The sequence below is a fragment of the Plantibacter flavus genome, assembly GCF_002024505.1.
In the GTDB taxonomy this organism is placed as follows: domain Bacteria; phylum Actinomycetota; class Actinomycetes; order Actinomycetales; family Microbacteriaceae; genus Plantibacter; species Plantibacter flavus_A.
Genome location: NZ_CP019402.1, coordinates 3,748,706 through 3,804,935 on the forward strand (window position 1 = coordinate 3,748,706; position 56,230 = coordinate 3,804,935).

Genomic DNA, 56,230 nt, shown 5'->3' on the forward strand with positions numbered 1-56,230 from the left:
ACACCTGCAGCCGCTCCGTCAGCATCAGCCGCTGCAGTTCGTCGGCGAGCTCGTCGATGCTCTGATCGCTCGGCACGAGCTGTACTCGCCACGGACCGCGCGGCGGATCCTGTTGCTGGGCCAGCGAGGTCGGGTCGGCCTCCCGCTGGATCACGACGATCGCGATCCCCTCAAGCTCCTCGCCGGCCCGCTTCGCCGCGTCTGCCGCGCCGAGCACCTGCCCGACGCCGGCGTCGAGCGACATCGTCACCGTCGCACCGTGACCGACGACCTCGATGTCGGCGATCCCGTCGATGTCGGCGAGCGCCCGCGTGAAGCCGTCCACGGCTTCGGAGCGCTGCGCCGCGGCCACCTCCTGCGCGGGCGGCGGGCGGAACGCGCCGGTCGACGCCACGATCACGGCGACGACGACGAGTCCGGCGAGCCCAGCGGTCACGACCCGCACCCGCCGGCGGCCGATGGCGAACGTGAGGAGCATGATGACCGCGGCGACCATCAGCACGGGGATGCCGTAGGCGATGAGCCCGAAGAGGAGGAAGGCGAGCGCCGATCCCAGGTTGGCACCCAGCCACGTCCACGGCGAGATCCCGAAGATCACGAGGACGCCGAAGCCGATCCCGGCGCCCACGACCGCCGTCAGGCCACCCAGGTAGGCGAGCCCGCGAGAGGGCGTCACACGACGGATGACCTCCATCACGGGTTGGACGATCACGAGCATGACGCCGACGGCGACGAGGATCCACCCGCCGAGCGAGCCGAGCATCTGGTACCAGAGCTCCGCTTCCGACGGTCCGCCGAGCACGATCGGTGCGTCCGGGCCGTACGACCCGGTGGGCGCTTCGGGACGCAGACCCTGGCCGATGAGGTTGAACAGGGTAGTGATGACGCCCCCGACGCCGACGATCAGGACGGCCGAGACGGCGAGGTCGAGGGAGCGGGTGAGGTACGCGATCAGGAATGCGACGCGCGGCGATCGGCCGGCGGGGTACTGCGGGTCCGTTAACGCGTCGTCGGGCTCGGACGAGGTCGCCACGGTCGAGGTCGCGACGACGGGTCCGACGTCGCTCACCTCGGCGTCATCGCGCTCCGACGATGCCCCGGCTGCGCCCCCGTCGCTCATGGCTCCCCACTTCCGATGCGTCTCGATGACGCTCCCCCGGTCGCCAGTCTCGCACGGCCCTTCCGAGATGCTGCCGCGGCCGGGCCGGCCCCCGGTCAGCGCGCGCCGAGTGCGCGGAGCTGGCGCTGCAGGGCGACCTGCCGGTACGAGGTGTCGATCAACTCGGCGATGAGCGCCCAGTCGACGTCGTCGAGCGTGCGTGCGCTCTCGCCGTCGAGACCGGCGTCGAACGCGAGCTTGCCCGACGGGCCGTCGTACTTCGGCGACCAGAACCGCTCGTCCTCGAGCCAGGCGCCGCGCTCCTCCTCGGCCGGCGTGAACGTGATGCTGTGCGGGATGCGCATCTCCGACCCGACGGTCACGAACACACGCTTGCCCGCCTTGAACCGTGGGCGTCCGTGGCCGAACGTCTCGACGGACTCCGGGTAGGCGAGGCAGATCCGCCTGACGCGTTCGACGAACGGATCGTCGGGTTCGTGCACGATCGGATGCTCCATGCGCCGACGCTACTCCGCACGGGCGTCACGCGACAGTGCTCACCGGATGCGGTGCCCCGGGTGGGCGGCGTCGTACGCCGAACGCGACGCCGCGATCGCCGGCCGTTGCTCGAGCGACCAGTCGGCGAGCGTCTTGATCAGGTGGGAGAGCCCCGCACCGGACGGGGTGAGGGCATAGGACACCTGCGCGGGCACCGTCGGGTACACGGTCCGGTCGACGAGGCCGTCGCGTTCGAGGCGGCGGAGGGTCAGCGTCAGCATGCGCTGGGAGATCCCGTCGATCGCCCGCTGGAGCTCGCGGAACCGGCGGTCACCCGACACGAGCTCGACGACGACGAGGACCGACCAGGTGTCTCCGATGCGGTCGAGGACGTCCCGGATGCCGCAGTCCGGGTGGTCCTCCGTGCCGCAGGGTTCGAGGTCGGCGGTTACCGCGGTGTGCGTGAGTGACATGGAAGTGCCTTCTTGTGGGGCCGGAACAGGGGACGCAGACTCGTCCGAGTCATCAATCCGAACACCGAAAGGCCCTGAAATGATCCTCGTCACCGGAACCACCGGCCAACTCGGCGGCGCGATCGTCGATGCGCTCACCACCCGTGGGGCTGCACCGCTCGCGAGCAACCGCAGCGGACAGGGCGGCGCACGACGGATCGACTTCGACGACCCCGACACCGTCTCCTTCGTCGGGGTCGACACGCTCGTCCTCGTATCGGCGGGCGAAGCCGAGGACGACGTCGTGATCGCCCGACACGAGACGGCGATCACCGCGGCCGAGCGGGACGGGGTGCAGCACGTCGTGTACACGAGCCTCACCTCGGCCGGAGACCACCTCGCGTTCGCGCTCGCGCACCGGTGGACCGAGCGTCGGCTGCAGCGCAGCAGCCTGTCCTGGACGATCCTGCGGAACGGCCTGTACGCCGAACTGTTCGGGTCACTCCTGTCCTGGTCGGGCGACTCGCTCGGCTCGGCGTTCGGCGACGGGGCGCTCGCCGCCGTCGCACGAGCCGACCTCGCTGAAGCCGCGGCCGTCGTCGCGATGTCCCCGTCGGACCACGTCGGTCGCGGCTACGACCTCGTGGGCGAACCGATCACGGCCGCGCAGGTGGCCGACCGACTGGCCGTCCCACACCGCACCGTCTCCCTCGCCGAGCAGCGGACGGAGCTGGCTGAGGCCGCACTCAAGCCGTTCCAGCCCGCCATGCTGATGTCGATCTTCACCGGCGTCCGGCACGGATTCCTCGACGGCGCGGGCGACGACCTCCGAACCCTGCTCGGACGCGAACCGGCGGACACGGTCGCGGTCGCCGCCGCCTCCCTTCCGCCCCGCTGAGTCGCCCGGAACTGCACGAATCCGAGCCGAAACCGCGCAGTTCCGGGCGACTCAGCGCTCAGGCGGCTGGCAGCGCAGCACCCCGCAGCGGGACGGCGCGACGCCAGGTGGCCATCCGCCAGACCCACTCGACCGGCCCGTAGCGGTAGTGCCGCAGCCAGAGGCGACTGAGCACCGACTGCACCGCGATGAGCACGAGTGCTCCGACGCTCACCGCGGCCAGGTCGTCGATCTGCCGGAAGGGGACGAGCAGCCCGACGACGACGAACACGGCGCTCGCGGCGAGGTAGTTGGTGAGCGCCATGCGGCCGAGGGGTTCGAAGACGGCTGCGAGGACTCGACGCACCGGTGTCTGCCAGAGCAACGCGAATCCGGTGACGTACACGACGGCCAGGATCCCGCCCGCGATCCCACCGGCGTTCGTGAACCGTGGGTCGCCGGGCTCGGTGGTCTGCCACACGATGGCCGGGACGGCGAGGGCCGTCGCCACGAGGAAGGTGATCCACACGGGCCGTCCGCCGGTGTCGAGCACCTTCGGCAAGCCGTACGCCGCCGCCCCCGCACCGGCGAGGAACAGTCCGGGCAGGGTGGTGAGGCCACCACCGGTGACCGCATACGCGGCGACGGTGAGCACGACGCCGGACCAGAGCAACGCCCAGCGCGGCAACCACAGCATGAGGGGGAGCATGAGGATCCCGCAGATCGCGTACTCGCGGAGGATCTCCCCCGGGTAGAGGAACCCGTGCGCGATCCCGATGAGGAGGAGTGTTCCGAGACGCAGCAGCATCGGGACGAGCGCGCCGGTGCCGCGGCGGCGGGCGGACTGGATCACCAGCATTGCACTCAGCCCGAAGAGGAAGGCGAAGATGGGGACGAACCGCGTCTGCACCGCGAACTCGAGCACGGTGTCCATGAGCGTCGACTGTCGTCGGTCGAACGGGATGTCGCTGCCGAGCCGTGTGATGTCGGGGACGTTGACGAAGAGGATCCCGACGAGCGCGAACCCACGGAGGGCGTCGATGAGGTGCCACCGACGCGATGAGGCGTCGTCGGTGGACGGGATCGGCGGCGCGGAGGAAATGTTGACCTGAGACATATATCACCAGTTCAGCAGCTGTGGTGGGGCACCGCATGCACCCACGGGATGACGTCCTGCCACCCGGGATGGAGATCGCCTCAGGCGGCCGGGGCCTTCGGGCAGTGCAGCTGCGTGCGCGGGCCGGTCGTGCGGTCGACGATGTGCTCGGACATGGCGTGGCCGCAGATCGGGCACCCCGACTGCGCGGCCGGCGGCAACGGCTCCTCGTTGTAGGGACCGAGGGGCGGCGGTCCGAGCACCTTCCACATGCGGCCGTTCACCCAGCCGTACAGACCACCGGCCTCGCGCACGGACTCCCGGAAGGATCGTTTCTCGCTCATATTGATGAGTGTACTAATCATTTGGGTACGATGGGACCGTGACCGCCAACAAATCCACCACCGTCGCCACGGCCGACGATCTGCTCCAGCTCGAGAACCAGGTCTGCTTCGCGCTCGCCGTCGCGTCGCGCAGCGTCATCTCGCTCTACCGACCGATCCTCGAACCACTCGGTCTCACCCATCCGCAGTACCTCGTGATGCTCGCGCTCTGGCAGCACAGCCCGCGCTCGGTCAAGGACCTCGGCGGGGCACTGCAGCTCGAGCCGGCGACGTTGTCCCCGCTCCTCAAGCGCCTCGAGACCGCAGGGCTCGTCCGACGCGACCGCAGCCGACTCGACGAGCGCGTCCTCGACGTCTCGCTCACCAGCGCCGGCCGTGAGCTCCGCACCCAGGCGGAGGCCATCCCACACCGGGTCATGAACGAGCTCCGCATGGACGCCGAGCACCTCACCCAGCTCCGCGAGATGCTCCACGCGGTGATCGGGGCGGCCACCACCGCGCCCGCCGTCACGGGTGCCGACCCGCTCTGATCGAGATCCCGGCGCCCGGCGAGGTCGTCAGGCCTGCGACGAGGTCGTCGTCTCCGGTGCGGTCGCGGTCCGCGGGTTCCGGATGCCGACGAACGACACCACGCCACCGACGAACATGAACACGGCGGTCGCCAGGACCACCCGCGGGAACCCGTCGACGCCGAGCGCGCCACCGGCGATGATGCCGACCAGGGCGATCGACACGAGGCCCGCCACGCGCGACACCGCGTTGTTGACCGCCGATCCGATGCCCGCATGGGCCGGGTCGATCGATCCGAGGATGCCCGCGGTGAGCGGCGCGACCGTGATCGCGAGGCCGAGACCGACGAGCAGGATGCCTGGGAACAGCTGCACCCAGTAGTTCAGATCCTGCTGCGCACCCATCATCAGGAGGAAGCCGACGCCGGCGATGATCGGTCCGACCGTCATGAACAGCCGCGGTCCGTGCTTGCCGGCCAGCTTGCCGAACCACGACGACAACGCGAGCATGACGAGCGTCGGCGGCAGCGTCGCGATGCCCGCCAGCGTGGCGCTGAAGCCCGCCGTCTGCTGGATGAAGACCGCGATGGCGAAGAAGCCGAGCGAGAGGGCACCGTAGATGAAGACGGTCGCGATGTTGCCGTAGCCGAAGTTCCGCACGCGGAAGAGCGACAGCGGCAGCATCGGGTCGGGGTGGCGGCGCTCCCACCAGAGGAATGCGACGAACGACACGACCCCGCCGATGAGCGGCACGAGCAGCATCGGGCTCGACCAGCTGTAGCGCTCCTGCTCGATGAGCGCGAAGACAGGGCCGCCGAGCCCGACGGCGCCGAGCACCGCGCCGACCACGTCGATGCGGGGACGGTGCTCCGGCTCGGGTACGCGATCGGTGCGCATCATGAGCCACAGGGTCACGAGGATCGGAACGATGTTGATGGCGAAGATGAGGCGCCAGGACAGCGTGTCGACGAGCACGCCGCCGAGCAGCGGGCCGGTGATGCCCGCGGCTCCCGTCCACGCCGTCCAGGTGCCGATCGCCTTGCCCTGCGCGACGCCGCTGAAGGTCGAGATGATGATGGCGAGCGAGCTCGGGACGAGCAACGCGGCGGCACCACCCTGCAGCAGCCGCGCGATGATGAGCACCTCGGCGGTCGGTGCGACCGCGCACAGGATCGAGGTGACGCCGAAGCCGATGAGCCCGATGCGGAGGATGCGGATGCGCCCGAACGCGTCGGAGAGCGAGCCCGCGAGCAGGATGAGCGACCCGAGGGTGATCAGGTAGGCGTCGACCACCCACTGCTGCACGATGAGCCCACCGCCGAGTTCCTCGGTCATCGCAGGGAGCGCGACGTTCACGACCGAGCCGTCGAGGAACGCCACGAACGAGGAGAGGATCGCGATCGTGAGCACGAGGCGCTGCTGGCGGGTCATGGGTTCAGGGTAGCCCGCGGACCGACGTGTCGAGCGCGATCCCGAGGAGGCTCGACAGGCGTCGGAACACCGTCGACGACCGACGCCCGACGCCACGTCCTTCCCAGCCGACGCCCGTTCCGCGTTCATAGACTGGAGCCCATGGACGACCTGTGGTGGCTCCCCTCGCTCATCGTGTTCGGCGGCGTCGGCATCATCGTCTGGTTGCTCGTCACCCTGCTGCGTCGGCGCCATCCGAAGACCCCCGTCGCCTCCATCGACGACCTCCACCGCCGCGCGGGCATCGCCCTCGTCCGCACCGACGACGCCGTCCGCGAGGCCGAGGACGAGGTCGGATTCGCCGAAGCGGAGTTCGGACGTGAAGCTGCCCGCGGGTATGCCGCCGACGTCGCCTCGGCGCGCTCGGCCCTCGGGGAGGCGTTCCGGCTCCGCCAGTCGCTCGAGGACGAGATCGCCGACACGGAGGCGCAGCGTCGCGCCTGGAACGAGCGGATCATCAGCGTCTGCGAGGACGTCGAACGCACCCTGAGCGCCCGACTGCGCGGCTTCGACGAGCGCCGTGGAGCGGAGCGTTCGGCCCCCGACCTCCTCGACCAGCTCGAGCGACGCATCGACCGCGCGCGCGAACGACTCACCACCACCGGCCTCGCGATCGCCTCCGCGGCCGAGCGCTATGCGGCGAGCGCCGTCGAGGACGCCCGGGTACTTCGCCGGACCGCGCAGGACACGGTCGACCAGGCGACCGACGATGCGACGACGACGAAGGATCGGATCGACACCGGCCGACCGGCCGCCGCGGCACTGCACGCCCTGGGGCGCGAGCTGCAGCAGGCGGAGGACCGGTTGGACGCCGTCGAGCGTTCGCTCGCGGGCATCGCCGCAGCGGAGACCGAACTCGCCGCAGCGGGGCGTGAGCTCCGCACGGTGATCGCCGAAGCGGAGGCGTTGGGTGCGACGGTGGAACGCGCGGAGACGGCCGCCGTCATCGCGACCGCCGTCGAGCGGGCGAACCGCGCACTTCTGGAGGCGGAGTCGACCACATCCCCGGACGGCGACCGCGTCCTGCCCGATCCGATGCGACGTCTCGAGGTGGTTCGCGCAGCCGACATCGACCTCGACGCAGCTCTCGCGACCGCCCGCAGCACGCAGCAACGTCTCGACAACGCACGCGAGGCGATGCGCGGGGCGTTGTTCACCGCGGACAGCAACATCCGCGTCGCCGTCGACGTGATCTCCGCGCACCGAGGCAGGGTCGGTGCCGACGCGAGGACCCGCCTCGCCGAGGCACAGCGGCAGCTCGCACTCGCGGAGGCGGCAGCGGTCGACGATCCGGTCGAGGCGCTCGACGCCGCCCGTCGGGCCTCTCGGATCGCCCAGGACGCGGACGCGCTGGCGCGATACGACGTCGGGTGACCCTCGCGACGTGCCGAGCCTGGCCGTTCACGCCTCATTCATGTTCTAGAATATGAGTATCGCTGTCGTGAGGCGGGCCCACCGGATCGCGCAGTCTCCAATCGACCCCTGAGAGGATCCCGTGCCCAGCTCGTCCGCGCGCCAGCCGCTCTCCCCGTCCCCGATCTTCACGACGCTCACCCACGGGTTCGACGCGCGGGTGACGTCCTCTCCTCCCGAGCAGACCCGCCTGGCCGGAGCGACGACCGAGCACGGGTCGCCGCTCCCCTCACCCGACTGCCCGATCTTCGACCAGCTCGCCGGGCGACGCCTCGCCCGCCGCCGCAGCAACTTCATCCACCCCGCCTGACCCCACCCTTCGACAAGCTCAGGGACCGCAAGAGGCGCGTCCAGGGACCGGAGGTGCGGAGCGCCGCAGTCTAGGGATGATCGCCCGTCCGTGCTGCGCGTTTACGTTTCATCTCGAACGGTGACGGTCCGCGGTAACGCAACGGGCGTCCCTCCGCGTGCCTGTGGAGACTGGCTCCGTGCACGCACCAGTGCACCCACAGACAGAGCCGAGGACCATCATGAGTGAGCACACGGGACCAGAACCGAGCGAATTGCGGGCGTCGATCGCCTCCGGCAAACGGAAGCGCCGGAACCTGCTGATCGGCGGTGTCGCGGTCGTCGCCGTCGCCGCGATCGCCGTCGTCGTCTCGGTCGTCGTCGGTGGCCAGAACGGGACCGCCGACGCGGCGACCGGTTCCGGCGCACCCGCCGAGCGTCTCAGCGTGAAGATCGCGGTGTCCGAGGACACGCAGTTCCAGGACGCCGTCAAGGAGGTCGCCGCCGAGAAGGGCCTCGACGTCGAGTGGGTGAACGTGAAGGACTGGGTCCTGCCCAACACCGAACTCGTCGCCGGCACCGTCGACGCGAACGCCTTCCAGCACATCCTCTACCTCTCGGCCTTCAACGCAGAGAACGACGCCGACCTGACGCCGGTGTTCTCGACCGTCATCACGCAGTGGGGGATCTTCTCGAAGACGCTCACCGACGTCGAGGACCTCGCCGACGGCGCGCGCATCGCGATCCCGGACGACCCGTCCAACGGCGGTCGTGCCCTGAACATCCTGGCTGCGGCCGGACTCATCGAGATCGCAGCGGACGCGGGGAACTTCCCGACGGTCGAGGACGTCACCGCGAACGACAAGAACCTCCAGTTCGTGCCGCTGCCGGCGACGAGCATCCCGCAGCAGTTCGACGACCCGTCGCTCGCAGCCGTCGTCGTCGGGACCTCCTACTTCGACCCGAGCCAGGGCATCACGAAGGACGACGCGCTCTTCCTCGACGACTCGCTCTCCGAGAAGAACCTGCCCTACGTCAACGTCATCGCCACCCGCGACGAGGACAAGGACAACCCGGCCTGGAAGATCCTCGAGGACACCTACGCCGACCCGCGCGTCGCCGAGGCGCTCGACGACGAGTTCGCCGGGAACTCGATCCTCGTGAAGGTTCCGGTGAAGGACCTCCGCGACAAGCTCGCCGAGCTCCAAGCCGAAGCCGAGTAGGACGACGGCGGCCGGTCATCGCCTCCCGCGATGACCGGCCGCCACCACGCAGTGGCCGTCCGGGGTCTCCCGGACGGCCCTCCCGCGAGAGGAGCAGGTGATGAACACAGCAATCGTCTTCGAGGACGTCAGCAAGACGTTCGAGGTGAAGGGCCGCGCCTTCGAGGCGCTGCGGAACGTCGACCTGACGGTCGAGCGGGGCGAGATCTTCGGCATCGTCGGGTACTCCGGCGCCGGGAAGTCGACGCTCCTGCGCACCGTCAACGCCCTCGAGCGGCCGACGAGCGGGCGGGTGGTCGTCGAGGGCCTCGAGATCTCCGCGCTCGCCGGGCAGGCGCTGTACGCCGCGCGTCAACGGATCGGCATGATCTTCCAGCAGTTCAACCTCCTGGAGTCTCGGACCGTCTACAAGAACATCGCCTACCCGCTCAAACTCGCGAAGGTGCCGGACGCCGAGATCCTCGACCGCGTCGAAGAACTGCTCGCGTTCGTCGGGCTGAGCGACAAGGCGCTCGCCTACCCGTCGCAGCTCTCCGGTGGGCAGAAGCAGCGGGTCGGCATCGCCCGCGCCCTCGCCACCCGCCCGGAGATCCTCATCTCCGACGAGGCCACCAGCGCCCTCGACCCGCAGACGACCGGCGAGGTCCTCGAACTCCTTCGGCGGGTGAACGAGGAGTACGGCGTCACGATCCTGCTCGTCACCCACGAGATCGACGTCATCCGCGAACTCGCCGATCGGGTCGCCGTCATGGAGGACGGCGAGGTGGTGGAGCAGGGCAGCGTGTACGAGGTGTTCTCGGCGCCACGCACCGCGACAGCGCGACGCTTCGTCTCGTCGGTGCTCCACCACATCCCCTCCGAGGAGGTGCTCGCGAAGATCCGAGCCGTGCACCACGGGCGCCTCGTCCAGCTGCACGTCGAGGACCGCGACACCAACCACCCGTTCCTCTCGCGGGTCGCCCGCGACAACGACATCGACTTCAACGTCGTGTTCGGCGGCGTCGACGAACTGCAGGGGCGACTGTTCGGCAGTCTCACGGTCGAGCTGCTCGGACCGGACGACCGCGTGGACGCCGCCATCGCGGGGCTCCGCGCCACGGCGACCGTCACCGCGATCGACCCTGCCCCGACCGCGCCGGTCCCTGAGCCTGCACCGGTCTCTGAGTCCACGCCGGTCCCTGAGCTTGCTTCGGTCCCTGAGCCTGTCGAAGGGTATGAACCGCTCGCCGAGGACCCCGACACCCTGAAGGAGCACACCCATGCGTGACTTCGATCCCGACGCGTTCTTCCCGCGTCTCCTCAAGGCCATCGGGGAGACCGGCCTCATGGTCTCCGTGTCCTTCGCCGTCGCGACGGTCATCGGGATCCTGCTGGGCCTCCTGCTCTACGCGAGCCGGCCCGGCAACCTCCTGCAGAACCGCGTCGTGTTCGGCGTCCTGAACGTCATCATCAACGTCATCCGACCGGTACCGTTCCTCATCGTCGCGATCGCGCTCATCCCGCTCACGCGGCTCGTGTTCGGCACCGGCCTCGGACCGCTTCCGGCGACGATCCCGCTCATCCTCGTCGCGAGCGTCGCCATCGGGCGCGTCTCCGAGTCGAACCTCGTCGCCGTCTCACCGGGCGCCATCGAGGCCGGCGCAGCCATGGGTGCGAGCCCCGTGCGGGTGCTGTTCACGATCGTCGTGCCCGAAGCGCTCGGCCCGCTCATCCTCGGGCTGACGTACATCCTCGTCGCCCTCGTCGATGCGACGGCCGTGGCCGGGGTGCTCGGCGGCGGCGGCCTCGGTGACCTCGCCATGACCTACGGCTACCAACGGTTCGACTGGATCGTCGTCGGACTCGTGGTGGTCACGCTCGTCCTGCTCGTGCAGCTCGCCCAGTTGCTCGGCAACGTGCTGGCGAAGCGGGTGCTGCACCGATGAGCGCCGACGACTTCGACTCCTTCCTCTCCGCCATCCGCGGCGGCGCCATAGCGCGCGAGACCGACCGGCGCCTCCTGTTCGACGAGGTCGCCGAACTGAAGCACCTGGGCTTCGCAGCAGCCAGGGTCCCCACCACATCCGGGGGTGGCGGACTCACCCTCGAGCAGCTCTTCGAGCGGCTCATCGACCTCTCGGCGGCCGACTCGAGCCTCGGGCACGTCTGGCGAGGGCACATCCTGTTCGTCGAGGCGCTGCTCGCCTCCCCCGACCACACCTATCGGGAGCACTGGTTCGCCCGGCTGAACGCCGGCGACCTGGTCGGGAACGCGCAGTCGGAGCGGCACGCGACCGCCCACCTCGAGACCGTCCTCGACCGCGACGGCGAGTCGCTCACGGTGACCGGCACGAAGTACTACACGACCGGCAGCATCTACGCCGATTGGATCCACCTGTCCGCGCTCGACGGAACCGACCGCGTCGCGGTGACCGTGTCCGCGCACGATCCGGGAACCCGCTCGGTGGACGACTGGGACGGCTTCGGACAGCCGTTGACCGGGAGCGGGACGACCACCTTCGACCGCGTACCGGTGGACCAGCGCGACCTCGTCGTCCACAGCGGCGACGCGGCGGCGTGGCACCGGACGGGCGCACTCCAACAGCTCATCCTGCTCGGTGTCGTCGCCGGCATCGCGCAACGCGCCCTCGAGGACACCGTCGACTACGTGCGCGCCAGGCGACGGACCGTCGGCCACGCGGGCGAGCACTTGCCACGCGAGGATCCGCTCGTGCAGTCGATCGTGGGCCAGCTCAGCAGCGTCGTGCACACGGCCCGCGCGCTCGTCCTCACGTCCGCTCGAACCTTGGACGGGCCGGCCACCGATCCCGACGCCGCCCGGTCCGCGCTGCTGGAGGTCTTCCGCGTCCAGCAGGTCGTCCTTCCGCTCGTCCTCGACGCGCTCAGCCGCCTGTTCGAGGTCGGGGGTGCCTCCGCTGTCGGCCGGTCGACCGCGCTGGACCGGCACTGGCGGAACGTCCGGACGATCGCCTCCCACAATCCCGCCGTCCAGCGTTCGGCGGCGCTCGGGCAGTTCGAACTCAACGGCACCCTGCCCGAGTGGCAGGCTCCGGGGGCGCGGCCCGAGACCGAGCCCGTTCCGACGGATGGAGAGCGGGCATGAGCGAGACGGCGACGGTCGACCGCGACCTGACGCAGCGCTTCGCGCCGCTCTTCGACGAGCTCGGGCGGGACGCCGTCGCACGGGAGCGAGAGCGCCGGCTGCCGCATGCCGAGGTGGAGGCGCTCCGAGCGGCGGGCTTCACCCGCGTGACGCTGCCGCGACGGTACGGCGGCGAGGACGCCACGCACGGGGAGCTGTTCGAGCTCCTCGCCGAGCTGGCCAGGCGCGACCCGAACCTCGCGCAGCTGTTCCGCTCCCACTTCTCCTACATCGACCGCACCCTGCACACGCCGTCGTCGGCGGACCGTGAGGCGCGTCTGGCCCGACTGGCCGACGGAGCCATCGTCGGCAACGCGAGCCACGAGCGGTCGGCCGCGAAGGTGGGCTCGCTCGCCACCCGGCTCACCGAGACGCCGGGCGGTCTCCGACTGAACGGGACCAAGTTCTACAGCACGGGGACGCTGTTCGCCGACCTCGTCGGGGTCGCCGCTGAGCAGGACGGCGAGTTCGTCTCGGTGCTCGTGGAGACGGACGCCGCGGGTGTCGATCGGATCGACGACTGGACCGGGTTCGGCCAGCGGCTGACGGGCAGCGGCACCACCGTCTTCACCGAGGTCCCCGTCGAACCGTCGACGGTGACCCGGCGCGAGCCGGAGCGCCCCTCGCATGGCGGCGCGTTCGTACAGCTGGTCCTGCTCGCGGCGGTGACGGGCATCGGCCGCGCGATCGTCGACGACGCCGGCGCGTTCGTCCGGACTCGGACCAGGACCTACAGTCACGGCGCGGCCGCGACCGCCCAAGCCGACCCGATCGTGCAGGAGGTCGTCGGCGAGCTGTCGGCGAAGTCGTTCGCCGCCGATGCCGCACTGGCCGCCGCGACGACTGCACTCGGTCGTTCGAGCGCGGCGATCCTCGGAGCCGACCCGGATCTCGTCCAGGAACGGATCGCCGACGTCGAACTCGCGACGGCGCGCGCGCAGCTGGTGATCCTGCCCGCCGTGCTCGACGCTGCGACCGCCCTGTTCGACGTCGGCGGTGCGAGTGCCGTCGAGACGCACCGGGCGCTCGACCGGCACTGGCGGAACGCCCGTACGATCGCCTCGCACAACCCGTCCCGCTTCAAGGCGAGGGCGATCGGCGACCACGTCGTGAACGGGACACCGATCGCCTCCTGGTGGAGCACCGGCGAGGCCTGACGCCCCACCGGTCACGCCCTTCGACAGGCTCAGGAACCACCCTTCGACAAGCTCAGGGACCGGGGCGAAGTGCTACTTCAGCCCGGAGAACGCCAGCCCGTCGATCACCCGGCGCTGGAGGACGATGAACAGGATGAGCACGGGCGCCATCGCGAGGATCGACGCCGCCATCATCACCGGGTAGTCCGTCGTCTTGTCGCTCGAGAGCGTCGCGAGACCGGCGGCGAGCGGCATGGAGTTGGCGTACGTGGACACCACGAGCGGCCAGAGCAGTTCGTTCCACGACCACAGCACGGTCGTGATGGCGAGGACGCTGATGCTGGGCTTGGCGAGCGGCAGCATGATCTTCCAGAAGATCTGGAAGGGTCCGGCGCCGTCGATCCGCGCCGCCTCCTCGAGCTCCGTCGGCAGGTTCAGGAACGCCGTCCGCATGAGGAAGGTTCCGAACGCGCTGAACAGGCCGGGTGCGACGATGCCGAGCGTGGTGTTCAGCCATCCGAAGCCCTGCACGATCTGGTACTGCGAGATGAGGTACGCCTGCGACGGCACCATGAGGATCGACAGCGTCACGGCGAGCAGCACCGCGCGTCCGCGGAACCGCATCCGCGCGAACGCGTACCCCGCCATCGTGCAGAGGACGATCTGCGCGAGCGTCCTGATCACCGTGATGACGATCGACGTGCGCAGCTGGTCGAGGAACGGAAGGCGCTCGAACACCGCGGCGTAGTTCTGCCACTGCAGTTCGGCCGGCCAGAACGTGGGGACCACGCTCTGCACCTCCGCGTTCGTCGACAGCGACATGATGATCTGCCAGATGAACGGGAACGCCATGATGAGGCCACCGACGCCGAGCACGATATGGGCGACGACGTGCGACCCGCGCCGCTGGCCGGGCCGACCGACCTCGCGGCGTCGCGCGGACGCGGCGGACGGACGACCCGATCCCGGAACGGTGACGGCACGGGTGGTGAGCGGTGCTGTGGCGGTGAGTTGCTCAGTCATTGTTCACCCATCGTTTCTGGAGCCGGAACTGCAGGAGCGTGACGAGTCCGATGATCAGGAAGATCACGATCGCGATCGCCGCCGCGTAGCCCTTGTCGTTCTGGACGAAGCCCTGGTCGTAGAAGAAGTAGACGAGCGACATGCTCTTCGGGAGCACCGGGTTGGTGCTGCCGAGGATCGCGTACAGCAGGTCGAAGAGCTGGAAGCTCGAGATCACCGTGATGATCGTGACGAAGAAGATGCTCGGGGTGAGCAGCGGCACCGTGATCGAACGGAACTGCCGCCACCGGGTGGCGCCGTCGAGCTCGGCCGCCTCGTAGAGCTCCGGCGCGATGTTCTTGAGTCCGGACGCCAGGATGATCATCGAGAAGCCGAGCGACGACCAGAGACCGACGATCGCCACGGCGAACATCGCGGTGCCCGGCGTGCTGATCCAGTAGGGGCCGTCGACACCGACGAGCGACAGCGTGTAGTTGAGAATGCCGAAATCACCGTTGAAGATGATGCGCCAGACGATGGCCACGGCGGTCGGCATCGCGACGTACGGCAGGAAGAAGAGCACCCGGTAGAAGCTCGCGAACCGCAGGCCGGGGAGGTTCAACAGGCTCGCGAGGTAGACGGCGATCGGGATGCCGAGGAGCACCACCGCCGTGTAGATCAGCGTGTTGCCGAGGGAGGCGTAGAGCCGCGGGTCGGCGAACAACCGGACGTAGTTCTCGACGCCCGTGAACGTCGTTCCGCCGAAGACGCCCCACTCGGTGAACGAGTAGTAAGCGGTCTGGATCATCGGCCAGATGAAGAAGACGCCGATGCCGGTGAGGAGCGGGAGGACGAAGACCCACGGCCAGGCGCCGTCGCCGCGGGCGGCACCCCGCCGGGCAACGCTCCGCGAGGAGCGTGGCGCCGACGGGGTGCGCAGCACGGTCTGACCGGTCACTTCTTGGCCAGCGCGGCGTTCATCTGCTCGGCGAGATCCTTCGCCACGTCGGCGACCGGCTTGTCACCGCTGAACGCGTCGGGCAGGAGCTCGACCTCGAGGGCGTTCCAGGCGGCCGTGTTCTCCGACACCGGCAGCGGCTTGGCGTAGTCGAGCGCGTCGAGGAAGACCTGCAGGTTCATCGTCGGGTAGGAGTCGACGAACGACTGCTGCGTGCCGGTGTAGGCGGGGATGACGGCGCCGAGGTCGCCCTGCTGCTGCTGGGCCTCCTCACTCGCCAGGAAGACCTGCAGGGCCTGTGCAGCCTGCTTGTTCTTGCTCGCCGACGCGACGACGTTGGAGACGCCGTGGATGACCGTCGCCTGCTCCTTGCCGGTCGGCAGCGGGAAGGCCTGGGCGGTGGCTGCGACGTCGGACTCACCGACGAGTGGGCGCAGCCAGCTTCCGCCCCAGTACATGGCGAGCTTGCCGGAGGTGAACCACTGGTCGGCCGGCGTGTCCGTCAGCTGCTGGATGCTGGGCGAAGAGCCGTCCGCGATGAGGTCCGTCCAGAACTGGAGCCCTTCCTGGGCCTCGGGGCTGTCGTACTCGGACTCGGTCTGGTCGGCGTTGATGACCTCGCCACCGGCCTGCAGGATCGTGTTGTAGTAGGTGGTCTGGCCGTCCATGCCGCCGGCGGCACCATAGACGCCCTGGTCCTTCAACTTCGTCGAGATCTCATGCGCGGCGGTGTCGAAGTCGTCCCAGGTCCAGCCGTCGGCGGGCAGCGCGACGCCGGCCTGCTCGAAGAGCGCCGTGTTGACCCAGACACCGATCGTGTCGAAGTCCTTCGGCACGCCGTACTGGGTGTCGTCCAGCGAGTACAGCTCGTTCAGGGCCTCCGGGTAGTTCTTCGGGTCGATGTCGCCGGCCTTCACGGCCCCGGTGATGGGCTCGATCTTGCCGTTCGCCGCGTAGACCTGGAAGTTCGGCCCGTTCAACCAGAAGAGGTCGGGCAGGGTGTCGCTCGAGGCCTGCGTCTGGAGCTTCGACCAGTACGAGGCCCAGGGCGTGACGTTGACGTTGACCGTGATGTCGGGGTAGACCTTGTTGAAGGCCTCGATGTTGGCGTCGATCGCCTCGACCTGGGCCTGGTCCCAGACGCCGTAGGTGATCTCGGCCTTGAGGTCCTTCGGGGCGGCGGCGTACTCGCCACCGGTGGCGCCCCCGCCACCGGTGCTGCAGCCGGCGGTGAGCGCGGCGGCGGCGAGGAGGCCGATGCCGCTGAGGACGGCGCGGCGGCGGGCGCGACCGCCGGATGCGGTGTTGCGGTTCATGAACGGCGAAGGCATGACTGGAGTCCTTTCGAGGTGCGCTACCGGGTGGCGGCGTCGAGGGAGTGCGGTGCGGTGCGGGCGGTGAGGGAGGAGAAGTACTCGACGAGTGCGGGGTCGAGCGGCGGGACGTCGAGCGGGATCGAACCGTTGCGGAGGGAGTGAGCGGCGAGGGCTCCGGCGGCGACGGCCTGTCGCGCGGCGACCGGCGACAGCGTGGTGGGGGTGCCCTCGGCGACGAAGGCGAGGAACTCGTTCATCGTGTCGAGATCGGCGTCGGCATGGCCCTCCTCGACGCCCGCGATCGGGTACTCGACGTCGCCCTCGGTGCTCCAGGTACGACGACGGTTCCAGACCTTGACGGTGCCACCGGCGGTGTCGCCGATGTTCTCGAGCCTGCCGTGCGTCCCGATGACGGTGTAGTTCCGCCAGTAGTCGGGGGTGAAGTGGCACTGCTCGTAGCTGGCGGTGATCCCGTGCTCGAGGGTCATGAGCATCATCGAGACGTCCTCGACGTCGACCACGGGGTTCAGACCGCGCTGCGCCTCGGGCGGCCAGTTGTCGTAGGAGAACCAGTCGGCCATGGTCTGGCCGCTGCGGTCCTCGCGGTCGTCGATGTCGCCGTAGACCGCGAGGTCGCCCATCGCGACGACGCGCTGCGTGTACGCGCCGGCGAGGAAGTGGACGACGTCGATGTCGTGGCTCGCCTTCTGCAGGAGCAGGGAGTTCACGCGCGAGCGGTCGGCGTGCCAGTCCTTGAAGTAGTAGTCGCCGCCGTTGCCGACGAAGTGGCGGACCCAGACGGACTTGACCGCGCCGATCTCGCCGCGCTCGATGACCTCGTGCATGAGCCGGACGACGGCGGCATGCCGGAAGTTGTGCCCGACGTAGAGCGGCGTCCGCGACTCGTAGGCGGCCTGGAGGACCGCGTCTGCGTCGTCGAGCGTGATCGCGAGCGGCTTCTCCAGATAGACCGCGATGCCGGCGCGCAGCAGGTCGACCGCGATCTCCTTGTGGGTCCAGTCGGGCGTCGTCACGATCGCCGCGTCGACACCGCCCCGCGCGATGAGCGCCTCGTGGGAGTCGAGGACCTCGATGTCGTCGCCGAACAGCTGCCGTGCCCGACCGCGACCGATCTCGGTCGTGTCGACCGCCGCGACGACCGAGGCGGACGTGGGGCTCGTGGGGACGTGTTCGGCGATGTAGGCCCGCTGGCCGGTGCCGATGACGGCGACCCGGAGACCTTCGGGGGTGGTGGCTGGTGCAGTGCTCACTCGATCACATCCGCTTCCTTGCGTGAAGTTGATTCATATGATGCCAAAACGATCATGAAATGACAATAGGCGATCACGGCGCTGACGCAAGCGCGGGGTGGCTGATGTGGAGAGGTTTTACCGCGCCGAAACATGGGGAGCGCACTTCGACAGGCTCAGTGACCGGGAGGGGGCGGCTCAGTGGTCAGGAGCAGGGTGGCTCAGTGGTGGGGAGGGGCAGCTCAGCGAGCGGGAGGGTGCGGCACTTCGACAGGCATAGTGGCCAGGAGGGGGCGATGCAGTGACCGGGAGCGGAGGACTCAGTCGGCGATGATGAGCTCGACGCCGGCCGCGGCCAGGGCGTCGGCGAACGCCGGATCCACCGGCTGGTCGGTGACGAGCACGTCGATGCGGTCGAGTGGGCAGATGCGGGCGAAGGTCGCCTTCGTCATCTTGGTGCTGTCGGCGACCACGATGACCCGCTTCGCGACCTTGACGAACTCCTGGCTCACCGAGGCCTCACCCTCGTGGAGGGTGGTGGCGCCGAACTGCGCGCTCAAGCCGTCGACGCCCAGGATCGCGACGTCGAGGGCGATCTCGGCGAGCGCCCCCGCGACGAGCGAGCCCACGAGTTCGTAGGACTGGCGTCGTGCGACGCCTCCCGTCACGACGATCTTCACGTGCGAGCGCACGGACAGTTCGAAGGCGATGTTGAGCGCGTTCGTCACGATCGTGACCGAGGCGTCGCCGTCCGAACGGACGAGGTGCTCGCTCCGCCCGATCACCCGCGCGACCTCGCTCGTGGTGGTGCCGCCGTTGAGTCCGACGGCGTCGCCGACGTTGATCAGGGCGGCCGTGGCCTTCGCGATGGCCATCTTGGCGTCCGCCTGGCGGGCGATCTTGTACTGCAGCGGCAGCTCGTAGCCGGTGCCGAGGGCGGCGGCACCGCCGTGGGTCCGCGTGACGAGTCGCTGCTCGGCGAGCGCCGTCAGGTCGCGACGGGCGGTGGCCGCGGAGATGCCGAGCGCTTCGCCGATCTCCGCGATCGTCACGTTGCCGCGTTCGCTCACGAGCTCGAGCAGGGCGTTGAGTCGCTGTTGCTGCGTCATCTGTCCTGCTTTTCCGGTCGGGTCGGGCGTACTGTGACCATCATATGGGCGCTCAGCCAGCGCCTGTCTGATTGATTCTGACGATTTGCACTGGTATCGATCAGATTCGATCCGGTATGGTTGCGGCAACGCATCGCCACGCTGCGATCGCGTCCCCTCACGTGAAAGGCACGTCATGCCCGAGACCTTCGTCGCCGCCGAACTGGCGTCGCAGCCCGAATCCTGGCGCACCGCCGCCGCCCTCGTGCCGGAGGCCGTCGCCGTGCTGCCGCAGCCGGGAGAGCGGGTCGCGGTGGTCGGATGCGGCACCAGCTGGTTCATCGCGATGAGCTACGCCGTGTTGCGCGAACAGGCGGGGCTCGGCGTCACGGACGCGTTCGCCGGCTCGGAGTTCCCCGGCGTCCGCGACTACGACCGCATCGTCGCCATCTCACGCTCCGGCACGACCACGGAGATCGTGCACCTGCTGGAAGCGGTGGGCGACTCGGTCACCACCGTCCTCATCACCGCGGTCGACGACTCCCCCGCGACCGTTCCGGCGGCACACGTGATCGCCCTCCCCTTCGCCGACGAGCGTTCGGTGGTCCAGACCCGCTTCGCCACGACGACGCTCGCGCTCCTCCGCGGCTCGCTCGGACACGACGTCGAGGCACTCGCCGCGGAAGCCGAGCGGGCGCTGCAGATCCCGATCGACGAGTACCTCGGCGCCGACCAGGTGTCCTTCATCGGACTCGGGCACGCTGTGGGCCTCACCTTCGAGGCCGCGCTCAAGACCCGGGAGGCGGCACAGTTCTGGGCGGAGTCCTACCCCGCCATGGACTACCGCCACGGCCCCATCGCGATCGCGCAGCCCGGCCGACTCGTGTGGTCCCTCGGACCGACGCCCGCCGGCCTGCCGGAGGACGTCGCGGCCACCGGAGCGACCTTCGTGCAGCACGACCTCGACCCCATCGCCGGGCTCGTCGTCGCGCAGCGCTTCGCGGTCGCGTTGGCCGAGGCCCGCGGCCTCGACGCCGACCACCCCCGTTCGCTCACGCGCTCCGTCATCCTGACGCCGTGACCGAGCGGGCGGTCCTCGGCATCGACGTCGGCGGGACCGGGATCAAAGCCGCACTGACGGATGCCGACGGCACGGTCCTCGGGCGCTGGCGCGAAGCGACGCCCTCGGGCGACACCTCAGGCGTCCTGACTCGCGACATCGTCCTCGGACTCGTCACCGCCGCGAGCCGCGTCACGGCCCCAGCGGCCGTCGGGGTGGTCGTGCCCGGCGTCGTCGACGAGGAGCACGGCGTCTGCATCCACGCAGTCAACCTCGGTTGGCGCGACCTGGCCTTCCCCGAGCTCCTCCGTCCCGCACTCGAGGTGCCGCTCGCCTTCGGGCAGGACGTCCGCGCCGGGGCGCTGGCGGAGGCGCTCTCGGGCGCTGCAGCCGACGTCACGGGCACGATCGCGTTCGTACCGGTCGGGACCGGCCTGGCCTCGGCGCTCGTGATCGACGGGGTCCCCTTCGCCGGCGGCGGCTGGGCCGGCGAGATCGGCCAGCGCGTGATCCAGGACGGCCCGCACCGCGGACTCCGGGTCGAGGAACTCGCCTCAGCGGGCGGCATCGCACGTCGAGCGGGCGCCCGCGACGCGAAGACCGTCGCCGACGCGGTCGCCAGCGGTGACGCCGCCGCCAGCGCCATCTGGAACGACGCCGTCGATGCACTCGCCGAGGCCCTCGCCGGCATCACCGTCGTCGCAGCACCCACCGCCATCGTGATCGGCGGCGGGCTCGCCCTCGCCGGAGCCGCCCTCTTCGAGCCACTCGAGCACGGACTCCGCGAGCGGCTCGACGTCGTCCGCGTCCCGCAGCTCCTGCCCGCTCGTCACGGCGACGAGGCGGCAACGGTCGGTGCGGGGATCCTCGCCCGCCGACTGGTGACGGCGCGATGACGACCACCCCCGCACCGCGTCGCGTCGTGGTCGTGACGCCGAACCCGGCCGCCGACATCACCTACACGGTCGCCGAGCAGCAGCTCGGGGTCACACAACGCGTCCAGTCCGTCGTGCGGCGTGCCGGTGGGAAGGGCGTGAACGTCGCTCGCGTCCTGGAGTCACTCGACGTCCCGACCCTGCAGGTGCTGCCGCTCGGCGGTGCCTCCGGCACCTGGCTCAGGGACGCCCTCGCGGCCGACGACCTCCCCGCACAGGTCGTGGAGCTCCGCGCCGAGACACGCTCGACGGTCGCGGTCGTCGACGGCATCCAGCATCCGACCCTCTACGCCGAGGCCGGGCCGGTGGTGACGCCCGACGAGTGGGCCGCCCTGACGACCGAGCTCAGGCGCTCACTGCACGAAGCGAGCGCACTCGTCATCTCGGGCTCGCTCCCGCCGGCCACGCCCGACAGCGTCGTCGAAGCCCTCGTCCGAACCGGGCACGACGCCGGCGTCCCCGTGATCGTCGACGTCAGCGGCACGGCGCTCCTCGCCGCGGCACGCGCCGGTGCGACGATCCTCAAACCCAACCTCGACGAGGCCCTCGAGGCGACGGGCGCGGCCGACCTCGCATCGGCTCGCGCGTCACTCCTCGCACTCGGCGCCCGCGCGGTCGTCATCTCCCGCGGTGCCGACGGCCTCACCGCCGGCGACGCCGATGGCGCCCACGAGGTCCCGGCGGTCCCCGGCGTCAGAGGCAACCCGACCGGCGCCGGCGATGCCGCAACGGCCGGCCTGGTCGCAGCACTCCGCGCGGGAGCCACACTTCCCGAGGCACTCCGCACAGCGGCGGCTGCAGGTGCGGCGGCCGTGCTCGAACCGATCGCCGGCGCGATCGACCTCGCCGCCTTCCACCGATTCACCGACGCACCCGCCGCATCAGACCCCATTGGAGCAACCGAATGACCACCGCCCTCGACTTCACCGCGCTCCTCGCCAACGCCTCGGACTCGAACGCCGGCATCGCGGCGTGCAACGTCGTCCTCCTCGAGCACGCGGAGGCGATCGTCGCCGGCGCCGAGGAGGCCGGGCTGCCGGTCATCCTGCAGATCAGCGAGAACTGCGTGCGGTACCACGGGTCGCTCGCGCCCATCACGCTCGCCTCGCTGGCCATAGCCCGTGCAGCGACGGTCCCGGTCCTCGTCCACCTCGACCACGTGGAGTCGGCCGAGCTCGTGCACGAGGGCGTCGATCTCGGCGTCGACAGCGTGATGTTCGACGCCTCGACCCTGCCGTACGACGAGAACGTCCGCGCGACGAAGGAGATCGTGGACTTCTGCCACGCTCGCGGCGTGGCCGTCGAAGCGGAGCTCGGCGAGGTCGGCGGGAAGGACGGCGTCCACGCTCCGGGCGCGCGCACGGTGCCTGCAGAGGCCGTCGCGTTCGTCGCAGCGACCGGCGTCGACGCCCTGGCCGTCGCCGTCGGCACCTCGCACGCGATGACGAGCCGCGAGGCCGCCGTCGACCACGCGCTGATCGCGCAGCTCCACCGCGAGGTGCCCCTTCCGCTCGTGCTGCACGGCTCCTCCGGACTCCCCGACGACGAACTCCGCGCGGCGGTGCGTTCCGGGATGACGAAGATCAACCTCTCGACGCACCTCAACGGATTGTTCACCCGAGCGGTGCGCGACGTCCTCGACGAGCAACCGAAGCTCGTCGACCCCCGCACTTATGTCCGGGCCGGTCGCAGCGCGGTCGCGACCGAGACGGCGCGGATCCTGCGCCTCCTCGCCACCGACTGAGCACTCCCAGGAATCCCACAGCAACACGCAACGCTGAGCTGTTAATATATATTGCGTTGGAGTTCTTCCAGCGCCTCCACCGGTAACCGATCGTCCCCCGCGATCACCCTCCGGCCTCCCGAGCCCGATATCCCTTCGGGTGCGCGGGAGATACGGCCACCCCTCCCCTAGGTGCGGTGGCCCGAAGCTCTGCGACACCGCCGGTCGATGCCCGGGTCTGACCTCGGGCATCGACCCGCGCAAGCAGTGAAGCCCGCTCCTCCCAGGTCTTTCTCAGCTTAGTCGCGTACGTTCGTCCCTCGAGTGCCGATGTCACAACCGGCTTCCGTGTGCAGAGTCCACACCTCCACGGATACGCCGATGCTCCCGACACGTCACCACCAGCCGCCCTCCAGAACGGCGAAGAACGATCCACCGGACGGCCCCAGCCGACCAGCGCAGCCGAATCTCGGCGCAGCTGCATTCCGGACGGTCTCGTCGCTCCATCCATGCGACCCGCACCGATCGTCATCGCATTCCCCTTCTGGAACCGGCCCATCCATCATCCGCAACACCAGAATCGAGAACCACCATGTCCATCACCCAGACTCGGACCCCAGCGTCCTCCAACCGTTCCGCGGGCACCGCCGTCCACGGCCGCGGTCACTCCACCGAGAAGCTCACCTACCGCTTCGGTCTCCGCACCCGCGAGACCGGCGCGGAGCAGCGCGGCTCCAGCAGCGCGGCCAACCGCCGCGGCTGAGCCGCCTCACCGTTCCAACCGACGCCCCCGCACGGCTTGACCGTGCGGGGGCGTCGTGCGTTCGGAACCGGCGCCGCTCACGGCGGGTCCGGAGTTCGGACGATCGTACGGACGACCACGGCCTCCCAGGTGGGAGAATCCCCACATGGATCCCGTCGCGCTCATCTCGTGGATCGTCGTGTTCGTCGTCGTCACCGTCATCGTGTCGGGCCTGTCCGGCCGAGCGGGCGTCTCCGCCCCGGTGGCCCTGGTGCTCGTCGGCGGCGTCGCGTCGTTCATCCCCGCCGTCCCGACCGTCGAGATCGAACCCGACCTGATCCTCTACGGCCTGCTGCCGCCGCTGTTGTTCGCGTCGGCGATCCGGATCTCCCTCATCGACATCCGTGCCCGTAACGACGGCATCATCCTGCTCTCGGTGGGTGCGGTCGCGTTCACCGTCGTGTCGGTCGGGTTCGCCAGCTGGCTCCTCATCCCGTCGATCACCCTCGCAGCGGCCTTCGCGTTCGCAGCGGTCATCGCGCCGACCGACGCCGTCGCCGTGAGCGCGATCGCCGGACGACTCGGGCTCCCCCGCCGTGTGCTGACGATCCTCGAGGGTGAGAGTCTGCTCAACGACGCCACCGCTCTCGTGGCACTCAACGCCTCGATCCTCGCCATCACGAGCGTCGTCAACCCGGTCATGATCGCCGGCGAGTTCGTCATCGAGGTCGTCGCCGGCGTCGGTGTCGGTCTCGCGGTCGGTTGGGTGCTGTCCGAGGTCCGCCGACGCCTGCGCGCCCCGGTCCTCGACACCTGTCTCTCCCTCATCACCCCGTTCCTCGCGTTCCTCCTGGCGCAGGCGATCCACGGTTCGGGTGTGCTCGCGGTCGTCACCGCCGGACTGCTGCTCGGCTACCGGGCGCCCATCGTGCAGTCGGCCGAGGCGCGCATCGCCGAGTCCCTCAACTGGCGCACCATCCAGTTCCTGCTCGAGAACGCCGTCTTCCTGTTCATCGGGCTCAACCTGGCCGGCATCCTCGAGGGGGCGATCCAGACCGGTCCGGGGCTCTGGCCGACCGTGTTCATCAGCATCGGGGTCCTCGCGGCGCTCATCGTCTCGCGATTCGTGTGGGAGATGACGGTCACGGCGATCTACCGGCTCGGACCCAGACGGCTCCGTGAGCGGAGCTGGTCCTGGGGCAACGGGATCGCCGTCTCCGCAGCCGGCGTCCGTGGCGTGGTGACCCTGGCGGCGGTGTTCCTGCTGCCCGAGGACACCCCGTCGCGCGAGTTCCTGCAGTTCCTGGCGTTCGTCGTCGTGGTCGGCACACTCCTCTCGGGGCTCGCGCTCCCCCGGATCATCCGCGCGCTGCACCTCCCGCCGCCGAACCACAGCCAGGAGCGCGTCGAGCAACTGATGCTCATGGCGGAGGTCCAGACGGCCGGCCTGGACCGCCTCGACGAGCTGACGACCGAGGCGGACGAGGAACAGGTGCTCAACCGTCTGCGGACCAATGCGAGCTTCGTGGCCAACGCCCTCGAGCAGTACACCGGTGACGGCTCGGAGCTCCGGACGGTCGCGTTCGCCCGACTCCGCCGCCAGATGATCGCGGCGGAACGCGAGGCACTCCTCTCGGCGCGCGCCGAGGGTCGCTACCAGGAACCGGCGGTCGCGGCTGTTCTGGCCGCGATCGACGCCGAGGAGGCGACGCTCAAGGCGATGACGCCGAAGCCGCCGCGGTCATAGCACCCCGACCGGTCCGCTCGCACGCCCCGTCCGCCAGGCCCGCGCACGACGATCGGTCGGGCAGGATGAGCGCATGATCATGTTGTTCCCGGCCGCCGTCTTCGCGGTCCTCTACGTCGTGAGTCGACGCAGCGACGCCCGCCGCCTGCGCAACGGGGTCTTCCTGGTCTCCGCGATCGCCTGTGGGCTGGTGGCGCTCCTCTCGGAGGCGTCCCGCACGACGCCGTTCACCGTGCTCCTCGCCGCGTTCGGCACAGTCCTGCTGGTGGGTGTGCTCGGGGTCCTCCTCATCGGCAACGGCATCACGATGCTCCGGCTCGAAGGACGCAGCCTGGGCAACCTGCTCTCGCTGTTCGCCGGGGTCGCGATCCTCGTCCTGCCCGTGCTGGCCGTGCTGCTGGTCCTCGGAGCGCACCCGCAGTCCCTGCCCTCGTGGCTGACGATCGTCCTCGTCGCCCTGGGTCTCCTGCTCGGGTTCGCGTGCTTCTACGCGGCGGCGACGTTCGCGGCCTTCGGCGTGTACTCACTCGTCTACAGCCGCTATCGGCACACGCGGACGCCCGACGCCCTCGTCGTCCTCGGGTCCGGCCTCATCCACGGTGAGGTCCCGCCGTTGCTGCGCAGTCGCCTCGACCTGGCGCTCCGCATCTACCGGGCCACGTCACCGGGGGCGACGCGGCCGCTCCTGATCCCGTCCGGCGGACAGGGCGACGACGAACCCCGCCCGGAGGGCACCGCCATGGCCGAGTACCTCGTCGCGAACGGCGCGGACCCGTCCGACGTGCTGCCGGAGACCGCGTCCACGAACACGCGCGAGAACCTGTTGCTCTCCCGCGACCTGCAGCAGTCGGTCGGACGGGACGGCGAGACGATCGTGGTGACGAACAACTACCACGTCCTCCGCGCGGCCCTCCTTGCACGTTCGATCGGGAGCGAGGCCCAGGTGATCGGCTCCCCGACTGCCGCGTACTACGTGCCGAGCGCGTTCCTCCGCGAGTACGTCGCCATCATGGTCGAGCACCGCCTGCTCAATGCGCTGGCGATCGCCGGCGTCGCGGCCCTGATCGCCCTCGCGGTGGTCTGGTCGCTCCTACCGATCTGAGCCGCCCTCCCAGCCCGAGGCCGACGACGCCCGCAACGCGCGACGGGCCGTCGTCCGAAGGGATCGGATGACGGCCCGTCGGTCGTGTGGTGTCCGACTCAGTCGGGTGCGGTGTCGTAGACCTCGCGGGCGTCGTCGGTGGCCTCCGAGGCCGGCCCGGAGTCGGGCTGGTGGTCGGCCGAACCGTCGGCGTCGCCACCCTCGCCCTCGGCCAGCGGTGCGTCGAGTTCGGTCGAGGGCTCCGGGGTCTCGACGGCCTCCTCGGTCGCCTGCTCCTCGTCGGGAGCCGCGTCCTCCGAGCCGGTGCCGTCGACGGTCTGACTCGACCCGTCCGAGCCCGGTCCGGCGGTCGTCTGGTCGGAGCTCACGAGCTCTGCGGTGTCGATGTCGGCACCCTCCCAGGCTTCCTGGTCCGCTCCGGCCGCACCGGTCGCGAGGTCGTCGCCTGAACGCTGGTCCTGCTGATCCGTCATGATGCACTCCTCTCCGCGGAACGCGTCGCGCTCCGTGTCCCCGGACTCTACGACGTGATCCTCCACGGTCTCCCGGGGTTGACAGCCGCCGACGGGCGTCCGGGCCGGTCGCGATAGCGTGGGGACATGAGCCTCCCCGTCACGGACACGCGCGTCACCTATCCCACCGGAGCCCTCGTCTCGACGGGCACGGTGCTGCACGTCGAAGCCGTCGGCGACCACCTCGCCGTCGTGCTCGACGAGACGGCCTGCCACCCCGTCGACGCCGCGTGGCCCGACCAGCCCGCCGACTCGGCGACCATCACCTTCGGTGAGGGCCCCAGCGCCGTGGAGGTCGCCGTGACCGACTGCGTCGTCACCGCGAGCGACGGCACCCGGCTGTACCTCGGCGCCGACATCCCCGTGAAGAAGGGCACCGAGGGGTGGGCCTTCCTCGTCGCCCACCTGGTCTCCATCGAAACGGCACGGAGCGCCGTCGAGGGCGCGACGGCCCGCATCGAGGTGGACGCGTCCACCCGACACGCGCTCTCCGCCGGGCACTCCGGGTGCCACCTCGCATCACTCGCCTTGAACGCCGCGCTCGCCGACGCCTGGCGCAAGGAGGTCGTCCCCGATGCCCTCGGAGCCCCGGATTTCGACGCGCTCGCCTGCGAGTCGTCGCGGATCGCCCCCAACGCGTCGACCGACCGTTACCGCATCGGGAAGTCGCTCCGTCGGAAGGGGTTCGACCCGGCCGCCCTCGACGACCTCGACGCACTCGGGTCACGCATCCGGAACACCCTCGACGGCTGGCTGGACAGCGGCGCCGCCGTCCGGATCGATCGCGAGGGCGAGCTGCTCACCGATCGGCGCAGCTGGCACTGCGAGCTGCCGGGCGGCCCTGCGGTCATCGCCTGCGGCGGCACCCACGTGGCGTCGTTGGGCGAATTCTCGAGCATCGCGGTGTGGCTGGAACGCGAAGAGGTCGACGGCGCCGTGGTGCTGTCGATGATCAGCACGGTCGTCCCGGCCGGCTGACCGGCGGCCCAGCGACTGACCGGCGGTCAGGCGGCGATGCCCGTGGAGGCCGCACCGCCGACGCCGGCGAGCAGGCCGCCGATGACGAACACCCAGAGCAGCACGAGTGCCGCCCAGACGAGCAGGAACAGCCCGTTGAGCACGACGCCCGTGATGGCCATCGCCCGACCGGCGGGCTCACGGCGGAGCCCCATGAGGCCGAGGACGAATCCGACGACCGGGAGCACGAAGGTGAACCCGAAGAACAGCGACACCAGGCCGATGACCATGCTGGAGATGCTGAGGCCCTTCGGCGGCGACGCCGGGTACGGGTAGGGCGCGGGGTACACGGGCGCGTACGGCTGCATGCCGTACTGCGGCGGGTAGGGCGCCTGCTGGGCGTACGGCTGCACCCCGTACTGCTGCGGCTGGAGCTGCTGTTGCGGGTACGGCTGCGGCGGAACCGACTGCTGCGAGTGTGCCTGCTGCGGCGCAAGGGGCTGCGGCTTCGATCCGTCCGGTGTGCTCATGCCCGTCAGCCTATCGACGAGCACGCACTCGGTGCCCGAATCCGCGCCCCGACGGCAGCCTCCAGCTCTCTGGGAGCTCACGCTCAAGGGCGGTGAGGGGCCCGGAAAGCGACTACCGTATTCGTGCGGTCCTCGCAGGGAACCCGGAACACGGACCGCGCCACACCCAGAAGGAGCACCGTGCAGAACGACGCGATCGCCGAGGAACAGGACCATCTCGATCGGCTGCACGACGTCATCCGGTCGCAGTCGGACCTCGAGGAACGGCGCTCCGAACTCGCCCTCCGCGCCTTCGACGGCGACGACGACTCGAGCTTCTCGGAACGCGACGCCCTGGTCGCCCACCACCGCCAGCGGATGGTCGAGCTGCGTTCGTCCAGCTACGGACTCCTCTTCGGCCTCCTCGAACGCGAGACCGACGAACGGCACCACATCGGCCGCATCGGGCTCCGCGACCCGGAGAGCGGCGACCAGCTCCTGTTGGACTGGCGCGCACCGGCCTCGCGCCCGTTCTACACGGCGACGCCACTCCGCCCCGAAGGCCTCCGCCTGCGCCGCCGCATCGGCACGGCCGGTCGCCGCGTCACCGAGGTGCACGACGAGGTGCTCGACACGACCATGCTCAGCGACGACGAGCCGAGCGGCATCGGCGAGTCCGGTGCGCTGCTGGCGGCCCTCGGTCGCGCTCGTACCAAGCACATGGCCGACATCGTCGACACCATCCAGGCCGAACAGGATGCGATCATCCGGGCGCCCCTCCCCGGCACGCTCCTCGTCCAGGGCGGTCCGGGCACCGGCAAGACCGCCGTCGCCCTCCACCGTGCCGCCTATCTGCTCTACGAGCACCGCGAGCGACTCATGCGCAGCGTCGTGCTCATCGTCGGGCCGAACTCGACGTTCCTCGACTACATCAGCCGTGTGCTGCCGTCACTCGGCGAGACCGCCGTCGTCCTCGTGACACCGGCGACCCTCGTGCCAGGCCTCGACGCGCACGCCGAGGACTCGCTCGAGGCCGCCGAGCTCAAGGGCCGGCTGCGCATGGCCGACGTCGTCGCCCGGGCCGTCCGCGAGCGTCAGGTGCCGCTCGACCAGCCGGTCACCATCCGCATCGCCGGCGACGGCCCGCTCCGCGTCACGCCGGGCGTCCTCCGCCGGATCAAGGCCGGGATCGAGCGATCGGGCACCCCGCACAACGAGGCCAAGCTGCGGTTCGACCGCGCCGTGCTGACGCACCTCATCGGGCTCGAAGCGAAGCGCGACGGCTTCGAACCCCGCACAGGTGAGGACGCCGACGAGCGGCGCCAGGAGCTGAGCGAGGAGCCCGAGGTCGAAGAACTGCTCGACACGATGTGGCCGATCCTCGAGCCGGCCGAGATCATCGACCGCCTCTTCACCGATCCCGAGCTGCTGGCTCGCGTCGCTCCCGACCACACCGAGGAGGAGCGTCGCCTGCTGCTCCGTCAACCCGCCGCCGGAACGGACGGCGCGGGTGAGGTCGACTGGGCCGCGCGGCTCACGCCCGGCGACATCGCCCTCGTCGACGAGGCCGCCGAGCTCATCGGCGAGGATCAGCGCCCCGAGCTGGAACGGCAACGCCGCGCCGCCTACGAGCGCCGCCACGACGTCGAGTACGCGCGCAGTGTGCTCGAGATGATCGGTGACATCAGCATTGACGACGAGGCCCAGGACGACGACTACCTCCGTTCCGCCCAGGACCTCGCCGACCGCCAGACCGTGGAGGACGACCGCAGCCCCGCCGAACGCGCCGCGAGCGACCGCACCTGGGTCTACGGGCACGTCATCATCGACGAGGCGCAGGAACTCACCCCCATGCTGCTGCGCGCCGTCCTGCGACGCGGTCCCAACCGCTCCATGACGCTCGTCGGCGACATCAACCAGCAGAGCACCTCCGCCACCCGCTCCAGCTGGCAGCAGCTGCTCGGCCCGCAACTCCCGCGCTGGACCGAGGAGCTGCTCACCGTCAACTACCGGACGCCCGAGCAGATCATGGCGCTCGCCGATCCCGTCCGGCTCGAACTCGACCCCGACTCCCCGGCGCCCGTGTCGATCCGACGCGGCGAGGAGGAGCCCGTGCAGCTCACGGTCGAACCCGCCGCGCTGGCCCCGACGGCGGTCCGCGCCTCCGTCGACGCGATCACCGCACACGCCGGCATCGCGGGCGTCATCGCTCCCCGCTCGCTCCTGGCGGAGATCGACGCCCTCCTCGCCGAGGCCGGAGCCGATCGAGCCCGGGTGTGGACCGGCACCGCGCGCGAGAGCAAGGGCCTCGAGTTCGACAGCGTCGTCCTCGTGCAGCCCGACGCGCTGGGCGGGACGGGCCACGCGGCCCTGTCACTCCGGTACGTCGCGCTCACCCGCGCCACCCAACGGCTCACGGTCATCGACTCGTCGAGCTGACCGTCGGCAACCGGCGACGCACCGTCGTCCGGACCCCTCCAGAGCACCGGGCGACGGGAAGGACCGTAGGCTTGGGCTCTGCCAACAGAATGTGAGGCTGGGATGAAGGTCATCAGTTACAACCTCCGCAAGAACAAGGCCAGCGGCGAGCTCGTCGCACTCACCGAAGAGTTCGGCCCGGACGTCCTCGCGTTGCAGGAGGCCGACACCCTGCAGCTGCCAGCCGAACTCGGCGGCCTGCACCTCGCCGACAGCACCCACCGCAACCGGCTCGGCCTGGCGATCTACTACCGCCGCGACCGGTTCACCGCCGAGTCGACGCAGACGTTCGCGCTGAAGAAGTCGCTGCACGACATGGTGCTCGCGCCGGCGCACGAGCGGCTCATCGGCACCCGCCTCACCGACGTCGAGGCTGGGCGCGAACTCATCGTCGCCTCGTTCCACGCGGCCCCGCTCACCGCGCTCAACTCACTGCGTCGGCACCAGATCAAGGCCGCGCACGAGCAGCTGCACGCGATGGGCGACGTCCCGACGCTCATGGTCGGTGACTACAACTACCCGCTCTTCCAGAAGGGCCTCGGCACCAAGATGCAGGAGAGCGGCTACGATCTGAGCCTCAGCGACCGCAGCACCTACACGCGCTACAAGATGTTCCGTGGACACTTCGATTTCGCGACGTCCGTGGGCCTGAAGATCGACCGGGTGCAGACGCTCCGCCGCGGTATCTCGGACCACCTGCCGATCCTCGTGGACGCCACCTACGGTGCGGCCGTGCCGGTCGACGACGACGCTCCGGAGTCCGCCGCCCGCTGACCCGGTCGCCTGCCCCTGCGCGCGCGCCGTCCGGTTCGCAATTCAGGATGCGCTCGGCGCGGTGCCCTCCGCCGCGGCGTGCCGCGCGGGACACGCCGCGCTCGTCCTGAGTTGTGAACTCGGAAGCGACGTCAGATGAGGCCGCGGAGGAACTCCTGGACACTCGTCCCGGCCTCGCGGGCACGACGGACCAGGCGTTCGTGCTCGTCGGTCGTGAGGTCGAGGGTGAGCTGGTGCCACGTCGGCTCGACGTCGAGTGAGAACAGCGCGCCGTCGTCCTCCGCGTCGAACACGGGGGCGGTGCGTTCCTCCTGGACCTCGAGCTCGGCGAACAGCTCCGGCTCGGTCGTCTCTGCGGCGGCGTCTGCGACGGCGTCGGCCTCCGGGGTCGCCGCAGCTCCGGCGCCGGTCCAGCCTGGTCCCTCCGGCACTGACGTCTTGCGCTGGAACGCCTCGGCGGCCGTGCGGGCACGGATGTCGGCGGCCTCGTTGAGTCGGTGACCGACGTGCCCCTTCACCCACTCGAACCGGTAGCGCCGCCCGGCGATGGCGGCGTCGATCTCCTGCATGAGTTCGAGGTTCATGACGGGCTTGCCGTCGCCCTTCTTCCAGCCCTTCTTCTTCCAGCCCGGCATCCACTTCGTGATGGAGTCGATGACGTACTTGCTGTCGCAGAGGATGTGGAGGTCCTCGTCGAGGTGCTCGGTGGCGCGGAACAGTTCGAGGACGGCGCGAAGCTCGCCCATGTTGTTCGTGCCGTGCGGCCATCCCCCGGCTGCCCAGCAATCGTCGTCGACATACCAGGCCCAGCCGGCGGGTCCGGGGTTGCCGAGGGCGGAGCCGTCTGCGGCAGCGGTGATCGTCATGAGCGCCTTTCGATGAGTGCCCTCCATCGTATCGACGCACCACCGACGCCCCGACGCCGGCCTCGCGGTGCCGGCGTCGCGCTGGCCGGCGTCAGGCGGGCGCGAAGACGCTGAGCGTGACGGCGACCGTGACCGTCGTGTAGCCGGGTAGGTCGGCGATCGCCTGCTCGAACACGTCGTCGTCGAGGTGGTGGGCGCTCGGCCCCATGCGGACCTCGTCGCGCACCTCCTCCGGCATGAGTTCGACGGCGTAGTCGAGCGTGTCGCGGGAGCGGAGCGTGAAGCCGTCGAGCTGCGCGTCGAGGCGGGCGTCCTTGCGCTCGGCGATCCCGATCATGCCGAGTCGGTCGCGCAGCTCGGCCAGGTGACCGGGTTGGGGTGTCACGACGGTGAGCAGGCCGTCCGGGCGCAACACCCGACGCATCTCGGGACCGTTCCGCGGGCCGAAGATGCTCAACAGATGATCGACCGACGCCGCCTGCAGCGGGAACGGCGCCCAGGCGTCAGCGGTCGCCGCTGCAGCCCGGCCGTGTGCGCGCGCGGCGCGACGTGCTGCGAGCGGCGACAGGTCGAACCCGAACCCGCGCCAGGCCGGTCGGGCGTCGAGGATCCGGCCGAGGTAGTAGCCGGTCCCGCCGGCGATGTCCACGACGAGTGGGGCGCTGTCGTCGTCGACCGAGCCGTCCGGGAGGAAGCGCGCGAGCGGCAGGGTCGTGGCGACGTGGTCCGCGATCGGCTCGTAGTGCTCGGCCTCGAGGAACGCTGCGCGGGCCGCGACCATTTCCTGCGTGTCGCCGGTCTTCGGCGTCCGACCGCCGACGACGAGCGAGGCGTACCCCTGCCGGGCGATGTCGAAGCTGTGACCGGCGGGGCAGCGCAACACGCGGTCGCCGAGCTCGAGGGTCGCGGTGCAGATCGTGCACGCGAGATCGGGGGCGACGAGGCTCAGCCGATCGTGCTGCGGGACGTCAGCGAGGATCGGCATGCCTTCGAAACGCTCCGCTTCCAGCTGCTGTGTCCGTCGCTGCCGCGATGCTTCCGGTTGTCGCACTTCACCCACACGGTGAGTCTAGGCGCGTGCCGCATGGTGCGTGCGCCGGAACATTCGAGCGGCGATCGGTCGCGGCGGGGCTTCGGCACCGCGGTGACTCGATCAGCTCGGTGACTCAGTCCTCGAGCGCGCTCCGCAGACGCTCGACGTCCTCGTGTGCTGCGTCGCTCGCACGCTGCGCCCGGTCAGCCTCTCGTTGGCGTCGGGCCCACTCGCGCTCGGCGTCGGCGATGTCCGCGTCGAGCTCCTCGAGCCGCCTCGCGAGGTCCTCGCGGTCACGCAGGAGTCCCGACCGCCGGACCGCCGACTCGTCCAGGAAGGCGGTCGCCTCCTCACTCGCGCTGGACGCTGCCTCCTCGTCGCGCTCGGCCGCCTCCAGCCGGGCCCGAAGGCGTCGGCGTCGGTCGTCCTCTTCGCCGGAATGGTCGCCGTCTCCGTCGCCCGGCGTCCCGACGGAGCCGTCGGCGGTGGAGCGCCTGCCGGGGGTGCCGGCCCGCCGACCACACCGCCCCACCCCGCTCCGCTCGACGTCGGGGCGTCGGTCAGTCGACCGGACGACACCTGCGCGGCGAGGTCGGCGTCGGCACTCGCCGCTTGCAGACTCTGGCGGACGGTCTCGATCACCGCTCCGGAGAGGGACGCTCCCTCCGCTGCGGCGGCTTCGACGGTGGCGGTGACGAGCGTCGCGATCAGCGAGCGACGTTCGGTGCCGAGCGTGCGGAGCGCTGTGGCGTCGCCGGAGCGTTGGGCGTCGCCGAGCGCGGAGCCGAGTTGTTCCAGTTCGCTGAGCAGGTCCGGGCGGTGCGCCGTCAACACGTTGAGCGCCCAGGCGGCGACCGTCGGTTTGCGGAGCGCGAGGATCGCCGTCGCCAGGTCGTCGTCCCCGTCGTCGCGCGCTGCGACGGCCAGGCGTCTGCGCTCCGCCACGAAGCCGCTGAGCGGGACGCGCAGTAGCTCGACGGCGGCAGACGCCAGGTCCGTCGGGGCCGGCGTCCCGGTGTCGCGGTCGTCGGGCACGGTGCCGCTCCCTCGCATCATTTCACGTCAGGCTAGCGCCCTCTTGCGCCAGAACGGAGTCCGACTGTCGCCTTTTCGGGGGACGCTACCGACAATGTGGACATGGATGCCAGACCTTACCCCGACACGGTGGAGCCGCCTGAAACAGCGGCCTGCGCCGATTTGAAGTCACTCCTCAGGACCGTGGACTTCCCGATCTCACGCCGCGAACTGCAGTCGATCGCCGTCCGTTCCGGACTCGACCGCGGGACCCTCGCCGCGCTCAACACGCTCACCGAAGAGCACTACGCCGGCTCGTTCGGCATCCTCCGCGAACTCCGCCACCACGGCGAGCTCCGTCGCTCCGCCTGACCGCCCCGTCCGACACCTGGTGGATTCCCCAGCGCGGTGCGCTGACGTGAGCGCGGGTCACAGACGCGGGCGCGGGTCTCCGGAGGGGCGCGCTCACGCCTACGGGGCGCGGTGACGTCAGCGCACCGCGCTGGCGATTCCAACAAGCGTCGTGCAACGCAGAAACCCCCGCCGAGGCGAGGGTTTCGAGCTGAGATCCAGTGCGGAGACGGCGGGATTTGAACCCGCGGTCCCCGTGAGGGGACTCCACCTTAGCAGGGTCACGCCCGCCCCTTCCGGGTCGCACCATACACACTGTGCCGACAATCACACTCTCGGAATCGCCTGGAGATCGGCATCCTCCCGCCCTACGGGACACTCTCGGGACACATCAAAGGTCCAACACGGATCTGCGGGAGTCGCCCGAGTTCCTACTAGACAAAACCCTGGTCATTAGTAGTTTACAGGCACGGGGAGTTGTCCTACTGTGGCGCCATGACGCAGTCCAGCAGCCCGCTCCACCCAGCCCGCCAAGATGCCATCGCTCGCATGGCGTACTCCATGCGAGCCGACCCAGTCGAGTCACCGGATCTCATCCTTCAGCTCGTCGCTCAGTACGCCGAGCTAACAGGCCGCACCGAGGGTCAGAGCATCGAGGTGTTGATGCGCCACTTGATCATTGCCACTCAGCAGGCGATGCGGCGCGCAGAGCAGTTTGATCGCGACGGGATGCCCGTCTTCTTTGCATCCCACAGCCGACAGTTCAAGGTCGCGTATCTCGCGTACATCAGAGAAGAGGCGAATCAGCGTCAGACTTTGAAGGAGGATGCTAGGCCTGCGACCTTGGGCGCGGCAGGTACGGCGGGAGCGCCCCGCGGTGGCAAAAAGTGAGCGCAATCCTCGCTCGTGCGCCAAGGGCGGAAGCGCAAGATAAATCCGGTCAGCAACTAGAGGCGGGCGAGAAAATCGACGCTACACTCGCGTCGCGATCGAAGACATTGCACTAGAACAAGGAGGGACCATGGGGGAAGTGAAGAAGCCACTCGGAGGGGTACACCCCAGAGTGCTGGAGGGCAATCGGACACCGAAGAACGGCTTTCTTATGCGCGACACGGTGGCCTGGGGAGTCATACACGACCTTCCCTTCCAGTTGCCGAAAAGCTGGAGCAAGCAGTTACCCATGCAGGAGAGCCTTCGTGACATCAGGCACCGGCTAGGACAGGAGGAAGAGGAACGCATCGTAAGCAGGAAGGTCGAGGGAATCTGGAGAGTCGGCGCGCTCGACCTTGACAGGGATGAGGTACACGATCTTCTCGAGGAGCACGGTTACACGCACCAGAACGAGCTCCTCATGAACGAGGGCCATGAGCGCTACCTGGTCGAGTTTTACCAGCGGTCAAGCAAGTAGTGCTCACCACCTGACCGAATCACAAGTCACCGCGGCATACGAGTGGCAGGATGGAAGCATGGTCAAGCGCAGCGTCACTATGCTCGTCGATGACATCGACGGGACAGCACTGGACAGAACCTCCGGGGAGACCGTCCTCTTCGCCATCGACGGCCGCGCCTATGAGATTGACCTGACGAATGAGAACGCCTCCATCCTGCGCGAGGCCCTCCGGCCGTTCATGGACGCCGGTCGCAAGGCGAGAGGGAAGACCCCCAAAAAGAAGCGCCGCCGAACGGTAGCGGCGTAGAGCACGCGATGGGTAGCAATCATCGCCAGCTACCTCAAAGGATTGGCCATCATCAGCTACTCTGCCGAACCGTGACGGTTCGGCAACTACTGGCGTCAGCAACCCTCTAACTTGACGGCCGGTAGCCGGTCAAATTCGCGCATGCTCGTCTAAACTGCGGGAGACCCTCGGAGGATAGATGGAACAGCGATTGAAGTCGGCGTTAGAACGTAAGAACCTGGTTTTCATTGTTGGGACGGGATTCAGCGCCGCCACGACTGATGGACAGGCAGCCTCCACGTGGCGGGGCTTGATCGAAGATGGTGTCAGAGAAGCCACCGCTCTCGGAACGAAACCAGGGTGGGAAGTCCAGGTTCGCGCCTCTCTGGACTATGGTTTCGAGCAGGACGACATGGACGCGGTGTTGTCGGCGGCATCAGGAGTGTTCAAAGAACTGAATCGACATGGCGACTACGTTGTCCCCAAGTGGCTGAAGGAGACCGTCGGCCAACTGACCCCAATAAAGGACGAGCTGGCAAAGCGCCTCAGAGCTTTACCGTACCCGTTACTCACCACAAACTACGACACCCTTCTAGAGAACAACGACCGTCGAGGGACAGACTGGACGCGACCAGTCGAGATGCAACACGTCTTGGCCGGAGTTGAAAGTAGAGACGTCGGCCACCTCCATGGGCGATGGAACAATCCAGACTCAGTGATCTTCACCGAGCGTCAATACGACTTGCTCCTCGAAAGCGATGCTGCGCAGGCGTTGCAGAAGGCCGCGTCCACCCTCAAGTCTCTCGTATACGTCGGCTTCGGCGCAGGGCTCGGTGATCCCAACTTTGGCCAATTGATTGCCTGGCACAGGTCAAACTTCATTCCGTCAGCCGTCGACCACTTCAGATTGTGCAGGGAGAGCGAACTTGAGGAACTCCGAGTCCTTCATAGTAACGACCAGATCGTCCCAGTCTCCTACGGCGAGAACTACGACGATCTTCCCGCCTTTCTCGCGCAGTTCGCTGCACCTGAGAGCGTAGAACTTACGAGCGCTGGCATCGTCAGAGACGTCGTCAGCGAAGCCCAGAATGACTTTGCGGACGACATGCGACAGGACTCGATACTCGCCGACACCCTTGACAGTGTGATTGACAGACCAGTCTCCGACGTTATCCTTCCACCAGTGCTACTGCCCGTTCCTCACGCTGAGTACATCAAAGCGAGATCGTCTAAGCGCGAGGGTAAGATTGATCGCCTCGACCCGCGGGAAGAAGTAACTCACGGCGACATACTCATCGTCGCCGCGGAGGAAAACACCGGCCTCACAACCGCCATCAAGTGGATGACACTCGAAGCAGCTAACTATCTGAGCGGAGCCAGTCCGCTCTACATACAATTTGGGTCTTGCCGCAAGAGGTCAAATCCACTAACTGATGCCGTTCAACTTGAAGCGCTACGCCACCAACTCATCCAACAACGCGGTGATGAACTTCCGCCTTATGTCCTTGGTCTGGACAACTTCAGCCCGTTCGTTGATCGACTATCGGACGCCACCTTGGAGGAGATATCGTCCTCCGACGCGCTTCTCACAATAATCGGATGCGTTCAAGGAACCGAAGAGGAAGTCGTCGATCGCCTAGCACGGCTTGGCTCCAAACCTAGGGTGCGGTACGTTGGAAAGCTGTCGGCGGCAGATGTTCGCGAGTATGCGCGCATTGCGTCACCTACCGACTATCTTAAGCTCGCCGAGCAGGTGCTGTTGATGCTGCAAGCCGAGAATCTACCAAAGACTCCGTTCACCGTTTCACTCATGATCTCGGTACTAGTTCAGGGCGGAAAGTTTGCCGCCAACGCCTCTCAAACATCAATCTTGGATGACTACATCGGCCTCCTCTTGGGCCGTGGAGACCCTCATGAAGATGCCCGATTCGGCTTGGACCAAACCGCTCGTGAGGCCCTACTCGGGGGACTAGCGCAGAACTTCGTCGAAAAAGGCGTCGGCGGGGAAAGCGAGGTGGCAGTCCAAGCGTCCTTTGAGAGCACCTTTGACAAATTTGGGTGGGACGAGTCAACGTCAGAAGTACTGAAGAGTTTTCTCGACAGGAAGATCTTGAGGCGCCGGGGAAACCACATCGAGTTTGCCCGTAGTAGTTTCCTCCACATTTTTGCTGCTAAGCGCGCCACCACCGACCCCGACTTTCGTCTTCGCCTTCTCGAGCGGCCCTTATACTACTCGGACGCAATTACCGACTACGCTGCCCTCTATCGGCATGACGCCGATTTGCTCAGTCGCTTGAGCGTGCTCCTGCAACCCGATGGGGAGCCACATCAGCGCTCGGGCGTTTTCGAGCCCTTGGAGCTCGCTCAGCCTCGACTTGATTCGCCTGAACCGCTACCCGAGCCGGAACACCAGGAGTCGCCTGAACCAGCCGCTACCGAGATCGAGCGAAGTGCCGACACCGGCTGGAAGGACGTATTGTTCGATTCCGAAGACGACGAAGATCTGCCTCCATTTCCGACAGTACATGAGGACGAGGTTCCCGAGTCCATTCAGCTCCTGCGCACGTTGGAACTTGTATCGACGGTTCTGCGTGACTCCGACCAGGTTGAGGCGCTCGGGCTGAAGCAGCAGCTCTTGCACGATGTGCTCGACCGCTGGGCCGACACCATGGATGTGATTCATGACGATAACCAGTTCCTAGACTTCGTGGTCAAGCTGATCACAGATCTTGGTATTGGCAAGTCGGATGGGAGCGACCGCGATGAGGTGATTGACGAATACGGTCGAGCCATTCCCGCGGCGATTGTGATGAGCGCGGTTGGCACAACACTTGCATCTCGCAAGCTCACGAAGATACTCGACCGAGTTCTCAGAGATGAGGGGAATCCGATATCCGAAGAAGCTGTTGTAATTGCGTGCTTCTTCCAATACTCGTTGGCCGAGCGTGGCTGGCCTGGTCGAGTCAGTGACCTTCTCCGTCAACGTGGGAATATCTGGATAATTCGCAATTTCCTTTTGCGTCTATTGATGTTCGCCTACGAGACGGATGAAGTGCACGCCTCTGATGCAGACGAGCTACTCGATCTCTGCCTGATGATCATCGAACAGGCCAGCAAGTATAAGGACGAACCTGAACGCAGATCTCATCTAACGAAGATCAAGCGCGACATCGAGCAGCGGCGGCTGAAGTCACGGGTTCGCCAGAGCTACACATCCAGTGCCCTACAGGAGGGTTCTTAGCTCTTCTTACGTTGGTCTTGCAGCGCTCTTCCAATCATTACGGCACTGTCAACAATTGCGCAGTGAGGCTAGGATGCGTCGAGAAGTTGCACGCGCGCGGATGCTCAAGCGGGAACGTCATCGCCGCGGACGACCGAAGCACGGGACGCTAGCGCTCCGGTATCTTCCCGCTGTTGAGCGGCCGGTCGGTCACGACGGCAGGCGGTGGGGTCGAGATTTCACTAAGAAGGTTCGCTTGAAACGTGCTCCGCATCGAGCGCCCAAGCGGTCATGCGTGCCTACCGGAGCCGCTGGTCAGGTGCGACGGCTGCGACGGCTCGATCGCCGCGCACGTAGAGACGAGCATCTGGGGGCAGGGATAATATCACCTACGCATTAGGGCTTTCTGCCCACTCTCGGGTGCGCACCAAGTTGCGTATATGCGCAGGGGATTCCCGGAGGACCATTTCGACGCAACTGAGACCGTCGCTCGCCAGTCTCTTAGTCGGATGCCGTGTCCACCGGGAGAACGCCTACCGCTTCGGCGAATTTTTGGCCGAATGCCGTTTTACGAAGTAGCCCCTTCTCCCAGGTCACTCTCTCTGCGTCACCCCCAGCATCAGTGAGCGCTGTGTTGTAGGACTGGGACTTCTCGACCCAGTCGTATGATTTCTCCTCGGCACTCCAAATGGTGTAGTCGACCTCAATCAGTCCTAGCCGTATCCAGTTGTCCACCCACGGCTCGACCTCGAGAACATGCTTCGGATACCACATTCCGATCATTACATGACGCGCAAAGACCGTGTACGAATTGGGCTGACTGCCGGCAGACAGGCGAATCTCTACAATCACTCGTAACCCAGGTGATCGAAGAATGGCGCTCAACGATTCCACCTCGGCGGCCGACAGTTGCCTAATGATCTCCACGAAGGCAGGGTGAGCGGCGTCGGGGGCTCGCCCGTCCATGGCAGTTGCCAAGAGACTCAGGTAAAGTTCACGCAGCTCATCCTCATCGTGGCTAAAAGCCAATCCCTGCAAGGCGGGCCCTGCGATCGACGCCTTGGGCTCCACCACATCCGACTCTGGTATGACGATGAGCTTCTGGGACATGTCCGCGGCGAACTTTCCTTTGAAGTATGCCTCAGCTTTGGCAAGCCCGAAGTTGATGGCGGCAATTGGTAGCAGTACGTTCTTGACTGACCTAGCGATGATACTCAGAGCTTCCGCGGCGTCGTTCCCGGCCGCACGAGCCGCGGGATTCTCCTTTGCGATGTCGAGTACTGCCTTCGTAACCCCAATTACTTCCTTCGCCTGACCAAGCGGCCCTGATTCCTCGCCCATGCCGGAAGTATAGAGCGTTGACCGCTCACCCTCCTATCGTGAGAATAGGGGTCGGCCCGTGGATGTCTCGTAACCCATGAGTTATGAGACGTCTCACGGGACGGGTCGAAACCGTGCCCCAGGGCGTGCGAACGCGTCTCGCAACCGTGTCTCACAAGTGGTCGATAGAATCGACGTAATCGAAATGGGTTACGAGACACCAAGGACGCCATGAAGCTCATCGGGTACGCACGAGTCTCAACTCGTCACCAGGCCACCGAGCGACAGGAGGTCGATCTGCTCGCGGCCGGCGTTCGACGGGATGATCTATACGTCGACCACGGCGCGAGCGGGTCCAGAGCCAGCCGGCCACAACTTGACCGTGCTCTTGCAGCGCTGCACGAGGGCGATACCTTCGTCATCACTACCCTGGACCGCCTTGGGCGATCGACGCTGAACATGCTCGGACTCGCGGAAGACCTCCGAGCGAAGGACGTTGGACTGCGAGTGCTCAACCTTGGCGGCTCCGACGTCGACACCCGGACACCAATGGGAGGCATGGTCTTCACCGTCATGGCCGCGATCGCGCAAATGGAGTTGGAGATTAAGCGCGAAAGGGGTATCGACTCCGTGTCAAAGCGCCGCGCGGCAGGCAAGGACCTCGGCGGACGCCGGGCGTCATTCACCGATAGTCAGGTCCGGAACGCGCAGCTACTCATCGAGAGCGGTCAGGAAGCCACCCAGGTCGCGAAGGACCTTGGGATGTCTCGCGGCACACTCTATCGTCGCATCAAACAACTTGGCGATCCCCGGTAGCAGCTAACGTCGTCGACTCTAGCCTCGAGCGATGAGAGCCTGCTTCGCGGCAGCGAACTCATCCGCAGAGAGCGCGCCTGAGGCGTGGAGTTCCGCCAGGCGATGGATCTCATCGACCAGCGAACCACGAGAGGGCGCAGCTGTCAGCTGCCTCGGTGACTTCGCTACCTGGATCCGCCGACGAAGTTCGTTGAGTTGCGGCAACGCCTCCCGATACTCAACCTTCGTCAATGGCAACGTGTTCGACAGAGTGAAGGGGTCATTTGAGTTTGAGTTACGTCCACTCGAGGTGCCTCGCCAGTAGTCCTTATTCGCTGTGCCTTGGTAGCTCGGCGTCAGGATCTCCAGCACGCCCGTGATCAGTTGGCCGTTGAACTCAATGCCCGTAATGTCCGTGAACGGGAACGTAGTAATTCTGCCGCCGCCCAGCGTGCCCGCCATGAAGGAGGTGAGTAACCCGGTCTTGATGATCATCACGCGATCTTCGAATGCAGCGAGCACACCTGCAGCATTCGATGTTCCAAGTACGAGCCACGGCTGCTCACCGGGCAGGCAATGGTCGTTGATGGCCGAGACCTCAGCACCGCTCACCCGTCCCCCGACGACTACGTCAACCCATTTGGGTAGCGCCGCCTGTCGTTGCGCGGCGCGAGCAGCCTCACGTACCTGTTTCCGTTGGGTTTCGGCAGCCCGGAGCTCCTGCGCCGATGGTCCGTTATCCGTGTAGGCAGAAAGGTCCATCTTCCCTGCCGCGGTCGATCGAGCTTCCGCGGCCGCGATCCGGTCCGCTCGCGCGACGTCTTTCGATCGACGTTTGGCTTCGCGCGCTTGCAGTCGAGCTGAAGGCTGCGCCGGAATCGCGGGCGCCGCCGATGGCATGACTGGTCGAGGTGCGGCATCGACATGCTCAGTCCAGACCGCTCCCGACCACCAGCGTTGCTGCCCGTGAACGAGTGGGTCTGGGTACCACCCTGGACTGGCAGTGCTCATACTCTCCCTCTCGCCTGCTTGTGCTTCGCTAAGCATCTCATCTCGTCAACCCTCGGTGGGTGGAGGCCGAAGATGGTCCGGGATCGGCGTTCCAAGAGGAGCAGTCCAAACGTTCGCCCTGCTTCGGAACGTAGTTTCACGGACGACCACCTCAGCCTCGAAGAGGGCGTCCGGAAGCTCGATCAGGCCGAGCGTCCTCAACTTCCTCGTCGCATTCAGCGTTGAAATGGTCAGGAGCATCAACCTGGCGACGATCGGGGCTGCAGCCTTGAAGCGACCCTCGACACCATGCATCTCCGTTGCAGCGAGGCGCTCTGAGTCGTTGTGGACGACATCCCCATAGATCCACGCAAAGGCAAGTTGGGTGTCGCTGAGGAAGTCGGATCTGGTGCCGTCAGGATGTTCCATCTGGACGCTGGACCCGAGGACGTTCGTTCCTCGCGGCTGAATGCGTGTCCACTCACGTCGCAGGGCGGCGATCTTCTCTATGAGCTCTGCCCCCGCATCCCTAGCGAAGAAGCCCAGCGCGTTCATGACCTTCCGGTGGTAGACCTCTTCGGTCTCCAACAGAATCGGCCGCACCCGCGCCGCTGCCGACTCCACTTGTTCCTCGGGTGGGAATGTCTGGCGGATGAATGTGGCCTCTCGCGTCACCTCGATGACCATTTCGACCGCAGAAACCTTCCACAGCGCCTCGACATCGGAAGCCAGGGAGTGCGCCTCGACTCGTCGGGCACGAAGAACGAATGCGCCAAGCACCTGAATGTGCCGCTCCGCGGCGCTTTGGCCCTGCGCTGGCAACTTTGCATCTCCTTCGGCGTCGGCACTCATGCTCGCGACTCTACTGTCGCTGCACGACGCGGGCGCGACGAACGACATTTCGATGAGGTCGTTCGTGAGCCTCGTACGCTCGAAGTACGAGAGAAATACTTCATGTATCCGGGCCGACTCTCGATGGGTGAGGCCCGCCTGGATAGGACGGTCCTAAAGTGATTCGCAAGTTCATTGTCAGGTTGGTGCTCAGGTCCGCCGCGTTCAAGATGCTCTGCGTCGGACTCGTCGCCACGGCCGTGATCGCAACTCTAATTCTCTACTTCTTCAACCCCGACCTATTCGCTTGGGTCCTTAAGGCACTTGGGGTGATCGTTGCTGTCTTCGGCGCTGGCGGACTATGGCAGCTCATCCGTCGAAATCGCTTCCACTACTGGAAAGTTCGCGTCCTCACCTGGGTGTTGTTTCTTGCATACATCGCCATGGTCGCGATCCTCCTACTTGGATGGGCTGCGAACTGGGTCGCGGCGACCGTGTCCACGCTGATGATCCTCATCGGCGTATGGCACTACGTGATCGTGCGCCGAGTTCATCAAGATGCTGATCCGGAGATTCGACGCGTCAAGAAGCAGGTGGACAACTTTGAGGAAATCAACTCGGCGTTCTTCAACGCCAAGCTTCACGCGGCAGATGTCGGCAGGCTCGCCAGCAAGCGTATCGGGGCCACTGCATCCCAGGTCGAAAACGCAAAGAATACAAGCGGCCCAGGGACGATCACGCGCAACGGTCAGAGGTATCTGGTCCCCCGAGTGGTCGAGATCGAAGACTGCCCCACCGGACCAAGAGCGATCGTTACGATCTACCGTGGGTCGACTGTGGACGACTACCGAAAGGCCGCTGAGACGTTGGCTACGGAGCTGCGCGTTCCGGGCATCAGCATCACTCAGCGTCCACAGGATCGCGCCCGGGGACAGCTCCGCATGGACTTCCTACTCGTTGACCCCCTCGAGGCGATCGTGCCATACAACGATGACCCGTCAGAGCCAGTCGCACCCGACACCCCCTGGTCCATCGGGATCGATGAATCGGGGGGTGACGTTCAGATGAACCTAGCTGAATCGGCGCACATTATGATCGCGGGTGCCACACGATCCGGCAAGTCGGTCCTCACTTACTCGCTTCTCGCTCACGTGATCCGAATGGGAACGTCCGCTCGGCTTCTCGTCGCAGACCCAAACGATACGACCATCGCGCCCTTCGAGCATCTTGTCTCTTGGTCGACCAACAGCCAACACCCTGCCGAGCCGATCGCGATGCTGCGCTGGGTCCGGGAGGAGATGGTTCGACGACAGTCGATTCTTCGATCGATGGAGCGTGACAAGTTCAGCTCCTTCTCGCCCGAGCTTCCCCTCCTCGTCGTGGTGATCGACGAAGCTGCCAACTACATGCGGAGCTCCGACGGGAAAGCCGCCGCTGAATTCAATGCCGAACTCATGCAGGTCGTCGCTCAGGGTGCGAAGTCGGGTGTGAGACTCGTGCTCATCACGCAACGACCAGACAGCACCATTCTTCCCACCAGCGTGAGAGCCCAGCTCTCGGCGAGGTTCTCTTTCCGCCTTGAGGATCGCGAAACGGCGAAGATGATCTTCCCCGACCTCGAAGACCAGGATCAACTGCTGCGATTCGATGTCGGCGTCGGCATCATGCGTGAAGTGGCTAGCGAACCGCGCCGCTTCCGAGGCGTCTATATCCCCGATCACTGGGCCATTGCGAAGCAGATCCCTCAGGGTATGCCACTCATCGATGTCCACAGTGAGGACGTCTCTACTCCAGTGCCGCCGTCGAAGTTGCCGGCCACGCCCGCGTCTCGCACGTCAGATGTCGAGGTGGGAACGCCCGCGACGAGTGCCCACACCTCAATGGACGAGCTCCTGTCCAACCCACCTGCCTACCTACAGAAGAGTCACGATGCCTAGACCGTCGTGACCCCTCTTGGGTCCATTCGGCACCGGGCACTGGCCCCTATGCTGTGCCGAAGGCAGTTCGCGCCAATCTGCGGCGCGCGGGCGCTCTCTGAAAGGAATATGTTGTGGACCTGGCGAGTGTAAGTGCACGGGAGATCGGCGAAGCTCTCGATCGCATCGGCGTGACCTGGAGCTACGACAACGATGGAGACATTCGCGTTCGCTTCCGATCGGGCGACCACCCGTGGACTGATGTGGTCTACTACGAGCTACAGCAGGACTACTCGATCCGTGGCGAGTTCCTGAACGGTCGAGCTGTGCCGCAGGGCAACGGGATGACGCAATGGGAAGTACCGCTCGATGTTGAGCACCAACCGACCGCTATTGCACAGAAGGTGGTGACCGTGTACCTCACGCCGCGCCACGGCGGTGTGACCGTCCAGATTCATGCCGCAGTCTCGCCTCTGAACCAGCCTCGACCTATACACATCAAGGTCATCCCCGGGAGCAAGCAGGTTAGCTCGATTCAAGATGCCTTTCCAGGGTACGTCGGGAAGGAAGAGCGCAGGGGCGACAGTAGTCAATTCTGGCTGTCAGTCGGCCTCAATGGAACTCGTGTCGATGACGCAGACCTGCTCTTCCTGGTCAAGAGAACGTTCTCAATCGGCTTGCGCATGTTCGACGGACCATTCTCCGGCTGGCTGTACTCGACCGAGGTCTAATCCGCATCACCGGCGCTCGTCAGAGGCCCACGGAGCGCCCATCTTGGTCACGTCTTATTGCGCGACGATCTCGACTCCACTGGGGCTTGGATCGTCCCAGTTGCGACCTTCGTTAGAGCAATTTCCGCAAATGTAGGGCAAATATACACAGGTGCTGAAGAAGTTAGCGTACAACTTCGCTATCGCGCGTCGAACGAACCGGATTCGCCGCAATGACGAGGAGCAGACCATGACTGACGCAGCACACACGAACACCGCAACGCCCTTCCATGTCGGCTTCGATTCGGAGGGCCGGCCCGTCCAGCTGGGCGAAGGCCACACCCTCGTCATGTCGCGCTCCGAGAGCGACCGAACCCTGTTCATGTGGCAGCTCATCGCCGCAGCTCTCCGACGCGGTGATGAGGTCGGCGTGATCGACCTGGCTGATGGCGCAACAGAATATCCGGGACTCGCCCGAGACCTGAGCTTCCTGGCGACCGATGCCGCCGCCGCCCGTGATCGCCTCGTCGAAGTCATCGACAGGGCGAAGGGACCAGGGCGCTCTCCCCGCGGCACCGGAGGACGAAATCTCACGATCGTCGTCAACGACCTGGAAGACATCAGGTTCGACATCGCGGACGTCGGGGCGGCGCTCGGCAACGACGAGTCGGCGACGATCCGACGCGCCCGCGCAAACGCTGCCTACTCACTCAAACGCCTAGTGCGATGTGATCGCCGCCGAGTCAGGGTCATCGTCGGCACAAGCAACTTCGGACGGTACCAGATCGAAGGGGCGCTTCAGCGGAACCTCACACAGCGCCTCTTCGTCGTCCCCAAAGGAGTCGAGTTCGTGCCCGATGATGCAATAGAAAGGCTCAACCTCAGCCCGTGTACAGCACGTCGGGCGCTATTCCGCATGCAGACCCCACGTCGAGGAGTCGCCCTGCTCTCACGGATCGACTCCGAGCACGTCGAGGCGCTCATCCTGAGCCAAGACCAAGGACACGAAACCGCGCTCGATCCGGGATAGAGAGAGACGACGTTCAGACAACTGCCCCAGTCCGGCGTAACCAAGAGGTCGAGGGTCGATCTTCCTCTTGGCCCTCAAGTCGGACTGGGGCAGTCAGTGCTTCGCCCGCTAGCCGGTCGAGGCCAGCGGCTGAACGCGAGAGCGTTCTGAGTCTAGATCCGGATCTCAGCGCTCCGTCGAGTTTTGGGGAGAAAGCCCTCTGAGCGTCTCGCGAACGCGCTTTTCGCCAGCCGCGTCGAGACGCCTCGTACAGTGATTAGAGAGCGAAAATAGCATCTGATCAGGATTAAATCTGGACCAATGCTCTTCACCCCACTCAACGAGAGGTACGCACATGACGCATGTTTCATCAGTAGCAAAAGTTCTTCTAGTTGCCGCTGTCCTGATTCTCGGGCCAGTCGCTCAGGCGAACGCCGTCGAGTCCTCCACGGCACCGAGCGAGAATCAGACTGGCACCCCGATAGCTCCAGAGGTCGATACAGGCCCTGCGCCAACCGCGCAGGAGATCAAGGTTCCGGAGCCGGTCGAAGCCAGTGCACCGGCCGAGCCGATCGTTGAAGACCCTCTGCCGGACCAGGCACCAGTAGACCCGGTTGACACGGTTGACGGGCCTCTGGCCGACGACGAGTCACCGGTGACACCTGAGATCGCCGGTGACTCCATCCCGGTCGACAACGGAGCAACTGCGGTCGTGAGGTCCTGCGAATGGGACACTTTCGAGAGCCGACGCCCGACTTGCTACGTGAGCGTCACTCCCCCTGACTTGGACCCACGCTCATACACGGTGAGTTTGCGCGACATCGAGGCGACTCCCGCGTTCATCGCGCTCGGGGTCGACCGGTCCCAGTGGTTCTGGCTCTGGGAGAAGACAGAGGGCAACCTGCTTACCTTCACCACTGACGGATCTCAGGCAAGCTACGGCGCGAAGCTCGATATGGGACGGGTGCCGCCGGTCATCGAGCCAGAGGAACCTCAGGGCCCCTGGAGTTGCTTCTCCGACGTTCCAGCCCCACCCGGTGTCGAGTACGTCCTTCCCCCAGCCCCGGCATCCTTCACCGGTTCAGCCATCGTCGGACAGCCGCTGACGATCACACTCGGCGATCTCGTCAAGGACTCCGAGTGGCAGACCGCCCTCATGTCACCTGACACCCCGCTCGTGCTCGATGGGCCCGCCGCGGACGGCTCGTTCACTTGGACGCCCGACGCTCCCGGCGAGTACACCTTCGACTACCACCTGGGCACACCCAACTGCGTGCTCGGTGCGCTCACAGGCTCCATTCACGTTGCGGCGCCGGCCATCACCATCGACGTTCCGACGCGAGCTCCGACTGATCCTCTCGTTGCACCTTCTCAGCCCGCAGCCCTTGCCGAGACCGGCGTGAGCCAGTCGCGCTGGCATCTGCTCATCGGAGGGCCGCTCGCTCTGTTCTTCCTCGGTGCGCTCGCCCTGGTCGTTCATCGACGCAACACACGGGACATCGATCCTGAACGCCTCCGATGAAGCGGGTCGTTCTGGCCGCGATCACAGCGACAGCCGCGTTCTCGCTTGTCCCCCTGTCTAGCGCGAACGCGGCCGAGGGAGACGCCGATCGCGGATTCCCCGAGCTCGGCTTCGAGTGGTACGTCACCGCACCACCTGCACAGTACGCAGCTGGTGTGAGCCCGTCGGCTGGGATAGATGAGACCCTCGCAGAAGATGGGATCAGAGCCTCATACTTCGCCCCGAACGGCTCTGCCCCGAGCCGTGGCCAAGGAGACGTTGCCCTGTCTGTCTCGCTGCCCTACGACGAACCCTCGACGTCGGATCGGATCGACGTCGACCTCTCCCAGCTCGTCGATTTGCAGCTCGACACGAGAGCCAGGTTCATTGACGGCTTCGCGCTGCCCCAGGAAGCCGAATACGAGGTAACCGGAGCGGTCATTTCAACCCCCGAGGTTGAGTGGTCGGAATCCACCCTCACGATCATCCGACCGCCCATGCCCGTCGTCTGCTCGGCAACGGATATCAACCAGTTCGAGTTCCAAGTAGCCGCCCTCGGGGACAACGGCTACAAGTACCTGTTCGATGTCGACGTGAGCTTCGGCAGACGCTCTGTCGCCGCCTCGAACGAGCAGAAGAGACGCTGCGGTTCGGGCCGGGTGGAGACCCCCAAGCCGAGCACCACGAACGAGCCGAGGCCACAGAGCTCCGAGAACCCTGCGACCCCCGTCGAGCAGCAGACCACCAACGATGCTTCGACGTCATCGAACGCAGTGTCTCAGGAGGCGCCGGAGCCACCCGAGTGGTTGCCCATTCCATTCGCCCTCATCGTTCTGGCTATCGGTATCTGGTTCATCACTCGATACAAGAAGCGCAAGACCAACCAGCCCGCGCACGCCAACGACGGCACAAGGCTCTCCCCCGCGACCAAGAAACGGAGCACCGAGAATGACGACGACTAGATTCACACGACCCGTCTACGCTTTGGCCGCAGCCTGCACGATCGCCCTCCTCACCGGTTGCACTCCCGCAGACGAGCCACCCGTTACCTCCGCGACCACGACAGCTTCTGCACAGCCTGCGGCTAGCGACTGGTGGGACTCCCCCGAGCACGAGGAGCGCGCCGAGGAGGACAACCTGGCCCGGGCCTTCGTGATGGTTGACCCCAACGACGAGGAGCAGACCACCGACTACAAGCAGATCGAAGGCAACCAGGCTGACGACCCATTGGAACCTGCTCCGATAGCCCCGAGCGGAAACATTCGGATCGGCGTGCTGTTCGAGAGCAAGCCTCTGTATCGACAGATCACCGAGAGCTACATTTCCACCGACCCCGAGGGCAAAGAGGCCGGTCCACCGATGGTCTGCAACAACTTCTCGCTCGAGGGCAGCCAGGGGTTCCGGTGCAAGGGCGAGTTCCAGGACAAAAATTACACCGACGGCATCTACTACGCGGTCTTCGTCACGATGCCCCTGAGTGAAGAGGATTCGCGCTTCGGTCAACGATCCCTCATCGTGCCCGTCTACACTCGCCTCCCGGGCGAGAACGACGGCTGATTCGCCTCAGGAAGCGGCTTGACATGGCGGGCCAGCCAGGAGGATGTCGAGCGCGATCGGTGTCGCCGTAGAAGTTGCCGAAGTGGTCGTTGTCACGCAAGAGCGCCCCGGCCATGACGACCGGGGCGATCCGCTACCTCTCTACTGCCCGAACGAAGGAGACGCCACGAACACGTTGCCGCGGTCGATCAGCCTCCCGATGTCGAGAGAGATGGAGATGATCGTGCGGATGTTGGCAAGCGTGAAAACTCCCGCACAAGCCTGCACAAGCTTGTGGAAGCCCGTGGCCACGGTTGTCAATGTCGCGCAAACGCGTCCCCTTGACGTACCATTGTCAAAGACGCAACGTGCATTGAGCGGTTCTGGGGACTCCATAGGAGACCTCCGTCCTGGCGCCGAGTTCCAGCTCGGTGATGCCGATTGTGTTACATGAGTGGCGAACCCTCGACCTAGGTCGGGGGTTTCGTCGTCCGGGCGGCGCCCTTCGTACTTCTAAGGGTACATATAGTTGGCGACACGCGGGCGAACCCCAACGGATAGTAGTTACAGCCCTGTAGTTTTCCACCGGGTTATCCACCGTTTCTGGCAACTTATCCACGGGTTCTCCACTGGCGCTTTGGGGTAGATCCCGCGCGGCAACTGGGATGGAAGGGCCGGAATCCCGCTGAATCCGTGGCGGAAGATGCCCCAACTGTGGGAAATCTGTCCACAAGCAGAATTTGACTTCCGATCCACCGACACTAAGTGGTGCCTTGGGCGTGTCGCGGGCGTGTCGAATGCCCCTTCGAGTACCTTTCCGCCCGAAATCCCCCGCTCGAATCATCGAGCAGGGGATCGTAGGCGGCACTCACTCAGTCGTGAACGTCACTTTTCCGTGCCGCCGCTCGTCGATCACGACGGACTCCAGCCTCATCGGCGCGTCGCCGGCCCGCGTGTAGAGCGCCGCGACCTGAGCGCGGCGGACGATCCGAGCGGCGTTCTGAGGCTCCGCTGTCCACTCGTCGGCGTTGCACGGCGAGATGCTGAACGCCCAGCTCGCCATGTTCAGTCCTCCTCGCCGAAGGTCGAGCGCCCGAGGATCTGAGCCGCCTGGATCCCGCCGACTCGTCACAATCGTTCACCTGGGATTCGATCAACGACACATCCAAGACCGCCAGCGCACTTATGGCATCCGGTGACGAGACGAAGGCGTTCGCCTATGAAAATGGAGGACTCTCGTACGAGGTGACTGCCCTCGGCCAGACCGTGACGGTTCGACTCGCTCACGAATAGCCCCGCACGCGTGCTCGATGACGAGACGACTAGAGAGTTCGTCTACTAGCGTAAAGGCGCCCAGAATCGCACTGAGAGCGTGCGTTAGGCGTTTCCAAACTCACGCTCGCGAAACGCGAAACGCCACCCAGACATCGACCCTGTCTGGGTGGCGCTTCTTCTTGCCGGAGCCGAAAGGATGAAACTTACTCCAGCGACGAGGGGAGCCACCCCTCGAGCTATTGGTCAGCGAGGTGCGATGGGCACCCACTGCGGGACGGCGTTGATCAGCTCGACACGATCGGTCACCTGAGCCACACACTCGACCGCGAACGTCTCGCACCACACTGCGTTGCTGTTCTCGTCCGAGGAGAGGACGACGCCTCCACCATTCGGCAAGAGCGTGCCGATCACGTAGCCGGTGCGGTCACCGGTGGGAGCGTAGAACACTTCGGCGCCATCGCTTCGCAGATCGACATTGAGACTCAGACCCTCGACGCCATACACATCGCTGTCACGCAGCGCGTCGAGTGAAGGCGCGTAGAGACCGTCGATCGCGATTGAGATCTGCTGTGCAGCAGCAAGGTTCGCGAGATCAGTGATCGCGACGGATAGTTGCGCACGCTCTGTTTCTGCCGTGATGATCGCGGGGGCGGCGACAATGCTCGCAGCGGCGAGGAAGGCTGCGGTTGCGGTGGCGACTGCGCTCATGATGAGGACCCTTTCGATGGGAGCGATTCTTACGTGGTGACTATAGTAGTTTATAGTCACCACATGGAGATGTACAGCCCCGCGTCGAGTTTTGTTTCAGTCCGCTTTCTTCGGCGTCCGCCCGCTAGACGCGACCAGCTTGTCGAGGTCCAGGATGCGCGTGCGACCAGCACGCTTGTCACTGGACTCGACCTCGATCAGCCAGCTCTCCCCCGAGTGCCGTTCCAGGAGCGTCCGGATGGTCTTCGGGTGAAGTCCGGTGATTGCAGCTGCCTCAGTGCGGGAGTATCCCGGTAGAGCGTCGCCCCTCTTGGCGGCAGGCTTCGGAGCCTTCGGCGTGTAGGCCATGAGAGCGTATTGTCCCGACGAGTGCCCGCTCCGGTCTGCGATGTCGCTCCAGGGCACATCTCGCTTACGGAGCTCGTCGACCGTCTCCTGCTCGGAGGCTCTGATGCCATTCCGGATCGCCACCTTGACCTCGAGTTCTGCGAGCAACCGGTCTACATCATCGCCAGCCGGGGAGACCTGGAGCCTCAACGCTTCAAGAGTGATTGCGTCGCTGATCCCATCGGGCAGCTTCTGGATTTCGCTCATGATGCTCATTCTCCTACCTCGCTTCGACGCGAGCTTTCGGTTGGCGCGAATGAAGCATTGAATCGCTTCTCGAACTCGGGGTCCATCTCGCGAGAAGCCTGACGAGGCCGATCCGCCGGTAGTTCTCCAGGTCTACGAGCGGACGCCTCGAGGACTGCCGGCCGCGCATCGTCGCGCGTCACAACTTCGACCCGCGAGTCGCTCGTGGAGATCGGCGGCTCGACGAGCATGCCGATCATTGAGTGCGTCACGATGTAGATCGTCAGAGGCATGACAGCGGCAATGACAGCCCCCACGATCATCTGCAACAGCCCCCACCGCTCCTCGATCGACGGGAACTCGGTGATCACATGCAGTGCGTTGACCACCACACTGACGACGGAGTAGAAGGCGACCGCCATCCAGGAGAGCCGGGTCGATCTGCCGTTCGCGCGCTGATGAGTCGCAACGACCGAGAGGACGACGATGGAACCATCGATGACGACAGGCAGAAGCCAAGTGACCGGCGCCTGGAGCATCATCCACTCAGCGATCTCGATCTGCGCGGCGACCGACATGATCATCGCCGCGATGCCGACGACAATGGTTCCCCAGAGCGCCATACGTGCGAGCGCGACCGACCGGTGGATCTCGACGTCAGGGACCGCGCCGAATGCCCGACCACCGAGCACGGGTCCTGCTGTGATGTTCGCCAAGGCTTCTCCTTCAAGAATCGTTCGTCTATAGAGAGACTATTTCCAAAAATAGTCACCTCATCGAGAAAGAGCATCCGGAGAGTTCCTCAGTCCCATTCAAGTTGGCCAACTTGAATGGGACTGAGGAACTGAATAAGGGACACCACCTCAGGTGTCCCGTCCTTCAATCAGCTTCGACCCGAACCCCGACCGACAGCTCCCCCACCAGTTACCCGGGGCCATCGTCATGCCAGCTCATACCGACCGGCAAGGACGGCCTTGGTTACTGCGGAGCAGTAACACAACGGCCCTCCGTCGCCTCCGCCCGTGTCCATGCCGCTGCCCCAGCGAGGACTCCAACATTGGCAGGCACCGCGCTCTGCTACTGCATCGTTGCCAGCCAGTTGCGACCTGAGCCAACCCGGATACCCGTTGCTCCGCTGCGCCGAATTGTCATCACCGTCAGCAATCCACGGCACCTCGATCACATCGCACACATGCTGAACCGACCGGATGCAGGACAGGATGCTGAGCTACAACTCCATGCCGAACCGTTGGGGCCGAAGTGCCCTAACCGATTCGAGCAATGAAAGATCAGCGCACCGCGAGGAATTCACCTTCTTAGCGTCTACGCGCGATCTAAAGGGAAAACGCGATGGCACATCGCGATTTCCCTTTAGAGAGTAGACTATTAAAAAGGAGAAATCCCAGGTGAGACCTACATTTTTTGAATCGACTGTTACGGCCCACACGTCGAATGAAGCTGACCTAAATCTGGTCCTACCCCCGCTGGTTAGCCGATTCGCGAACGACGGTGCTCGTGGATTGCTGACGGTGATGACCTACTGCGTCAGGGAGCGGGCATCCGGGTCGGCAGTTCGCAACTGGCTGATGACGCATAGACCAGGCACGGTGCCTACCCATGTTGGGGTCGAGCGGACGCAGCATGGATCCGATGAGCCGACCGACTCCCTTGGTGTCAGTGCAACAGACACCAAGGGAGTCCCCTCCATCTATGCGCTGGCGGCCGGACCCGAGCTCTGGGCTGAGCTGTGGTCGAGGGCCGAACTGCTTGTAGCCCGCTCTCCCTCGTTTTCGGGCGACGCGAACGACGAAGCCGTGATGCGGCGAGGCATTGTCCGACAGCTGTACGGGCTGCTCTTGTGTCCTCTTCCCGAAACGGACACCAGCGGCAAGAAGCTGGGCTACGCCAGGGACTCGAAGCTGAGGGTGACCACGACTCTCATCGCGCTCAAGATGCTGTCCGACACGCCATTGCGTGACACCGCGATCATCACGCTACGACACCTGTGCGTGGAGGCAGGATGGGCCGAGGCGACGGCATTCAAGAACCTCGCGACACTCCGAGAGCTAGGGCTGATCACGAAGTCACTGCCGGGAACGAACAAGGCCGGCGCACGGTGGACACCGCGTGACTCGAGGTACGCCATACGGAAGCTGACGATCGATCGTCGGGATGAAACGAGACAGTACGCCGAGAGCATCGAGTCCCTAGTGTCAGGCTCCCCCGACACTCTCGCGAAGGTCATCTTGAGCGCCGCCCATCCAGCATGGGGACACTCGTCAACGCTCAACTACGGGCACTGGCTCCTACTCCTGGCAGACGTCACCGGCATGAACCCTGCCGCGTTCAAGCTGTCCTGGAAGAGCGTCCACAACCGCCGCCCCACACTGCAGCAGGAGCACCTGATCCCAGAGACGGTCGATCAATACCTAACGGGGATCCTCGATCGCATCGCAGCCAACCCCGCGCACGGCAAGCAGAGCCGAGACGGCACTCAACTGACGGCCGATTATCGCAAGGCAGTGGTCACTGAGCAGTGGGTCGACAGATCCACAGAGCGAGCGCAGGACCTCAAGAACGGCAGGGATGGCTGGGACTACGCCGGGCGCATCCTGGAGACGGTGATCGCACAAATGGCGACCACTCCGAACGAGAGCAGACCCATCCCCACTGCACCATGGGAGATCACCAACGACGCTCAGCTGGCGGCGACCCACAAAGAGATTGGCTTGTGGGGGGATGAATTCAGGAAAGCGTTCAAGGAGCTGCACCGGATAGATGGGCAATTGCTCGACCTACTCAAGAAGAGACTCACACATATGCTCACCGCTGCGGGCTACGACAGTAAACGTGCTGCAGATTGGTCTGAGATTTTTCTTGAAGCCAGCTATTAGCACTAGTACGTAATCTCTCGCCTTGCGTGCGTGACTATAGTAGAATATAGATAACGAGAGAGCGAGAGAGAGGGATCGTGTCCGCGAAAGGATCGGAAGGCGATGAGCGCCTGGCCAATATGTTCGGCCAGAACGGTCACACCGGAGCACAGGGCGAGAAGTTCTTCCTCGATGGGCTCAAGCGTTCTGGCATCGCCGACTTCGCTGACGTTCGCCACGGCGTCCGGATCCCTAGCTCGCCCGCGGATGGCCAACCCATCCAGACCGATGTCGATTTCACCATCTCGAATGGCGACCGTCTGGTCCTGGTTG

The 56,230-nt window shown here is 66.4% G+C and carries 57 protein-coding genes and 1 pseudogene (2 of these 58 cut by a window edge); 33 read left to right on the forward strand and 25 right to left on the reverse strand.

Annotated elements, in window-relative coordinates:
* The 3 genes from BWO91_RS17285 to BWO91_RS17295 form a co-directional block, all read right to left on the reverse strand.
* Positions 1–1,120 carry the 5' portion of a hypothetical protein gene (locus BWO91_RS17285; RefSeq protein ID WP_079003455.1) on the reverse strand. Its footprint begins 389 nt before the window's first position, so the window shows 1,120 of its 1,509 coding nt (coding positions 1–1,120); the start codon lies at positions 1,118–1,120; its stop codon lies off the left edge, out of view.
* Between the two features lie 95 nt (positions 1,121–1,215).
* Positions 1,216–1,617: an MmcQ/YjbR family DNA-binding protein gene (locus BWO91_RS17290; protein ID WP_079003456.1), complete on the reverse strand. Its 402-nt coding sequence runs from the start codon at positions 1,615–1,617 to the stop codon at positions 1,216–1,218.
* A gap of 39 nt (positions 1,618–1,656) precedes the next feature.
* Positions 1,657–2,070 carry a winged helix-turn-helix transcriptional regulator gene (locus tag BWO91_RS17295; protein WP_079003457.1) on the reverse strand — a complete coding sequence of 138 codons (414 nt, stop codon included), beginning with the start codon at positions 2,068–2,070 and terminating at the stop codon, positions 1,657–1,659.
* A gap of 79 nt (positions 2,071–2,149) precedes the next feature.
* Here BWO91_RS17295 and BWO91_RS17300 point away from each other — a divergent pair, with 79 nt between their 5' ends.
* Positions 2,150–2,947: an NAD(P)H-binding protein gene (locus tag BWO91_RS17300; protein WP_079003458.1), complete on the forward strand. Its 798-nt coding sequence runs from the start codon at positions 2,150–2,152 to the stop codon at positions 2,945–2,947.
* Positions 2,948–3,005: 58 nt separating this feature from the next.
* On the opposite strand, the gene BWO91_RS17305 is transcribed toward BWO91_RS17300, so the two are convergent.
* Complete coding sequence (locus BWO91_RS17305) at positions 3,006–4,043, reverse strand: DUF418 domain-containing protein (protein WP_079003459.1); 1,038 nt, start codon at positions 4,041–4,043, stop codon at positions 3,006–3,008.
* Between the two features lie 80 nt (positions 4,044–4,123).
* Positions 4,124–4,366 carry a hypothetical protein gene (locus BWO91_RS17310; RefSeq protein WP_064296841.1) on the reverse strand — a complete coding sequence of 81 codons (243 nt, stop codon included), beginning with the start codon at positions 4,364–4,366 and terminating at the stop codon, positions 4,124–4,126.
* A gap of 38 nt (positions 4,367–4,404) precedes the next feature.
* Here BWO91_RS17310 and BWO91_RS17315 point away from each other — a divergent pair, with 38 nt between their 5' ends.
* Positions 4,405–4,896: a MarR family winged helix-turn-helix transcriptional regulator gene (locus tag BWO91_RS17315; RefSeq protein ID WP_079003460.1), complete on the forward strand. Its 492-nt coding sequence runs from the start codon at positions 4,405–4,407 to the stop codon at positions 4,894–4,896.
* A 27-nt stretch (positions 4,897–4,923) separates the two neighbouring features.
* On the opposite strand, the gene BWO91_RS17320 is transcribed toward BWO91_RS17315, so the two are convergent.
* Positions 4,924–6,306: an MFS transporter gene (locus BWO91_RS17320; RefSeq protein WP_079003461.1), complete on the reverse strand. Its 1,383-nt coding sequence runs from the start codon at positions 6,304–6,306 to the stop codon at positions 4,924–4,926.
* Between the two features lie 141 nt (positions 6,307–6,447).
* On the opposite strand from BWO91_RS17320, the gene BWO91_RS17325 reads away from it, so the two are divergent.
* From BWO91_RS17325 to BWO91_RS17355, 7 genes are all read left to right on the forward strand, one after another.
* A complete protein-coding gene (locus BWO91_RS17325; protein ID WP_079003462.1) occupies positions 6,448–7,719 on the forward strand; it encodes a hypothetical protein in 1,272 nt (423 codons plus the stop codon).
* Positions 7,720–7,840: 121 nt separating this feature from the next.
* Entirely contained in the window at positions 7,841–8,068 is a 228-nt protein-coding gene (locus BWO91_RS17330; RefSeq protein WP_064296845.1) for a hypothetical protein, read from the forward strand.
* Between the two features lie 220 nt (positions 8,069–8,288).
* The gene (locus BWO91_RS17335) at positions 8,289–9,269 is read left to right on the forward strand and encodes a MetQ/NlpA family ABC transporter substrate-binding protein (protein ID WP_079003463.1); all 981 of its coding nucleotides are present in this window, start codon (positions 8,289–8,291) and stop codon (positions 9,267–9,269) included.
* Positions 9,270–9,369: 100 nt separating this feature from the next.
* Positions 9,370–10,536, forward strand: a complete 1,167-nt coding sequence (locus tag BWO91_RS17340) for a methionine ABC transporter ATP-binding protein (protein ID WP_079003464.1) — start codon at positions 9,370–9,372, stop codon at positions 10,534–10,536.
* Positions 10,529–11,194 (forward strand): methionine ABC transporter permease, encoded by a 666-nt coding sequence (locus BWO91_RS17345; RefSeq protein ID WP_079003465.1) that lies wholly within the window; start codon positions 10,529–10,531, stop codon positions 11,192–11,194. Before BWO91_RS17340 ends, BWO91_RS17345 begins: the two co-directional genes overlap by 8 nt.
* The gene (locus BWO91_RS17350) at positions 11,191–12,372 is read left to right on the forward strand and encodes a hypothetical protein (protein WP_079003466.1); all 1,182 of its coding nucleotides are present in this window, start codon (positions 11,191–11,193) and stop codon (positions 12,370–12,372) included. Before BWO91_RS17345 ends, BWO91_RS17350 begins: the two co-directional genes overlap by 4 nt.
* Positions 12,369–13,568 carry an acyl-CoA dehydrogenase family protein gene (locus tag BWO91_RS17355; RefSeq protein ID WP_079003467.1) on the forward strand — a complete coding sequence of 400 codons (1,200 nt, stop codon included), beginning with the start codon at positions 12,369–12,371 and terminating at the stop codon, positions 13,566–13,568. The genes BWO91_RS17350 and BWO91_RS17355 overlap by 4 nt, the downstream gene beginning before the upstream one ends.
* Before the next feature lie 72 nt (positions 13,569–13,640).
* Here BWO91_RS17355 and BWO91_RS17360 read toward each other — a convergent pair whose 3' ends face one another.
* From BWO91_RS17360 to BWO91_RS17380, 5 genes are all read right to left on the reverse strand, one after another.
* Positions 13,641–14,570: a carbohydrate ABC transporter permease gene (locus BWO91_RS17360; RefSeq protein ID WP_079003468.1), complete on the reverse strand. Its 930-nt coding sequence runs from the start codon at positions 14,568–14,570 to the stop codon at positions 13,641–13,643.
* A complete protein-coding gene (locus BWO91_RS17365; RefSeq protein WP_079003469.1) occupies positions 14,563–15,507 on the reverse strand; it encodes a carbohydrate ABC transporter permease in 945 nt (314 codons plus the stop codon). Before BWO91_RS17365 ends, BWO91_RS17360 begins: the two co-directional genes overlap by 8 nt.
* Positions 15,504–16,838 (reverse strand): ABC transporter substrate-binding protein, encoded by a 1,335-nt coding sequence (locus BWO91_RS17370; protein ID WP_240555563.1) that lies wholly within the window; start codon positions 16,836–16,838, stop codon positions 15,504–15,506. The genes BWO91_RS17365 and BWO91_RS17370 overlap by 4 nt, the downstream gene beginning before the upstream one ends.
* Positions 16,839–16,861: 23 nt before the next feature.
* Entirely contained in the window at positions 16,862–18,094 is a 1,233-nt protein-coding gene (locus tag BWO91_RS17375) for a Gfo/Idh/MocA family protein (protein ID WP_079003470.1), read from the reverse strand.
* Between the two features lie 299 nt (positions 18,095–18,393).
* Positions 18,394–19,182 (reverse strand): DeoR/GlpR family DNA-binding transcription regulator, encoded by a 789-nt coding sequence (locus BWO91_RS17380; RefSeq protein ID WP_079003471.1) that lies wholly within the window; start codon positions 19,180–19,182, stop codon positions 18,394–18,396.
* Positions 19,183–19,357: 175 nt separating this feature from the next.
* On the opposite strand from BWO91_RS17380, the gene BWO91_RS17385 reads away from it, so the two are divergent.
* The 7 genes from BWO91_RS17385 to BWO91_RS17410 all read left to right on the forward strand — a co-directional run bounded on the left by BWO91_RS17385 (position 19,358) and on the right by BWO91_RS17410 (position 26,470).
* Positions 19,358–20,242: an SIS domain-containing protein gene (locus BWO91_RS17385; RefSeq protein ID WP_071260570.1), complete on the forward strand. Its 885-nt coding sequence runs from the start codon at positions 19,358–19,360 to the stop codon at positions 20,240–20,242.
* Positions 20,239–21,117: an ROK family protein gene (locus BWO91_RS17390; RefSeq protein ID WP_079003472.1), complete on the forward strand. Its 879-nt coding sequence runs from the start codon at positions 20,239–20,241 to the stop codon at positions 21,115–21,117. The genes BWO91_RS17385 and BWO91_RS17390 overlap by 4 nt, the downstream gene beginning before the upstream one ends.
* Positions 21,114–22,064, forward strand: a complete 951-nt coding sequence (locus BWO91_RS17395) for a 1-phosphofructokinase family hexose kinase (protein ID WP_079003473.1) — start codon at positions 21,114–21,116, stop codon at positions 22,062–22,064. The genes BWO91_RS17390 and BWO91_RS17395 overlap by 4 nt, the downstream gene beginning before the upstream one ends.
* The gene (locus BWO91_RS17400) at positions 22,061–22,900 is read left to right on the forward strand and encodes a class II fructose-bisphosphate aldolase (RefSeq protein WP_079003474.1); all 840 of its coding nucleotides are present in this window, start codon (positions 22,061–22,063) and stop codon (positions 22,898–22,900) included. Before BWO91_RS17395 ends, BWO91_RS17400 begins: the two co-directional genes overlap by 4 nt.
* A 571-nt stretch (positions 22,901–23,471) precedes the next feature.
* Positions 23,472–23,642, forward strand: a complete 171-nt coding sequence (locus tag BWO91_RS19805) for a hypothetical protein (RefSeq protein ID WP_153303529.1) — start codon at positions 23,472–23,474, stop codon at positions 23,640–23,642.
* 145 nt (positions 23,643–23,787) lie between these two features.
* Positions 23,788–25,368: a cation:proton antiporter gene (locus tag BWO91_RS17405; protein WP_064296856.1), complete on the forward strand. Its 1,581-nt coding sequence runs from the start codon at positions 23,788–23,790 to the stop codon at positions 25,366–25,368.
* A gap of 73 nt (positions 25,369–25,441) precedes the next feature.
* Positions 25,442–26,470, forward strand: a complete 1,029-nt coding sequence (locus BWO91_RS17410) for a YdcF family protein (RefSeq protein ID WP_079003475.1) — start codon at positions 25,442–25,444, stop codon at positions 26,468–26,470.
* 98 nt (positions 26,471–26,568) lie between these two features.
* Here BWO91_RS17410 and BWO91_RS17415 read toward each other — a convergent pair whose 3' ends face one another.
* On the reverse strand, positions 26,569–26,943 hold the full coding sequence (locus BWO91_RS17415) for a hypothetical protein (RefSeq protein ID WP_139205372.1): 375 nt from the start codon (positions 26,941–26,943) through the stop codon (positions 26,569–26,571).
* Positions 26,944–27,069: 126 nt separating this feature from the next.
* Between BWO91_RS17415 and BWO91_RS17420 the strand changes: the two genes are divergently transcribed.
* Positions 27,070–27,960, forward strand: coding sequence for a metal-dependent hydrolase (locus tag BWO91_RS17420; RefSeq protein WP_079003477.1), 891 nt, complete (start codon positions 27,070–27,072; stop codon positions 27,958–27,960).
* A 26-nt stretch (positions 27,961–27,986) separates the two neighbouring features.
* Here BWO91_RS17420 and BWO91_RS17425 read toward each other — a convergent pair whose 3' ends face one another.
* A complete protein-coding gene (locus BWO91_RS17425; RefSeq protein WP_079003478.1) occupies positions 27,987–28,469 on the reverse strand; it encodes a DUF4190 domain-containing protein in 483 nt (160 codons plus the stop codon).
* A 180-nt stretch (positions 28,470–28,649) separates the two neighbouring features.
* Between BWO91_RS17425 and BWO91_RS17430 the strand changes: the two genes are divergently transcribed.
* Complete coding sequence (locus tag BWO91_RS17430) at positions 28,650–30,887, forward strand: HelD family protein (RefSeq protein WP_079003479.1); 2,238 nt, start codon at positions 28,650–28,652, stop codon at positions 30,885–30,887.
* A gap of 102 nt (positions 30,888–30,989) precedes the next feature.
* Entirely contained in the window at positions 30,990–31,700 is a 711-nt protein-coding gene (locus tag BWO91_RS17435) for an endonuclease/exonuclease/phosphatase family protein (RefSeq protein ID WP_064296862.1), read from the forward strand.
* Between the two features lie 131 nt (positions 31,701–31,831).
* Here BWO91_RS17435 and BWO91_RS17440 read toward each other — a convergent pair whose 3' ends face one another.
* The 3 genes from BWO91_RS17440 to BWO91_RS17450 all read right to left on the reverse strand — a co-directional run bounded on the left by BWO91_RS17440 (position 31,832) and on the right by BWO91_RS17450 (position 34,655).
* Positions 31,832–32,566, reverse strand: coding sequence for an RNase H family protein (locus BWO91_RS17440; RefSeq protein WP_079003480.1), 735 nt, complete (start codon positions 32,564–32,566; stop codon positions 31,832–31,834).
* A 91-nt stretch (positions 32,567–32,657) separates the two neighbouring features.
* A complete protein-coding gene (locus tag BWO91_RS17445) occupies positions 32,658–33,551 on the reverse strand; it encodes a putative RNA methyltransferase (protein ID WP_079003481.1) in 894 nt (297 codons plus the stop codon).
* A 168-nt stretch (positions 33,552–33,719) separates the two neighbouring features.
* Positions 33,720–34,655: a hypothetical protein gene (locus BWO91_RS17450; protein ID WP_079003482.1), complete on the reverse strand. Its 936-nt coding sequence runs from the start codon at positions 34,653–34,655 to the stop codon at positions 33,720–33,722.
* An 81-nt stretch (positions 34,656–34,736) separates the two neighbouring features.
* On the opposite strand from BWO91_RS17450, the gene BWO91_RS17455 reads away from it, so the two are divergent.
* The 5 genes from BWO91_RS17455 to BWO91_RS17470 all read left to right on the forward strand — a co-directional run bounded on the left by BWO91_RS17455 (position 34,737) and on the right by BWO91_RS17470 (position 39,881).
* Complete coding sequence (locus BWO91_RS17455; protein ID WP_139205375.1) at positions 34,737–34,985, forward strand: DUF2795 domain-containing protein; 249 nt, start codon at positions 34,737–34,739, stop codon at positions 34,983–34,985.
* Between the two features lie 474 nt (positions 34,986–35,459).
* On the forward strand, positions 35,460–35,855 hold the full coding sequence (locus BWO91_RS17460) for a hypothetical protein (protein ID WP_079003483.1): 396 nt from the start codon (positions 35,460–35,462) through the stop codon (positions 35,853–35,855).
* A gap of 130 nt (positions 35,856–35,985) precedes the next feature.
* Positions 35,986–36,372 carry a hypothetical protein gene (locus tag BWO91_RS19810; RefSeq protein WP_153303530.1) on the forward strand — a complete coding sequence of 129 codons (387 nt, stop codon included), beginning with the start codon at positions 35,986–35,988 and terminating at the stop codon, positions 36,370–36,372.
* Between the two features lie 58 nt (positions 36,373–36,430).
* Positions 36,431–36,661: an Lsr2 dimerization domain-containing protein gene (locus BWO91_RS17465; RefSeq protein WP_153303531.1), complete on the forward strand. Its 231-nt coding sequence runs from the start codon at positions 36,431–36,433 to the stop codon at positions 36,659–36,661.
* 178 nt (positions 36,662–36,839) lie between these two features.
* Positions 36,840–39,881 carry an SIR2 family NAD-dependent protein deacylase gene (locus BWO91_RS17470; protein WP_079003485.1) on the forward strand — a complete coding sequence of 1,014 codons (3,042 nt, stop codon included), beginning with the start codon at positions 36,840–36,842 and terminating at the stop codon, positions 39,879–39,881.
* 480 nt (positions 39,882–40,361) lie between these two features.
* On the opposite strand, the gene BWO91_RS17475 is transcribed toward BWO91_RS17470, so the two are convergent.
* Complete coding sequence (locus BWO91_RS17475) at positions 40,362–41,201, reverse strand: DUF4393 domain-containing protein (protein ID WP_079003486.1); 840 nt, start codon at positions 41,199–41,201, stop codon at positions 40,362–40,364.
* 210 nt (positions 41,202–41,411) lie between these two features.
* On the opposite strand from BWO91_RS17475, the gene BWO91_RS17480 reads away from it, so the two are divergent.
* A complete protein-coding gene (locus tag BWO91_RS17480; protein WP_079003487.1) occupies positions 41,412–41,996 on the forward strand; it encodes a recombinase family protein in 585 nt (194 codons plus the stop codon).
* 18 nt (positions 41,997–42,014) lie between these two features.
* Here BWO91_RS17480 and BWO91_RS17485 read toward each other — a convergent pair whose 3' ends face one another.
* The 3 genes and pseudogenes from BWO91_RS17485 to BWO91_RS17490 form a co-directional block, all read right to left on the reverse strand.
* Positions 42,015–42,737: an SHOCT domain-containing protein gene (locus BWO91_RS17485; RefSeq protein ID WP_205847616.1), complete on the reverse strand. Its 723-nt coding sequence runs from the start codon at positions 42,735–42,737 to the stop codon at positions 42,015–42,017.
* A 153-nt stretch (positions 42,738–42,890) separates the two neighbouring features.
* Positions 42,891–43,022, reverse strand: a pseudogene (locus tag BWO91_RS20570) (DUF2510 domain-containing protein); the annotation flags it as partial.
* Positions 43,023–43,031: 9 nt separating this feature from the next.
* Complete coding sequence (locus BWO91_RS17490) at positions 43,032–43,817, reverse strand: hypothetical protein (protein WP_153303532.1); 786 nt, start codon at positions 43,815–43,817, stop codon at positions 43,032–43,034.
* Positions 43,818–43,975: 158 nt separating this feature from the next.
* Between BWO91_RS17490 and BWO91_RS17495 the strand changes: the two genes are divergently transcribed.
* The 6 genes from BWO91_RS17495 (at position 43,976) to BWO91_RS17520 (ending at position 50,489) form a co-directional block, all read left to right on the forward strand.
* A complete protein-coding gene (locus BWO91_RS17495) occupies positions 43,976–45,733 on the forward strand; it encodes an FtsK/SpoIIIE domain-containing protein (RefSeq protein ID WP_079003490.1) in 1,758 nt (585 codons plus the stop codon).
* Positions 45,734–45,846: 113 nt separating this feature from the next.
* Entirely contained in the window at positions 45,847–46,443 is a 597-nt protein-coding gene (locus BWO91_RS17500) for a hypothetical protein (protein WP_079003491.1), read from the forward strand.
* A 229-nt stretch (positions 46,444–46,672) separates the two neighbouring features.
* Entirely contained in the window at positions 46,673–47,452 is a 780-nt protein-coding gene (locus BWO91_RS17505) for a hypothetical protein (RefSeq protein WP_153303533.1), read from the forward strand.
* Between the two features lie 334 nt (positions 47,453–47,786).
* On the forward strand, positions 47,787–48,953 hold the full coding sequence (locus BWO91_RS19815; protein WP_153303534.1) for a hypothetical protein: 1,167 nt from the start codon (positions 47,787–47,789) through the stop codon (positions 48,951–48,953).
* On the forward strand, positions 48,950–49,894 hold the full coding sequence (locus BWO91_RS17515) for a hypothetical protein (protein ID WP_079003494.1): 945 nt from the start codon (positions 48,950–48,952) through the stop codon (positions 49,892–49,894). The genes BWO91_RS19815 and BWO91_RS17515 overlap by 4 nt, the downstream gene beginning before the upstream one ends.
* A complete protein-coding gene (locus tag BWO91_RS17520; protein WP_153303535.1) occupies positions 49,881–50,489 on the forward strand; it encodes a hypothetical protein in 609 nt (202 codons plus the stop codon). Before BWO91_RS17515 ends, BWO91_RS17520 begins: the two co-directional genes overlap by 14 nt.
* Before the next feature lie 141 nt (positions 50,490–50,630).
* Here BWO91_RS17520 and BWO91_RS19820 read toward each other — a convergent pair whose 3' ends face one another.
* The 5 genes from BWO91_RS19820 to BWO91_RS17540 all read right to left on the reverse strand — a co-directional run bounded on the left by BWO91_RS19820 (position 50,631) and on the right by BWO91_RS17540 (position 53,740).
* The gene (locus tag BWO91_RS19820; RefSeq protein WP_153303536.1) at positions 50,631–50,780 is read right to left on the reverse strand and encodes a hypothetical protein; all 150 of its coding nucleotides are present in this window, start codon (positions 50,778–50,780) and stop codon (positions 50,631–50,633) included.
* 556 nt (positions 50,781–51,336) lie between these two features.
* Positions 51,337–51,531 (reverse strand): hypothetical protein, encoded by a 195-nt coding sequence (locus BWO91_RS17525; RefSeq protein ID WP_079003496.1) that lies wholly within the window; start codon positions 51,529–51,531, stop codon positions 51,337–51,339.
* A 455-nt stretch (positions 51,532–51,986) separates the two neighbouring features.
* Positions 51,987–52,451, reverse strand: coding sequence for a hypothetical protein (locus BWO91_RS17530; RefSeq protein ID WP_079003497.1), 465 nt, complete (start codon positions 52,449–52,451; stop codon positions 51,987–51,989).
* A gap of 96 nt (positions 52,452–52,547) precedes the next feature.
* Positions 52,548–53,045, reverse strand: a complete 498-nt coding sequence (locus BWO91_RS17535) for a hypothetical protein (protein ID WP_153303537.1) — start codon at positions 53,043–53,045, stop codon at positions 52,548–52,550.
* Between the two features lie 5 nt (positions 53,046–53,050).
* Entirely contained in the window at positions 53,051–53,740 is a 690-nt protein-coding gene (locus BWO91_RS17540) for a DUF2637 domain-containing protein (RefSeq protein WP_153303538.1), read from the reverse strand.
* Between the two features lie 816 nt (positions 53,741–54,556).
* Between BWO91_RS17540 and BWO91_RS17545 the strand changes: the two genes are divergently transcribed.
* A complete protein-coding gene (locus BWO91_RS17545) occupies positions 54,557–55,918 on the forward strand; it encodes a hypothetical protein (protein ID WP_153303539.1) in 1,362 nt (453 codons plus the stop codon).
* 77 nt (positions 55,919–55,995) lie between these two features.
* A protein-coding gene (locus tag BWO91_RS17550; RefSeq protein WP_153303540.1) for a hypothetical protein crosses the window boundary here: on the forward strand, positions 55,996–56,230 show its beginning. The gene runs 410 nt beyond the window's last position; only the first 235 of its 645 coding nucleotides appear in the window; the start codon lies at positions 55,996–55,998; its stop codon lies beyond the right edge, outside the window.

Coding starts and splice junctions, on each gene's coding strand:
- BWO91_RS17290 (WP_079003456.1), bottom strand. CDS start 1,617: ATGGAGCATCCGATCGTGCACGAACCCGACGATCCGTTCGTCGAACGC.
- BWO91_RS17295 (WP_079003457.1), bottom strand. CDS start 2,070: ATGTCACTCACGCACACCGCGGTAACCGCCGACCTCGAACCCTGCGGC.
- BWO91_RS17300 (WP_079003458.1), top strand. CDS start 2,150: ATGATCCTCGTCACCGGAACCACCGGCCAACTCGGCGGCGCGATCGTC.
- BWO91_RS17305 (WP_079003459.1), bottom strand. CDS start 4,043: ATGTCTCAGGTCAACATTTCCTCCGCGCCGCCGATCCCGTCCACCGAC.
- BWO91_RS17310 (WP_064296841.1), bottom strand. CDS start 4,366: ATGAGCGAGAAACGATCCTTCCGGGAGTCCGTGCGCGAGGCCGGTGGT.
- BWO91_RS17320 (WP_079003461.1), bottom strand. CDS start 6,306: ATGACCCGCCAGCAGCGCCTCGTGCTCACGATCGCGATCCTCTCCTCG.
- BWO91_RS17325 (WP_079003462.1), top strand. CDS start 6,448: ATGGACGACCTGTGGTGGCTCCCCTCGCTCATCGTGTTCGGCGGCGTC.
- BWO91_RS17335 (WP_079003463.1), top strand. CDS start 8,289: ATGAGTGAGCACACGGGACCAGAACCGAGCGAATTGCGGGCGTCGATC.
- BWO91_RS17340 (WP_079003464.1), top strand. CDS start 9,370: ATGAACACAGCAATCGTCTTCGAGGACGTCAGCAAGACGTTCGAGGTG.
- BWO91_RS17345 (WP_079003465.1), top strand. CDS start 10,529: ATGCGTGACTTCGATCCCGACGCGTTCTTCCCGCGTCTCCTCAAGGCC.
- BWO91_RS17350 (WP_079003466.1), top strand. CDS start 11,191: ATGAGCGCCGACGACTTCGACTCCTTCCTCTCCGCCATCCGCGGCGGC.
- BWO91_RS17355 (WP_079003467.1), top strand. CDS start 12,369: ATGAGCGAGACGGCGACGGTCGACCGCGACCTGACGCAGCGCTTCGCG.
- BWO91_RS17360 (WP_079003468.1), bottom strand. CDS start 14,570: ATGACTGAGCAACTCACCGCCACAGCACCGCTCACCACCCGTGCCGTC.
- BWO91_RS17370 (WP_240555563.1), bottom strand. CDS start 16,838: ATGCCTTCGCCGTTCATGAACCGCAACACCGCATCCGGCGGTCGCGCC.
- BWO91_RS17380 (WP_079003471.1), bottom strand. CDS start 19,182: ATGACGCAGCAACAGCGACTCAACGCCCTGCTCGAGCTCGTGAGCGAA.
- BWO91_RS17385 (WP_071260570.1), top strand. CDS start 19,358: ATGCCCGAGACCTTCGTCGCCGCCGAACTGGCGTCGCAGCCCGAATCC.
- BWO91_RS17395 (WP_079003473.1), top strand. CDS start 21,114: ATGACGACCACCCCCGCACCGCGTCGCGTCGTGGTCGTGACGCCGAAC.
- BWO91_RS17400 (WP_079003474.1), top strand. CDS start 22,061: ATGACCACCGCCCTCGACTTCACCGCGCTCCTCGCCAACGCCTCGGAC.
- BWO91_RS19805 (WP_153303529.1), top strand. CDS start 23,472: ATGTCCATCACCCAGACTCGGACCCCAGCGTCCTCCAACCGTTCCGCG.
- BWO91_RS17405 (WP_064296856.1), top strand. CDS start 23,788: ATGGATCCCGTCGCGCTCATCTCGTGGATCGTCGTGTTCGTCGTCGTC.
- BWO91_RS17410 (WP_079003475.1), top strand. CDS start 25,442: ATGATCATGTTGTTCCCGGCCGCCGTCTTCGCGGTCCTCTACGTCGTG.
- BWO91_RS17415 (WP_139205372.1), bottom strand. CDS start 26,943: ATGACGGATCAGCAGGACCAGCGTTCAGGCGACGACCTCGCGACCGGT.
- BWO91_RS17420 (WP_079003477.1), top strand. CDS start 27,070: ATGAGCCTCCCCGTCACGGACACGCGCGTCACCTATCCCACCGGAGCC.
- BWO91_RS17425 (WP_079003478.1), bottom strand. CDS start 28,469: ATGAGCACACCGGACGGATCGAAGCCGCAGCCCCTTGCGCCGCAGCAG.
- BWO91_RS17435 (WP_064296862.1), top strand. CDS start 30,990: ATGAAGGTCATCAGTTACAACCTCCGCAAGAACAAGGCCAGCGGCGAG.
- BWO91_RS17440 (WP_079003480.1), bottom strand. CDS start 32,566: ATGACGATCACCGCTGCCGCAGACGGCTCCGCCCTCGGCAACCCCGGA.
- BWO91_RS17445 (WP_079003481.1), bottom strand. CDS start 33,551: ATGCCGATCCTCGCTGACGTCCCGCAGCACGATCGGCTGAGCCTCGTC.
- BWO91_RS17450 (WP_079003482.1), bottom strand. CDS start 34,655: ATGATGCGAGGGAGCGGCACCGTGCCCGACGACCGCGACACCGGGACG.
- BWO91_RS17455 (WP_139205375.1), top strand. CDS start 34,737: ATGGATGCCAGACCTTACCCCGACACGGTGGAGCCGCCTGAAACAGCG.
- BWO91_RS17460 (WP_079003483.1), top strand. CDS start 35,460: ATGACGCAGTCCAGCAGCCCGCTCCACCCAGCCCGCCAAGATGCCATC.
- BWO91_RS19810 (WP_153303530.1), top strand. CDS start 35,986: ATGGGGGAAGTGAAGAAGCCACTCGGAGGGGTACACCCCAGAGTGCTG.
- BWO91_RS17465 (WP_153303531.1), top strand. CDS start 36,431: ATGGTCAAGCGCAGCGTCACTATGCTCGTCGATGACATCGACGGGACA.
- BWO91_RS17470 (WP_079003485.1), top strand. CDS start 36,840: ATGGAACAGCGATTGAAGTCGGCGTTAGAACGTAAGAACCTGGTTTTC.
- BWO91_RS17475 (WP_079003486.1), bottom strand. CDS start 41,201: ATGGGCGAGGAATCAGGGCCGCTTGGTCAGGCGAAGGAAGTAATTGGG.
- BWO91_RS17480 (WP_079003487.1), top strand. CDS start 41,412: ATGAAGCTCATCGGGTACGCACGAGTCTCAACTCGTCACCAGGCCACC.
- BWO91_RS17485 (WP_205847616.1), bottom strand. CDS start 42,737: ATGGACCTTTCTGCCTACACGGATAACGGACCATCGGCGCAGGAGCTC.
- BWO91_RS17490 (WP_153303532.1), bottom strand. CDS start 43,817: ATGAGTGCCGACGCCGAAGGAGATGCAAAGTTGCCAGCGCAGGGCCAA.
- BWO91_RS17505 (WP_153303533.1), top strand. CDS start 46,673: ATGACTGACGCAGCACACACGAACACCGCAACGCCCTTCCATGTCGGC.
- BWO91_RS19815 (WP_153303534.1), top strand. CDS start 47,787: ATGACGCATGTTTCATCAGTAGCAAAAGTTCTTCTAGTTGCCGCTGTC.
- BWO91_RS17515 (WP_079003494.1), top strand. CDS start 48,950: ATGAAGCGGGTCGTTCTGGCCGCGATCACAGCGACAGCCGCGTTCTCG.
- BWO91_RS17520 (WP_153303535.1), top strand. CDS start 49,881: ATGACGACGACTAGATTCACACGACCCGTCTACGCTTTGGCCGCAGCC.
- BWO91_RS17525 (WP_079003496.1), bottom strand. CDS start 51,531: ATGGCGAGCTGGGCGTTCAGCATCTCGCCGTGCAACGCCGACGAGTGG.
- BWO91_RS17530 (WP_079003497.1), bottom strand. CDS start 52,451: ATGAGCGCAGTCGCCACCGCAACCGCAGCCTTCCTCGCCGCTGCGAGC.
- BWO91_RS17535 (WP_153303537.1), bottom strand. CDS start 53,045: ATGAGCGAAATCCAGAAGCTGCCCGATGGGATCAGCGACGCAATCACT.
- BWO91_RS17545 (WP_153303539.1), top strand. CDS start 54,557: ATGACCTACTGCGTCAGGGAGCGGGCATCCGGGTCGGCAGTTCGCAAC.